The organism is Citrobacter telavivensis, assembly GCA_009363175.1.
GTDB classification, from domain to species: Bacteria; Pseudomonadota; Gammaproteobacteria; order Enterobacterales; family Enterobacteriaceae; genus Citrobacter_A; species Citrobacter_A telavivensis.
On the sequence record CP045205.1, the window covers coordinates 3,338,079 to 3,395,247 of the forward strand.

At 54.9% G+C, this 57,169-nt stretch carries 54 protein-coding genes, 2 tRNA genes and 3 pseudogenes (1 of these 59 running past the window's edge); 26 read left to right on the top strand and 33 right to left on the bottom strand.

The window, feature by feature from the left end; all coding sequences use genetic code 11:
- Positions 1-3,094: the 3' portion of an ATP-dependent helicase gene (locus tag GBC03_18195; protein ID QFS72004.1), read on the top strand. 1,586 nt of this gene lie to the left of the window's left edge; the window shows 3,094 of its 4,680 coding nt (coding positions 1,587-4,680); its start codon lies off the left edge, out of view; the stop codon is at positions 3,092-3,094.
- 82 nt (positions 3,095-3,176) lie between these two features.
- Here the strand turns inward: GBC03_18195 and GBC03_18200 are convergent, their stop codons facing one another.
- Positions 3,177-3,524 (bottom strand): Grx4 family monothiol glutaredoxin, encoded by a 348-nt coding sequence (locus GBC03_18200; GenBank protein ID QFS72005.1) that lies wholly within the window; start codon positions 3,522-3,524, stop codon positions 3,177-3,179.
- A 335-nt stretch (positions 3,525-3,859) separates the two neighbouring features.
- Here GBC03_18200 and GBC03_18205 point away from each other — a divergent pair, with 335 nt between their 5' ends.
- Together GBC03_18205 and sodB are read left to right on the top strand one after the other, a co-directional pair.
- Positions 3,860-4,693 carry an endopeptidase gene (locus GBC03_18205; protein QFS72006.1) on the top strand — a complete coding sequence of 278 codons (834 nt, stop codon included), beginning with the start codon at positions 3,860-3,862 and terminating at the stop codon, positions 4,691-4,693.
- 126 nt (positions 4,694-4,819) lie between these two features.
- Positions 4,820-5,401 (top strand): superoxide dismutase [Fe], encoded by a 582-nt coding sequence (gene sodB, locus GBC03_18210; protein ID QFS72007.1) that lies wholly within the window; start codon positions 4,820-4,822, stop codon positions 5,399-5,401.
- A 46-nt stretch (positions 5,402-5,447) separates the two neighbouring features.
- On the opposite strand, the gene GBC03_18215 is transcribed toward sodB, so the two are convergent.
- Entirely contained in the window at positions 5,448-6,614 is a 1,167-nt protein-coding gene (locus GBC03_18215; GenBank protein ID QFS72008.1) for an MFS transporter, read from the bottom strand.
- Positions 6,615-6,620: 6 nt separating this feature from the next.
- Here GBC03_18215 and GBC03_18220 point away from each other — a divergent pair, with 6 nt between their 5' ends.
- Complete coding sequence (locus tag GBC03_18220; protein ID QFS72009.1) at positions 6,621-6,821, top strand: hypothetical protein; 201 nt, start codon at positions 6,621-6,623, stop codon at positions 6,819-6,821.
- Here the strand turns inward: GBC03_18220 and ynhF are convergent.
- Entirely contained in the window at positions 6,783-6,872 is a 90-nt protein-coding gene (gene ynhF, locus GBC03_18225; protein QFS72010.1) for a YnhF family membrane protein, read from the bottom strand. The two genes, GBC03_18220 and ynhF, sit on opposite strands and share 39 nt — an antisense overlap.
- Positions 6,873-7,166: 294 nt before the next feature.
- On the opposite strand from ynhF, the gene purR reads away from it, so the two are divergent.
- Entirely contained in the window at positions 7,167-8,192 is a 1,026-nt protein-coding gene (purR, locus tag GBC03_18230; protein QFS72011.1) for an HTH-type transcriptional repressor PurR, read from the top strand.
- Here the strand turns inward: purR and GBC03_18235 are convergent.
- Entirely contained in the window at positions 8,189-9,121 is a 933-nt protein-coding gene (locus tag GBC03_18235; GenBank protein QFS72012.1) for a LysR family transcriptional regulator, read from the bottom strand. The two genes, purR and GBC03_18235, sit on opposite strands and share 4 nt — an antisense overlap.
- Positions 9,122-9,232: 111 nt before the next feature.
- Here GBC03_18235 and GBC03_18240 point away from each other — a divergent pair, with 111 nt between their 5' ends.
- Together GBC03_18240 and GBC03_18245 are read left to right on the top strand one after the other, a co-directional pair.
- Positions 9,233-10,438 (top strand): Bcr/CflA family multidrug efflux MFS transporter, encoded by a 1,206-nt coding sequence (locus GBC03_18240; protein QFS72013.1) that lies wholly within the window; start codon positions 9,233-9,235, stop codon positions 10,436-10,438.
- A gap of 291 nt (positions 10,439-10,729) precedes the next feature.
- The gene (locus tag GBC03_18245) at positions 10,730-11,878 is read left to right on the top strand and encodes a cyclopropane fatty acyl phospholipid synthase (protein QFS72014.1); all 1,149 of its coding nucleotides are present in this window, start codon (positions 10,730-10,732) and stop codon (positions 11,876-11,878) included.
- 38 nt (positions 11,879-11,916) lie between these two features.
- Here GBC03_18245 and GBC03_18250 read toward each other — a convergent pair whose 3' ends face one another.
- Positions 11,917-12,558, bottom strand: coding sequence for a riboflavin synthase subunit alpha (locus GBC03_18250; protein QFS72015.1), 642 nt, complete (start codon positions 12,556-12,558; stop codon positions 11,917-11,919).
- Positions 12,559-12,776: 218 nt separating this feature from the next.
- Between GBC03_18250 and mdtK the strand changes: the two genes are divergently transcribed.
- The 3 genes from mdtK (at position 12,777) to GBC03_18265 (ending at position 14,469) form a co-directional block, all read left to right on the top strand.
- Positions 12,777-14,150 (top strand): multidrug efflux MATE transporter MdtK, encoded by a 1,374-nt coding sequence (mdtK, locus tag GBC03_18255; GenBank protein QFS72016.1) that lies wholly within the window; start codon positions 12,777-12,779, stop codon positions 14,148-14,150.
- Positions 14,151-14,301: 151 nt separating this feature from the next.
- A tRNA-Val gene (locus GBC03_18260) sits at positions 14,302-14,378 on the top strand.
- A 14-nt stretch (positions 14,379-14,392) separates the two neighbouring features.
- A tRNA-Val gene (locus GBC03_18265) sits at positions 14,393-14,469 on the top strand.
- Positions 14,470-14,523: 54 nt separating this feature from the next.
- Here GBC03_18265 and GBC03_18270 read toward each other — a convergent pair.
- Positions 14,524-15,732, bottom strand: coding sequence for a hypothetical protein (locus tag GBC03_18270; protein ID QFS72017.1), 1,209 nt, complete (start codon positions 15,730-15,732; stop codon positions 14,524-14,526).
- 133 nt (positions 15,733-15,865) lie between these two features.
- On the opposite strand from GBC03_18270, the pseudogene GBC03_18275 reads away from it, so the two are divergent.
- Positions 15,866-16,563 (top strand): annotated as a pseudogene (locus GBC03_18275) (IS1 family transposase).
- Here the strand turns inward: GBC03_18275 and GBC03_18280 are convergent.
- Positions 16,498-17,031, bottom strand: a complete 534-nt coding sequence (locus tag GBC03_18280; protein ID QFS72018.1) for a hypothetical protein — start codon at positions 17,029-17,031, stop codon at positions 16,498-16,500. The pseudogene GBC03_18275 and the gene GBC03_18280 overlap by 66 nt on opposite strands.
- 45 nt (positions 17,032-17,076) lie before the next feature.
- Entirely contained in the window at positions 17,077-18,141 is a 1,065-nt protein-coding gene (locus GBC03_18285; GenBank protein ID QFS72019.1) for a hypothetical protein, read from the bottom strand.
- 375 nt (positions 18,142-18,516) lie between these two features.
- Here GBC03_18285 and GBC03_18290 point away from each other — a divergent pair, with 375 nt between their 5' ends.
- Positions 18,517-18,822, top strand: coding sequence for a monooxygenase (locus GBC03_18290; protein ID QFS72020.1), 306 nt, complete (start codon positions 18,517-18,519; stop codon positions 18,820-18,822).
- Positions 18,823-18,857: 35 nt separating this feature from the next.
- On the opposite strand, the gene GBC03_18295 is transcribed toward GBC03_18290, so the two are convergent.
- Positions 18,858-19,655: an MBL fold metallo-hydrolase gene (locus GBC03_18295; GenBank protein QFS72021.1), complete on the bottom strand. Its 798-nt coding sequence runs from the start codon at positions 19,653-19,655 to the stop codon at positions 18,858-18,860.
- Between the two features lie 167 nt (positions 19,656-19,822).
- On the opposite strand from GBC03_18295, the gene GBC03_18300 reads away from it, so the two are divergent.
- Complete coding sequence (locus GBC03_18300) at positions 19,823-21,433, top strand: FAD-NAD(P)-binding protein (protein QFS72022.1); 1,611 nt, start codon at positions 19,823-19,825, stop codon at positions 21,431-21,433.
- 83 nt (positions 21,434-21,516) lie between these two features.
- Positions 21,517-21,657, top strand: a complete 141-nt coding sequence (locus tag GBC03_18305; protein ID QFS72023.1) for a hypothetical protein — start codon at positions 21,517-21,519, stop codon at positions 21,655-21,657.
- Positions 21,658-21,774: 117 nt separating this feature from the next.
- Here GBC03_18305 and GBC03_18310 read toward each other — a convergent pair whose 3' ends face one another.
- Positions 21,775-21,966 (bottom strand): hypothetical protein, encoded by a 192-nt coding sequence (locus GBC03_18310; protein ID QFS72024.1) that lies wholly within the window; start codon positions 21,964-21,966, stop codon positions 21,775-21,777.
- A 231-nt stretch (positions 21,967-22,197) separates the two neighbouring features.
- Between GBC03_18310 and GBC03_18315 the strand changes: the two genes are divergently transcribed.
- Genes GBC03_18315 through GBC03_18330 form a run of 4 tightly spaced genes read left to right on the top strand, consistent with a single transcriptional unit; the run spans position 22,198 to position 25,297 of the window.
- Complete coding sequence (locus tag GBC03_18315; GenBank protein QFS72025.1) at positions 22,198-23,031, top strand: transporter substrate-binding domain-containing protein; 834 nt, start codon at positions 22,198-22,200, stop codon at positions 23,029-23,031.
- A 1-nt stretch (position 23,032) separates the two neighbouring features.
- Positions 23,033-23,851, top strand: a complete 819-nt coding sequence (locus GBC03_18320; protein QFS72026.1) for an ATP-binding cassette domain-containing protein — start codon at positions 23,033-23,035, stop codon at positions 23,849-23,851.
- On the top strand, positions 23,851-24,630 hold the full coding sequence (locus GBC03_18325; GenBank protein QFS72027.1) for an ABC transporter permease subunit: 780 nt from the start codon (positions 23,851-23,853) through the stop codon (positions 24,628-24,630). The genes GBC03_18320 and GBC03_18325 overlap by 1 nt, the downstream gene beginning before the upstream one ends.
- Positions 24,620-25,297 carry an ABC transporter permease subunit gene (locus tag GBC03_18330; GenBank protein ID QFS72028.1) on the top strand — a complete coding sequence of 226 codons (678 nt, stop codon included), beginning with the start codon at positions 24,620-24,622 and terminating at the stop codon, positions 25,295-25,297. The genes GBC03_18325 and GBC03_18330 overlap by 11 nt, the downstream gene beginning before the upstream one ends.
- Before the next feature lie 4 nt (positions 25,298-25,301).
- On the opposite strand, the gene GBC03_18335 is transcribed toward GBC03_18330, so the two are convergent.
- The 9 genes from GBC03_18335 to GBC03_18375 all read right to left on the bottom strand — a co-directional run bounded on the left by GBC03_18335 (position 25,302) and on the right by GBC03_18375 (position 34,142).
- Complete coding sequence (locus tag GBC03_18335; protein QFS72029.1) at positions 25,302-26,111, bottom strand: hypothetical protein; 810 nt, start codon at positions 26,109-26,111, stop codon at positions 25,302-25,304.
- A 3-nt stretch (positions 26,112-26,114) separates the two neighbouring features.
- Positions 26,115-26,900: a thiosulfate reductase cytochrome B subunit gene (locus GBC03_18340; protein ID QFS72030.1), complete on the bottom strand. Its 786-nt coding sequence runs from the start codon at positions 26,898-26,900 to the stop codon at positions 26,115-26,117.
- Positions 26,897-27,565, bottom strand: coding sequence for a 4Fe-4S dicluster domain-containing protein (locus tag GBC03_18345; protein ID QFS72031.1), 669 nt, complete (start codon positions 27,563-27,565; stop codon positions 26,897-26,899). The genes GBC03_18340 and GBC03_18345 overlap by 4 nt, the downstream gene beginning before the upstream one ends.
- A gap of 50 nt (positions 27,566-27,615) precedes the next feature.
- Entirely contained in the window at positions 27,616-28,266 is a 651-nt protein-coding gene (locus GBC03_18350; protein ID QFS72032.1) for a YdhW family putative oxidoreductase system protein, read from the bottom strand.
- Positions 28,267-28,276: 10 nt separating this feature from the next.
- On the bottom strand, positions 28,277-30,379 hold the full coding sequence (locus tag GBC03_18355; protein ID QFS72033.1) for an aldehyde ferredoxin oxidoreductase: 2,103 nt from the start codon (positions 30,377-30,379) through the stop codon (positions 28,277-28,279).
- Positions 30,380-30,399: 20 nt separating this feature from the next.
- A complete protein-coding gene (locus GBC03_18360) occupies positions 30,400-31,026 on the bottom strand; it encodes a ferredoxin-like protein (GenBank protein ID QFS72034.1) in 627 nt (208 codons plus the stop codon).
- A 463-nt stretch (positions 31,027-31,489) separates the two neighbouring features.
- A complete protein-coding gene (gene fumD / locus GBC03_18365) occupies positions 31,490-31,699 on the bottom strand; it encodes a fumarate hydratase FumD (protein QFS72035.1) in 210 nt (69 codons plus the stop codon).
- Between the two features lie 93 nt (positions 31,700-31,792).
- Entirely contained in the window at positions 31,793-32,395 is a 603-nt protein-coding gene (locus GBC03_18370) for a response regulator (protein ID QFS72036.1), read from the bottom strand.
- Entirely contained in the window at positions 32,370-34,142 is a 1,773-nt protein-coding gene (locus GBC03_18375; GenBank protein QFS72037.1) for a PhnD/SsuA/transferrin family substrate-binding protein, read from the bottom strand. Before GBC03_18375 ends, GBC03_18370 begins: the two co-directional genes overlap by 26 nt.
- Positions 34,143-34,320: 178 nt before the next feature.
- On the opposite strand from GBC03_18375, the gene ttrB reads away from it, so the two are divergent.
- From ttrB to ttrA, 3 genes are read left to right on the top strand one after another with little or no spacing between them, the layout of a single operon-like run.
- Positions 34,321-35,049 carry a tetrathionate reductase subunit TtrB gene (gene ttrB, locus GBC03_18380; protein QFS72038.1) on the top strand — a complete coding sequence of 243 codons (729 nt, stop codon included), beginning with the start codon at positions 34,321-34,323 and terminating at the stop codon, positions 35,047-35,049.
- A complete protein-coding gene (ttrC, locus tag GBC03_18385; GenBank protein QFS74053.1) occupies positions 35,049-36,071 on the top strand; it encodes a tetrathionate reductase subunit TtrC in 1,023 nt (340 codons plus the stop codon). Before ttrB ends, ttrC begins: the two co-directional genes overlap by 1 nt.
- Positions 36,064-39,135, top strand: a complete 3,072-nt coding sequence (gene ttrA / locus GBC03_18390) for a tetrathionate reductase subunit TtrA (GenBank protein QFS72039.1) — start codon at positions 36,064-36,066, stop codon at positions 39,133-39,135. Before ttrC ends, ttrA begins: the two co-directional genes overlap by 8 nt.
- An 88-nt stretch (positions 39,136-39,223) precedes the next feature.
- Here ttrA and GBC03_18395 read toward each other — a convergent pair whose 3' ends face one another.
- Genes GBC03_18395 through GBC03_18405 form a run of 3 tightly spaced genes read right to left on the bottom strand, consistent with a single transcriptional unit; the run spans position 39,224 to position 41,741 of the window.
- Positions 39,224-40,036 carry a methionine ABC transporter substrate-binding protein gene (locus GBC03_18395; GenBank protein ID QFS72040.1) on the bottom strand — a complete coding sequence of 271 codons (813 nt, stop codon included), beginning with the start codon at positions 40,034-40,036 and terminating at the stop codon, positions 39,224-39,226.
- 21 nt (positions 40,037-40,057) lie between these two features.
- Entirely contained in the window at positions 40,058-40,726 is a 669-nt protein-coding gene (locus GBC03_18400; protein QFS72041.1) for an ABC transporter permease subunit, read from the bottom strand.
- Entirely contained in the window at positions 40,719-41,741 is a 1,023-nt protein-coding gene (locus GBC03_18405) for an ATP-binding cassette domain-containing protein (protein QFS72042.1), read from the bottom strand. The genes GBC03_18400 and GBC03_18405 overlap by 8 nt, the downstream gene beginning before the upstream one ends.
- Before the next feature lie 523 nt (positions 41,742-42,264).
- Between GBC03_18405 and pykF the strand changes: the two genes are divergently transcribed.
- The 3 genes and pseudogenes from pykF (at position 42,265) to GBC03_18420 (ending at position 44,340) form a co-directional block, all read left to right on the top strand.
- Positions 42,265-43,677 (top strand): pyruvate kinase PykF, encoded by a 1,413-nt coding sequence (gene pykF / locus GBC03_18410; GenBank protein QFS72043.1) that lies wholly within the window; start codon positions 42,265-42,267, stop codon positions 43,675-43,677.
- A gap of 309 nt (positions 43,678-43,986) precedes the next feature.
- Positions 43,987-44,223, top strand: a complete 237-nt coding sequence (locus GBC03_18415) for a major outer membrane lipoprotein (protein ID QFS72044.1) — start codon at positions 43,987-43,989, stop codon at positions 44,221-44,223.
- Positions 44,156-44,340, top strand: a pseudogene (locus GBC03_18420) (hypothetical protein). Before GBC03_18415 ends, GBC03_18420 begins: the two are co-directional and overlap by 68 nt.
- On the opposite strand, the gene GBC03_18425 reads toward GBC03_18420, so the two are convergent.
- From GBC03_18425 to sufA, 7 genes are all read right to left on the bottom strand, one after another.
- Positions 44,292-45,287 (bottom strand): L,D-transpeptidase family protein, encoded by a 996-nt coding sequence (locus GBC03_18425; protein ID QFS72045.1) that lies wholly within the window; start codon positions 45,285-45,287, stop codon positions 44,292-44,294. The pseudogene GBC03_18420 and the gene GBC03_18425 overlap by 49 nt on opposite strands.
- Positions 45,288-45,385: 98 nt before the next feature.
- A complete protein-coding gene (gene sufE / locus GBC03_18430) occupies positions 45,386-45,802 on the bottom strand; it encodes a cysteine desulfuration protein SufE (GenBank protein QFS72046.1) in 417 nt (138 codons plus the stop codon).
- Between the two features lie 12 nt (positions 45,803-45,814).
- Positions 45,815-47,035 (bottom strand): cysteine desulfurase SufS, encoded by a 1,221-nt coding sequence (gene sufS / locus GBC03_18435; protein QFS72047.1) that lies wholly within the window; start codon positions 47,033-47,035, stop codon positions 45,815-45,817.
- Positions 47,032-48,303, bottom strand: a complete 1,272-nt coding sequence (sufD, locus tag GBC03_18440) for a Fe-S cluster assembly protein SufD (GenBank protein QFS72048.1) — start codon at positions 48,301-48,303, stop codon at positions 47,032-47,034. The genes sufS and sufD overlap by 4 nt, the downstream gene beginning before the upstream one ends.
- Positions 48,278-49,024 (bottom strand): Fe-S cluster assembly ATPase SufC, encoded by a 747-nt coding sequence (sufC, locus tag GBC03_18445; protein ID QFS72049.1) that lies wholly within the window; start codon positions 49,022-49,024, stop codon positions 48,278-48,280. Before sufC ends, sufD begins: the two co-directional genes overlap by 26 nt.
- Positions 49,025-49,033: 9 nt before the next feature.
- Complete coding sequence (gene sufB / locus GBC03_18450) at positions 49,034-50,521, bottom strand: Fe-S cluster assembly protein SufB (protein QFS72050.1); 1,488 nt, start codon at positions 50,519-50,521, stop codon at positions 49,034-49,036.
- A gap of 8 nt (positions 50,522-50,529) precedes the next feature.
- Entirely contained in the window at positions 50,530-50,898 is a 369-nt protein-coding gene (sufA, locus tag GBC03_18455; GenBank protein QFS72051.1) for a Fe-S cluster assembly scaffold SufA, read from the bottom strand.
- Between sufA and GBC03_18460 the strand changes: the two are divergent.
- Positions 50,887-51,126 (top strand): annotated as a pseudogene (locus GBC03_18460) (hypothetical protein). The gene sufA and the pseudogene GBC03_18460 sit on opposite strands and share 12 nt — an antisense overlap.
- 245 nt (positions 51,127-51,371) lie before the next feature.
- Here GBC03_18460 and GBC03_18465 read toward each other — a convergent pair.
- Positions 51,372-52,247: a LysR family transcriptional regulator gene (locus tag GBC03_18465; protein QFS72052.1), complete on the bottom strand. Its 876-nt coding sequence runs from the start codon at positions 52,245-52,247 to the stop codon at positions 51,372-51,374.
- A 124-nt stretch (positions 52,248-52,371) separates the two neighbouring features.
- Between GBC03_18465 and GBC03_18470 the strand changes: the two genes are divergently transcribed.
- Positions 52,372-53,223: an MBL fold metallo-hydrolase gene (locus GBC03_18470; protein QFS72053.1), complete on the top strand. Its 852-nt coding sequence runs from the start codon at positions 52,372-52,374 to the stop codon at positions 53,221-53,223.
- A 70-nt stretch (positions 53,224-53,293) separates the two neighbouring features.
- On the opposite strand, the gene GBC03_18475 is transcribed toward GBC03_18470, so the two are convergent.
- From GBC03_18475 to GBC03_18485, 3 genes are all read right to left on the bottom strand, one after another.
- Entirely contained in the window at positions 53,294-53,482 is a 189-nt protein-coding gene (locus tag GBC03_18475) for a hypothetical protein (protein ID QFS72054.1), read from the bottom strand.
- 100 nt (positions 53,483-53,582) lie between these two features.
- Positions 53,583-53,993, bottom strand: a complete 411-nt coding sequence (menI, locus tag GBC03_18480) for a 1,4-dihydroxy-2-naphthoyl-CoA hydrolase (protein QFS72055.1) — start codon at positions 53,991-53,993, stop codon at positions 53,583-53,585.
- Complete coding sequence (locus tag GBC03_18485) at positions 53,990-57,046, bottom strand: FAD-binding protein (protein ID QFS72056.1); 3,057 nt, start codon at positions 57,044-57,046, stop codon at positions 53,990-53,992. The genes menI and GBC03_18485 overlap by 4 nt, the downstream gene beginning before the upstream one ends.
- Positions 57,047-57,169: the final 123 nt, after the last annotated feature.

A 57,169-nucleotide genomic window follows, 5' to 3' on the forward strand; every position in this document is an offset into this window, starting at 1 on the left:
CGAAACCGGGTTATTAACGGCACGCCCCGGCGCACAACTTCTGGCGGTGACCAGCGGTGGTACCATTCCGGACCGTGGCATGTTCAGCGTGCTGCTCCCCGAAGGGGATGAACAAGCGGGATCGCGGCGCGTGGGCGAACTGGATGAAGAGATGGTGTATGAGTCTCGCGTCAACGACATCATTACGCTTGGTGCCAGTTCGTGGCGTATTCAACAGATCACCCGCGATCAGGTTATCGTCGTCCCTGCGCCTGGACGCTCGGCCAGGCTTCCGTTCTGGCGCGGCGAAGGCGTCGGGCGTCCTGCGGAACTGGGGGAACGTATTGGTGATTTCATCCATACCCTGTCCGATGACAACGCGGAGCGACAACTCTCCCCCCGACTGCGCGACGATAATGTTTTATCGAATATCAAAGGGTTAATTAACGATCAAAAGAATGCCACGGGCGTGCTCCCCTGGAGCCGTCATCTGGTACTTGAACGCTGTCGTGATGAGATGGGTGACTGGCGGGTCATTCTGCATTCGCCTTATGGCCGTCGGGTACATGCCCCCTGGGCCCTTGCGATTGCCGGACGCCTCCATGCGCAATGGGGGGCTGACGCGTCGATTGTCGCCAGCGATGACGGGATTGTCGCCCGCATTCCGGACAGCGACGGAAAGCTGCCGGATGCCGCCATTTTTCTGTTCGATCCGGAAAAACTGTTGCGCATTGTCCGGGAAGCCGTCAGCAGCACGGCGCTGTTTGCCGCCCGCTTCAGAGAATGCGCCGCCCGCGCTCTGCTGATGCCTGGCCGCACGCCGGGACGTCGCTCCCCACTCTGGCAGCAGCGCCTGCGCGCCAGCCAGCTTCTGGAAATTGCAGCGGGCTATCCTGACTTTCCCATTATTCTGGAAACCGCCCGAGAATGCCTCCAGGACGTCTACGATCTTGACGCGCTCGAGCAGGTCATACGCCGCCTGAACACCGGCGAGATCCAGATATCTGAAGTCACCACGCCCGCTCCTTCGCCGTTTGCCACCGATCTGTTGTTTGGTTATGTCGCGGAATTTATGTACGCCACCGACGTTCCACTGGCGGAGCGGCGGGCCTCGGTACTGGCGCTGGACAGCGAACTGCTGGGCAACCTGTTAGGCCAGGGCGATCCGCTGGAGTTGCTCGACCCGGAGATTATCCGCCAGGTAGAGGATGAACTTCAGCGGCGGGCGACGGGCAGAAAAGCCCAGGGAATGGAAGGCGTTTACGATTTGCTGCGCGAACTGGGGCCAATGACCATCGAGGATATTGCGGCCAGGCACGAAGCAACGATCGCTGACATCGGGCCCTGGCTCGATGGCCTGACGGCTGACAAGCGTATTTTCCCGGTTGTTATTGCAGGTACTGCGCAGATGGCCTGCATGGATGACGCGGCCAGACTTCGTGATGCACTGGGTGTCCGCCTGCCAGCGACGATTTCGGCTGCATGGTTGCATCCGGTGAACACACCGCTGCGGGACCTCTTCATGCGCTTCAGCCGCACCCATACGCTCTTTACCGGCGATCAGATTGCGCAGGCGTTCGGGTTGGGTGTAGCCGTCGCCGACGATCTCCTGCGCCAGTTACGCGATGAGGGCGTCCTGATCCAACTGCGGACGGGGGCGTCATCCACTCCCAACGACGCGCGTTCTTCAACGTGGGTGAATGAAGACATATTTCATCGGCTGCGCATCCGCTCGCTGCATGCCGCCAGAGAAGCAACCCGCCCTGTCCCGGCGGCGAGCTACACCCGCCTGCTGCTGGAACGTCATGGGCTCATTTCACCCGCCGACGGCAGCCCGGCGCGCCTCCCGGCGTCCTCAGCGGGAATGCTGGAAGGAAGTGACGGTGTCACGAGAGTTATTGAACAACTGGCCGGACTCGGCCTGCCCGCCTCACTGTGGGAAAGCCAGATTTTCCCTGCCCGGGTCAGAGACTATTCGCCGGACATGCTCGATGAGCTGCTTGCAACCGGTGAAGTCATCTGGTCAGGGCAAAAGAAACTGGGTGATGATGACGGACGAGTGGTACTGCATCTACGGGATTATCTGGCGGAGACGCTTTCCCCGCCATCCGGTGACAGCGAGTCACTTTCAGACTTACAGCGCGCCATTTTAGACGTCCTCTCAGGCGGCGGCGCATGGTTTGCACAGCAACTCAGTGCGTTGATTCAGGCCCGGACGCAAAGGTCTGGCAATGATGAGTGGATAACGCCAGCCACGCTGCATGAGGCCCTTTGGGGGCTGGTCTGGCAAGGGTACATCACAACCGATATCTGGGCCCCGCTACGAGGCCTGTCGCGCACTGTCTCTGCGTCACGTCAGCCGTCGCGACGCTCACCGCGTATGCGTCGTGGACGCCCTGTCTATGCCTCAACTCGCCCCACGTCAGTTTCCGTACCGGTTTCTTACACCACTCCTGCGCTGGCCGGACGCTGGTCACTGCTGCCGCGAGAGACGTTAAATGATACCGAGCGAATGTTGGCCTGCGCGGAGAATATGCTCGATCGCTACGGCGTGATCGGTCGGCAGGCGGTGATTGCGGAGAATGTCCCTGGGGGGTTTCCTGCCATGCAGACCCTGTGTCGAAGCATGGAGGATTCGGGACGCATTCTACGAGGGCGTTTCGTTGAGGGAATGGGCGGTGCGCAGTTTGCCGAGCGGCCTACTATCGATCGCCTTCGCGATCTTACCTCATCGAATACTGAACATCAGGCTTTTACGGCGGTGGCGTTATCCGCAAACGACCCGGCCAATCCCTGGGGCGCGCTTCTGCCGTGGCCGACGCATCCGTCGTCTCTGGTCCCTGGACGCCGTAATGGCGCATTTGTCGTTATTTCTGCCGGCCAGCTGCGGCTGTATCTCGCTCAGGGCGGGAAAAAGATGATGGTCTGGAGCGAAAATGAGGAGACGATTTCAGCGGAAATATTCAGGGCGTTGGCGAGTGCTTTACGCCGTGAGCCGCGACTTCGTTTTACCCTGACAGAAGTTAACGATAAACCGGTCCGGCAAACCCGTCTGTTTACCCTGCTTCGGGAGGTCGGGTTTTCCAGTTCGCCGCAGGGACTTGACTGGGGGTAGACATGCCGAGGGTGCAGCAGAGCGGCAGAAATGAAAAGGAGCTTACCCTGACACGGGAAAGCTCCTCTTAACCATCTACTGATTACTCAGCATCTGATTCTTCAGATTTGTATTTTGCAGCGGTCTCTTTGATCAGTTGCTGCAGTTCGCCACGCTGGTACATTTCGATCAAAATGTCACAGCCGCCAACCAGTTCACCGTCAACCCACAGTTGCGGGAAGGTCGGCCAGTTCGCGTATTTCGGCAGTTCAGCGCGAATATCCGGGTTTTGCAGAATATCCACATAGGCAAAACGCTCACCACAGGCGGAAAGCGCCTGCACAGCCTGGGCTGAAAACCCGCAGCTTGGCAGTTTTGGAGAACCTTTCATGTACAGGAGAATCGGGTTTTCAGCGATCTGGCGCTGGATTTTTTCGATAGTGGTGCTCATTGTCTTGCTTCCTTAACTTCTTTTACGGCAGTCGTCTGACATTGTAGCGGTTCAGGGCGACATCGGAAAATAACATTTTCATTACGCTTTACTATTTTATCGTCTGAACGATTAAGTTGCATTCCCAATAATGGTTTCCCCGGTGCTTATGTCAGAAGTGCGCGCCAAATAACCAAATTTAGCTTTGGCTGCTGTTTTTTTTTGCACTCAATAGCGAAACCGCATTTTTAACAATAAAAGCTATTAACTTTATCCGTTTCTATAGATTAGAATCATCAGGTTTTGTAAATCACACGCAGGTATGATTGCGACCTGCCTTAACAGAGGAATGCTCAGTGGCGCGGATAAACCGACTTTCCCTCACGCTCTGTGCTTTACTATTTACAACGATTCCCTTTATGCCGATGGCACATGCGTCCAAGCAAGCTAGGGACACCGCTGATCTTTCGCATAATAAGAAAGCCAGCGACAAAAAGAAAAGTACGGCAACAGCGAAAAAAACGAATAAAACCAGTCAAAAAACCGTTAAGAAAACCACCAGCAAATCCAGTACTAAAACCGCCTCTTCTTCTAAGAAAAAAATTACCGCTCCCGCTAAAGCCAGCAAAACAGCCAGCCGCAAAGGAAAAACCGTCGCGACGAAAAAGACAGCCTCCGTCACCTGGAGCGAGAAATGCACCCCGCGCAAAGGTCACAAACCGACGTGTATCAAAGTGAAGAGCACAGTGCCAGGCAAGATTGCGGATGCACATAAAGTCAAAGTGCAAAAAGCGACCAGCACGGCGATGAACAAATTAATGAGCCAGATTGGCAAACCGTACCGCTGGGGAGGCACGTCGCCGCGCACCGGTTTCGATTGCAGCGGTCTGGTCTATTACGCCTATAAAGATCTCGTGAAATTCCGTATTCCGCGCACGGCAAATGAAATGTATCACCTGCGTGATGCCGCACCGATTGACCGTGAAGAATTAAAAAATGGCGATCTGGTGTTCTTCCGCACTCAGGGACGCGGCACCGCCGATCACGTTGGCGTTTATGTCGGCAACGGCAAATTTATCCAGTCGCCGCGCAGCGGCCAGGAAATCCAGATAACGTCGCTCAGCGAAGATTACTGGCAACGCCACTACGTTGGCGCTCGCCGGGTCATGACCCCCAAAACCATTCGTTAAAACTTTACCCTGTTGTTAACGCAACAGGGTAAGTTCATCTTTTGTCTCACCTTTCAATTTGCTACCCTATCCTTACGCACAATAAGGTTATTGCGCGAAATACTATTAATAATAAGGAGAGAAGCAATGTCGTTCGAATTACCTGCACTACCGTATGCCAAAGATGCGCTTGCGCCGCATATTTCCGCCGAAACGCTGGAATATCACTATGGCAAACACCATCAGACCTATGTCACCAACCTGAACAACCTGATCAAAGGCACCGCCTTTGAAGGAAAATCACTGGAAGAGATCGTACGCAGCTCCGAAGGTGGCGTGTTCAACAACGCCGCTCAGGTCTGGAACCACACATTCTACTGGAACTGCCTGGCGCCGAATGCGGGCGGCGAGCCAACCGGTAAACTGGCTGACGCGATTGCCGCCTCTTTCGGCAGCTTTGCGGAGTTCAAAGCGCAGTTTACCGATGCGGCGATTAAGAACTTCGGTTCCGGCTGGACCTGGCTGGTAAAAGGAAAGGATGGCAAGTTGGCTATCGTTTCAACATCTAACGCCGGCACGCCGTTGACCACCGACGCCACCCCGCTGATGACCGTCGACGTGTGGGAGCATGCGTATTACATTGACTACCGCAATGCGCGTCCTGGCTACCTGGAGCACTTCTGGGCGCTGGTGAACTGGGAGTTTGTCGCGAAGAACTTCGCCGCGTAAAAAAGATAACGCAGAAGGGTGTCCCTTCTGCGTTTTTGTTCTGCTGTTAACCTGCGACGCACACCTGTTCAGGCTGTTTTCTCGCCGAGACAAACACCAACAACAGCGCCATACCTGCCACAATCGCCCCCATCACAGGAACAAAACTGTAGCCTAACCCGCCAGAAATCACGGCCCCACCCGCGGCAGCACCCAGTGCATTTCCGAGATTAAAAGCGCCGATATTCACGGAAGACGACAGGCCTGGCGCTTCGTGAGCCACACGCATGACGCGCATTTGCAGCGGAGGCACCACCGCAAAGGTCGCCGCCCCCCAGACCACCATACTGACCGCCGCCCCCAGTTCATTTTGTGCCAACAAGGGGATAGCCAGCATAATCACCATTAGCAGCAGCAAAAAGCCCTTCAGCGTACCGTTAACCGAGCGATCGGCCAGTTTGCCGCCAAGGTAGTTACCAATGGAGAAGCCCACGCCAATCAGAACCAGCATCCCGGTCACGAAGGTCGGGGTCGCATGGGTGATGCTTTGCAGGACAGGCGAAATATAGGTATACAGCGTAAACATAGCGCCCGCCCCCAACACGGTAGTCAGCAGCGCGGAGAGCACCTGAGGACGCATTAACACCACCAGCTCTTTTTTCACTTCCGGACGCGCCCCGGCACCGCCTTTCGGCAACGAGAAAAAGAGACTCAGCATCGAGATAACGCCCAGACCGGCTGTCGCCATAAACGACATTCGCCAGCCGATGGTTTCCCCCAGCCAGGTCGCCGCCGGAACGCCGCCGATATTGGCGATTGTCAGCCCCATAAACATCGTGGCAACGGCGCTGGCCTGTTTGTGCTTCGGCACCACGCTGGCTGCTACAACGGAACCCAGGCCGAAGAACGCGCCGTGGTTGAGGCTGGTTAAAATGCGTGACAGCATCAGCGTGGTGTAATCCGGCGAAATCGCCGAGAGCACGTTACCAAGCGTAAAGATTGCCATCAGAAAAATCAGCGCATTACGGCGTCCACGATGTGACAGAAGCAGCGTCATCAGCGGGGCCCCAACCATCACGCCGACGGCATAGGCGCTAATCAACATGCCTGCGGCGGGGATGGACACATCCACGCCGCGCGCAATGACGGGCAGCAGCCCCATTGGCGAGAATTCGGTCGTACCGATGCCGAATGCGCCGATGGCCAGCGCCAGTAACGGATAATTAATTTTCATGCAGTGATGACTCCGGCTCTTCGCGATGAGGCGCGAGGCTTAACTAAGAGTCAAAAGCATGACATCAATCACAAAAAAAGAGAAGTTAACAAAAATACAAAAGACTTTTGCAGATTCGATAACAATATGGCGGGAGGTTCGAGGGAGCAGGCACTCCCCCGAGGGAAATCAATGCAGTGCCGCTGTCAGACCGCCAGCAACGATTAAAGCCAGAACAATAAACGTGGTCACTAATGAAAATTTCAGATCGGTGCTCATCAACTTTTCTCCTTTTTATTCCCACACAAAAAGTGATATAGCGCATTTTTGCACACTTGAGTGCAAAAATCTCCCACGATTTAGAGTGATATGTGCTTTTAATACTTCCCCTTTTCGTTAAGATCAGCCAAAATTCGACGCTTACTTGATTATCGTACCGGCCATTGACCCCTTCCTGACGCTCTGTGGCGTTTTCCCGGCATGCCGCAACCCTGACGTTGCGCACAGGATGATTAAAGGCAAACGTTTACTTAGCATATTTTAATGTTCAGGTTGGGTCTGGAGTGAGATTTAATGGCAACAATTAAAGATGTAGCGAAACGCGCAAACGTTTCCACTACAACCGTATCACACGTAATTAACAAAACGCGTTTCGTCGCTGAAGAAACACGCAATGCAGTGTGGGCGGCAATCAAAGAATTGCACTATTCCCCCAGCGCTGTTGCCCGTAGTCTGAAGGTCAACCATACCAAGTCTATCGGCTTGCTGGCGACCAGCAGCGAAGCCCCCTACTTTGCCGAAATTATCGAAGCCGTTGAAAAGAACTGCTTCCAGAAAGGCTATACCCTGATCCTCGGTAACGTCTGGAACAATCTGGAAAAACAGCGTGCCTATCTGTCCATGATGGCGCAAAAACGCGTTGATGGCCTGCTGGTGATGTGTTCCGAATATCCCGATCCCCTGCTCTCGATGCTGGAAGAGTACCGTCATATCCCGATGGTGGTCATGGACTGGGGCGAAGCCAAAGCCGACTTCACCGATACGGTGATTGATAACGCCTTTGAGGGCGGTTATATGGCTGGCCGTTACCTTGTCGAACGCGGACATCGCGAAATTGGCGTGATCCCGGGACTGATGGAGCGCAACACCGGCGCGGGCCGTCTGGCCGGTTTTATGAAGGCGATGGATGAAGCGCTGATTAAAGTGCCGGAAAACTGGATTGTGCAGGGCGACTTCGAACCGGAATCCGGCTACCGTGCAATGCAGCAAATTCTGTCGCAGGCGCATCGCCCGACGGCGGTCTTCTGTGGCGGCGATATCATGGCGATGGGTGCCCTTTGCGCTGCGGATGAGATGGGCCTGCGCGTACCGCAGGACGTGTCGCTGATAGGCTATGACAATGTGCGCAACGCCCGCTTCTTTACGCCAGCGTTGACCACCATCCACCAGCCAAAAGATTCTCTGGGTGAAACGGCCTTTAACATGCTGCTGGACCGTATCGTCAATAAGCGCGAAGAGTCACAGTCCATTGAAGTCCACCCGCGCCTGGTGGAGCGCCGCTCCGTTGCGGATGGCCCTTTCCGCGACTACCGTCGTTAAACCTCTTTTGCGGGAGTCTCGTCAGGCTCCCGCAGCCACTCTTTGTTCAGCGTTTCGCTGTCTCCCAGATAGTCCAGCAGCCAGATCAGCGCGGGGGACATATCGTTCTGCTGCCAGGTCAGGCAACAGGCTGCGTCCGGGAAAGGGTTCTCCAGATCCAACGCCACCCACTGCCCCTTATTGAGATACGGCTTGGCAAAATGCGTCGGCACCATGCCGACACAAAGTCCGGCGCTGATACAGGTCGCGGAAGAGTCCCAGTCCGGAACCACCACCCGCTTCTGGTTGTCCAGCAGCCAGGTCACGCGTTTCGGCAGCGTGCGGGAGGTATCTTCCAGCACCAGTGACGGCCAGTTGCGCAACGTGTCATCGCTTAAAGGCCCGCTCATGGCGGCCAGCGGATGTGTGCTGGCAACGACACAACACCAGCTCAGTTTGCCCATATCGCGGAAGGTGTATCGACCTCCTACCGGGATCGCCTGGGTTGCGCCGATAGCGAGTTCAACCCTGCCATCTGACAGCGCGTCCCAGACGCCATTGAACACCTCCTGAAAGACCAGCAGCTCCACGTCATCAAAGTGGCGATAGAAATCGACTATCAGTTGTCTTGTGCGTTCAGGGCGCACGATATTGTCCACCGCGATGGGAAGTTGCCCACGCCAGCCGTTGGCTATCTGCTGACACTGCTGGCGCGTGATCTGCATTTTTTTGATGACAGAGCGGCCCTCTTTCAAAAACCAGGCTCCCGCCGGGGTCAGCACCACATCGCGGTGACGACGTTCAAAGAGCGGGACCGCCAGCCACTCTTCCAGTTGCCGAACCGTATAGCTGACCGCCGAGGGCACCCGGTGCAACTCCTGAGCGGCGGAACTAAAACTCCCGTTGCGCGCCACGGCATCAACGACTTCCAGTGCATATTCTGACCACATAATCTGCCTACAAAATTTTTGAATGCAATAAACAAATATTACCGTTTCACAAGCCGAAATTCACTCCCTACACTCTGCGCCAGTGTTATTCATTAAAATTAGAGAACAACTATGCAACCAGGAAAAGGGTTTTTAGTCTGGCTGGCAGGGCTCAGCGTGTTGGGTTTTCTGGCAACCGACATGTATTTGCCCGCTTTTGCCGCCATTCAATCTGACCTGCAAACACCGGCATCTGCCGTCAGCGCCAGCCTGAGTCTGTTTTTAGCGGGCTTTGCCGTCGCGCAACTGTTGTGGGGCCCGCTCTCGGACCGCTACGGCCGTAAACCGATCCTGTTGCTGGGTCTGTCCATCTTCGCCCTCGGTAGCCTGGGTATGCTGTGGGTCGAAAGCGCGACAGGGCTGTTGGTTCTGCGCTTTATTCAGGCGGTGGGCGTCTGTGCGGCGACCGTCATCTGGCAGGCGCTGGTCACCGATTACTATCCCTCACATAAAATTAACCGTATTTTCGCGACGATCATGCCGCTGGTCGGACTGTCTCCTGCCCTGGCGCCGTTATTAGGAAGTTGGATCCTGACCCATCTTTCCTGGCAGGCGATCTTTGCCACGTTGTTTTTCATCACGCTGCTGCTGATGCTGCCTGCGCTGTTCTTAAAACCCTCTACCCGGGCGCGAAACGACAGCAAAGATAAATTGACCTTCACCACGCTGCTGCGCGCGAAAGCGTACCGCGGTAACGTCCTGATTTACGCTGCCTGTTCCGCCAGCTTCTTTGCATGGCTGACCGGCTCGCCGTTTATTCTGAGTGAAATGGGCTATAGCCCGGCGGTGATTGGACTGAGCTATGTACCACAAACCATCGCGTTTCTGATTGGGGGCTACGGTTGTCGCGCCGCGCTGCAAAAATGGCAGGGACAACAGCTTCTGCCCTGGCTACTGGTCATCTATGCGCTGAGCGTGGTGGCGACGTGGGCGGCAAGCTTTATCCATCACATTACGCTCGCGGAAATCCTGATCCCGTTCTGTGTAATGGCGATTGCCAACGGGGCTATCTACCCGATTGTGGTTGCGCAGGCGCTGCGTCCTTTCCCGCAGGCTACGGGGCGTGCCGCTGCCCTGCAAAATACCCTGCAGTTGGGTCTGTGCTTCCTGGCGAGTCTGGTGGTCTCCTGGCTTATCAGCACCCCGCTGCTGACCACGACCAGCGTGATGCTGTCGACGGTCGTACTGGCTGGACTGGGTTATAAGATGCAGCTGCAAACCTCAAGCGCCAGTGAACAGCCTGATAATCACGGGATTGCCCACAGCGAATCCCATTGATATTAATGATAATCACCCTTAATTAGTCGGCTAACAATTTTTGGTTGAATCATCGATTTTTGAGGCCTATACTAAATTTCGGTTGTTAAAATTACGATAATAATTATGTGCTAACGGGAACCGGAGCGTTCCCGGTTCACCACGGATGGCCTTTTCGGCAAGGGGTCCTCCCTTCCTCTGTTCTACGTCGGATAATAGACTCGCGGAATGATCCCGCGAGATTTCTCACAAAGCCCAAAAAGCGTCTACGCTGTTTTAAGGTTCTGATCACCGACCAGTGATGGAGAAGCTATGAGTTCATCGTGTATAGAAGAAGTCAGCGTACCGGATGACGACTGGTACCGTATCACTAGCGAATTATTAAGCCGCGCCGGTATTGCCATCAACGGCTCTTCACCAGCAGATATACGCGTCAAAAACCCCGATTTTTTCAAACGTGTTTTACAAGAGGGGTCGCTCGGTCTGGGTGAAAGTTATATGGATGGCTGGTGGGAGTGCGATCGACTGGACCAGTTTTTTAGCAAAGTCCTGCGCGCAGGACTGGAAAACCAACTTCCGCACCATTTCAAAGATACTCTCCGCATCGCCGGCGCTCGCCTGTTCAATTTGCAAAGTAAAAAACGCGCCTGGATCGTCGGTAAAGAGCATTACGATCTCGGTAACGATCTGTTCAGCCGCATGCTCGACCCGTACATGCAGTATTCCTGCGCTTACTGGAAGGACGCTGACACTCTGGAAGCAGCGCAGCAGGCCAAACTGCGGTTAATCTGCGAGAAGTTGCAACTGCAACCCGGCATGCGGGTGCTGGATATCGGCTGCGGCTGGGGCGGTTTGTCGCACTACATGGCGACGAACTACGACGTTAGCGTGGTTGGCGTGACAATTTCTGCCGAGCAGCAGAAACTGGCGCAGGCGCGCTGTGCGGGACTGGATGTGTCGATTTTGCTGCAGGATTATCGTGACTTGCGCGATCAGTTCGACCGCATTGTGTCAGTAGGTATGTTTGAGCACGTCGGTCCAAAAAACTACCCGACCTATTTCGACGTCGTTGATCGCAACCTGAAACCGGAGGGGTTGTTCCTGCTGCACACCATCGGTTCGAAAAAAACCGACAACAATGTCGATCCGTGGATCAATAAGTACATCTTCCCCAACGGTTGCCTCCCGTCAGTGCGCCAGATAGCTAACGCCAGCGAAGCGCACTTTGTGATGGAAGACTGGCACAACTTCGGCGCGGATTACGACACAACGCTGATGGCGTGGTACGAACGTTTCCTCGCCGCCTGGCCGGAAATTGCCGATAACTATACCGAGCGCTTTAAACGGATGTTCAGCTACTACCTGAACGCCTGCGCCGGTGCGTTTCGCGCCCGCGATATTCAGCTCTGGCAGGTGGTGTTCTCACGCGGCGTCGAAGACGGCCTGCGCGTTGCCCGCTAATCTTCATGCCCCCGCCGTCCTGCGGGGGCTGCGCTGTCTTACGCTTCGCTGGCGGTTTTCACCACCGCAGCTTCACGCGCAGCCAGCACGCGTTCCACCGTATCCACCACGGCCTGCGTTTGCGGGTCGATTTCGATATTGACGCGCGCGCCCAGTTTCTTTCTCCCAAGCGTCGTGCGTTCCAGTGTTTCCGGAATAAGATGTACGCAAAAGCGCGTCGCAGTCACTTCGCCAACGGTCAGGCTGATCCCGTCAATGCCAATAAATCCTTTGTACAGGATGTACTTCATCAACGTCGGATCCTGGACTTTGAACCAGATCTGACGGTTATTCTCAGACGTCAAAATCTTTGATACTTCCGCCGTGGTCATAATGTGACCGGACATCAGATGTCCACCAATCTCATCGCTGAATTTTGCCGCGCGCTCGACGTTCACCAGGTCACCCACTTTCAGATCGCCCAGATTGGTAATGCGCAGCGTCTCCTTCATCAGATCAAAACTGATGCGGTTACCGTTAATTTCTGTCACGGTCAGGCAGCAGCCGTTGTGCGCCACCGATGCGCCCGTTTCCAGCGCGTCCAGCATGTATTCAGGTAATTCCACTACATGGGTGCGAAAATTTGGTTTTTCATCAATCGACACCAGTTTGGCGGTGCCCTGCACAATACCTGTAAACATACCTGCAACTCCTGAATTCAGTTAAACCATTTCTGCCTGCCACAATAGCAGTTGGAAAATCAGGTTGCCAGTGAAGCACCCATTGCGCCTGTTTTTTCACTGGAGAAATATGTATTCATCGCTACAATAGACTGAAATTTCCCCTGCATCTTCTTCTTGCTGCCACTCGTGGCGGCTTTTTTAGTCTCTCAAATAAAAACAAAATGATAGGTGTACACGTGCAGAAGTATATCAGTGAAGCGCGTCAGTTATTGGCTCTGGCAATTCCGGTGATTCTTGCGCAAATCGCCCAAACCGCAATGGGGTTCGTTGATACCGTGATGGCGGGTGGCTACAGCGCCACCGACATGGCCGCCGTCGCCATTGGGACGTCCATCTGGCTGCCCGCCATTCTGTTCGGTCACGGGCTGCTGCTGGCGCTAACCCCGGTGATTGCTCAGCTCAACGGTTCCGGGCGTCGTGAACGCATTGCGCATCAGGTTCGCCAGGGATTCTGGCTGGCGGGTTTTGTCTCGGTGCTGGTTATGGTCGTGCTGTGGAACGCCGGTTACATCATCCGCGCGATGCACAATATTGATCCGGCCCTGGCGGATAAGGCCGTCGGTTACCTGCGCGCATTATTATGGGGCGCACCGGGTTATCTGTTCTTTCAGGTCGCGCGTAACCAGTGTGAAGGTCTGGCAAAAACCAAACCCGGTATGGTGATGGGTTTTCTCGGTCTGCTGGTCAACATCCCGGTGAACTATATCTTTATCTATGGTCACTTCGGCATGCCGGAACTCGGCGGTGTCGGCTGTGGCGTGGCTACCGCAGCGGTCTATTGGGTGATGTTCTGCGCGATGCTCTGGTATGTCAAACACGCACGTTCAATGCGCGATATTCGTAATGAGCAGCGCTTCAGTAAGCCAGATAGCGTGGTGATGAAACGTCTGGTGCAACTGGGTCTGCCGATTGCGCTGGCGCTGTTTTTTGAAGTCACGCTGTTCGCCGTCGTGGCGCTGCTGGTTTCGCCGCTGGGCATTGTCGATGTTGCAGGCCACCAGATTGCCCTGAACTTCAGTTCACTGATGTTTGTATTGCCGATGTCGCTGGCGGCGGCGGTCACCATTCGCGTGGGCTACCGTCTGGGACAAGGCTCTACGCTGGATGCGCAAACCGCTGCGCGTACCGGTTTAGGCGTTGGCGTCTGCATGGCATGCCTCACTGCCATCTTTACCGTGACGCTGCGTGAGCATATCGCCCTGCTCTATAACGACAATCCTGAAGTGGTGACGCTGGCGGCGCAACTGATGCTGCTGGCGGCGGTGTATCAGATTTCAGACTCCATTCAGGTCATCGGTAGCGGGATCCTGCGTGGTTATAAAGATACGCGCTCGATTTTCTTTATCACCTTTACAGCGTACTGGGTGTTGGGACTGCCGAGCGGTTATATCCTCGCACTGACCGATCTGGTGGTGGATCGTATGGGTCCGGCGGGATTCTGGATGGGCTTTATCATCGGCCTGACCTCGGCCGCGATTATGATGATGCTGCGGATGCGCTTCCTGCAACGCCAGCCGTCGACGGTCATTCTGCAGCGCGCTGCGCGATAAAACGGCAATAGCCGCCAGTTGGCGGCTATTCTCTCGACATTTTGCGCACTTCCTCCGCAATCGGGTGAAATCCGGAAGAAAATTACCATTTCCCTCTTGCCTCATCCCGGCTCTGCCGCTAATATTCGTCCCCGTTGTCACACACAACATTGCGTTCATAGCTCAGTTGGTTAGAGCACCACCTTGACATGGTGGGGGTCGTTGGTTCGAGTCCAATTGAACGCACCATCTCATCTTTATATGCGTCTGTAGCTCAGTTGGTTAGAGCACCACCTTGACATGGTGGGGGTCGATGGTTCGAGTCCATTCAGACGCACCATTTCGTTATCTTCCTGTTATACCCCAAATTCTCATCTGCTAACCGGTAACCCCGTTAATGACTGAACAGTAAACGGTCGTTTTTCGCCTGACTGTCCGCGATATAGAAACGGGTAAACCACGCTGGCTGCCCTGTTATCGCCGTGGGTTTGAGCAGTTTGAGCACCTGAACGTCGCCAACCCCCTGCATTCGCTGACGAAACTGGAGATGATCAAACACTCTGATGGCTTCAATAACATAGGCCATCGCAATCTTTTGATCTTCAATCATGATCAGGTGGTCACCATTATTCTTCTCACCCGAGGGGGCCAGATTGCTCGAGCCGGTGAACACTTTGGCGCTGGCCAGATTAAAATCGGTCACCACAAATTTATGGTGAATATTGATTCCCTTACCACCTGCCCATTCAGTTCGAAATGGCTCTGGCGCTTTTTTCGCCAGGTAGGCAAAATCGGCAACGGCCAGCGTGCCATCCGGTTTCACCACCTGCAATTCTCCCGCCGTATTCACCGTGCCATAGCTGAAGACAGGACGATTCAGTAATTCTGCAAGCGCAACGCCCACCGGTGATTCCCTCATATTATTAAGAAAAGCGATGGAATAGAACACAGACGAACTCGCCTGGTTAATGGCGTTCACCACCGGGTCCAGCGAAAGCGACGTTGCGCGATGGGGAGAATAAGAGACGTTAATCGTCGGCCCATTTGCATGTTCTATTGTCTGTATACTCTGCGATAACGGAGAATGGCGAAACGCTTTAGGCTCGGTAAACGCCTCATCAAACATCTGGCCGAACGATGCCGCAACGCCAGAGGAATGAAAGACCAGCACGTTATTCGCCTGGATATAGAGACCGCGGAAAGAAAAATTGGTTGAGCCGCACAGCACTTTAACCGCCTGATTTTGCTTATCGCGCTGGATCAGTACCTTATGGTGCTGAAGGTTAAAAAAGCGGGTACGTGTAACCTGCGCCCCCGCGACAGTCAGTCGCTGTGACGCCACACTTTCGCTGCTGTTCTTCGCGCCGTGCCCTTCCAGGATGCCCGTCTCTTTATCTTTCTTCGAAGAATCATCAATAACCGCCCGCAAGCGTGGGCCGATCGCCTCCAGCTTTTCGACCAGGTCCGGAAGATTCAGATCGTAGGCCATGAAATCAAGACGGAGTTCAGGATTGTCTAATACCTCCTGAATAAAAGTATCAATCAGGGTTTTTGCTTCAAATCCCAGCCAGTCATAAACGGTCTCGCCCCGGTTATTTTTCACATCGTCGCGCAGTTTAAAATTGAGTCCATCCTCATCCTGACCGGGAATAATGTCAGCGTTATTATTAAACTGGTCGCGGGTGATGCTGCCAACTTACTGATTTAGTGTATGATGGTGTTTTTGAGGTGCTCCAGTGGCTTCTGTTTCTATCAGCTGTCCCTCCTGTTCAGCTACTGACGGGGTGGTGCGTAACGGCAAAAGCACTGCCGGACATCAGCGCTATCTCTGCTCTCACTGCCGTAAAACATGGCAACTGCAGTTCACTTACACCGCTTCTCAACCCGGTACGCACCAGAAAATCATTGATATGGCCATGAATGGCGTTGGATGCCGGGCAACCGCCCGCATTATGGGCGTTGGCCTCAACACGATTTTCCGCCATTTAAAAAACTCAGGCCGCAGTCGGTAACCTCGCGCATACAGCCGGGCAGTGACGTCATCGTCTGCGCGGAAATGGACGAACAGTGGGGATACGTCGGGGCTAAATCGCGCCAGCGCTGGCTGTTTTACGCGTATGACAGGCTCCGGAAGACGGTTGTTGCGCACGTATTCGGTGAACGCACGATGGCGACGCTGGGGCGTCTTATGAGCCTGCTGTCACCCTTTGACGTGGTGATATGGATGACGGATGGCTGGCCGCTGTATGAATCCCGCCTGAAGGGAAAGCTGCACGTAATCAGCAAGCGATATACGCAGCGAATTGAGCGGCATAACCTGAATCTGAGGCAGCACCTGGCACGGCTGGGACGGAAGTCGCTGTCGTTCTCAAAATCGGTGGAGCTGCATGACAAAGTCATCGGGCATTATCTGAACATAAAACACTATCAATAAGTTGGAGTCATTACCCTGGTCGCGATATGCCTGCGACGACGCAAAGTTGCGCGTAAAACCAATATCAACAATATCGTCGTACGTGACCGGCGAAAGCTCAATACTGGTTTCCAGGGTAATACCCTCGCGTAAACTCCCGTCAGGCTCCATATGCATTTTGGTTGCCTGATAGCGATAGATTCCTGCTACCGGTTGCCAGGGAAAATCGATCCAGCGAAATCGCTGCAACGGTGCGATGCTGGTATCAAACAATCGATCGCCCGTCACCTTCGCATTCGTATAATCAAAGGCAATACGATTTTTAAGGCAGGTATATTTTTTACTGTTCGGCGGCCACACTTTTACGGCAAAGCCAACAAAGTCAGGCTCGGGTTCATCGACATCGAAACCCAGCAGTACCATTCTTTCTCCACGCCACAGCTTAAAATGAAAACCGTTATCCGTGGCATAGCAGGTATATTCAGACATAGTGACCTCGATGGTTAAATAATTATGCCTTTCAGCGCGCCGATATTACGGCTGCAATTTAACGACTGAGAAATCCACAATCGCCCTTGCGGCAAAACAGTAAGGTGCCGAGCGCCTGATATCGGAAATCTTAATACCGTTCACGTCATAAAGCTGGTTACTGTTGAGATCGCGAATGGCGAAGTAGTACAGTTTGTCCAGTGCAGTAACTCGCATACCGCCGCTGGCGGGAAGACGGCCGCGCGACGGAAGCATTATCGCCTTCAACCGCCCCTCTCGCGGTGGCGTAAATATCGCCAGGGTCGGTGCGGTCCCCGCAGGAGCGGTATCTTCCATCATTTCAACACTCAGACGTCGTCCCGGCAAAACCGCCGAAATATCCAGAGAAACCCAGGCTTCGTTTTGCGCCAGTGAATCGCGGTCGGTATTCGGATCCTGGCGGGGGATCGCGGAGCGAAAACCAAGCCCTGTCAGGATTTTGTTTACCCCTACGCTGCCGCCGCTGACGATCATCGCGGTGAGTATCTCGGTGAACATGTCCCCGGACACCGTGAATCCACGGTAGGCGGAAAATAGTTCAGCCATCAGATCGAGCTTAAATGAGCTGACGACGAGCCAGGAGCCCACCAGCATGATGGGGGTACGCCAGGCGCGTCCCACCACAAGCGCCTGAAAAAGACGCCAGTTAAACAGTAGCGCAAAGGCGCTTTCCATCAGCAGCGCCAGCACAAAGGCCGCCATCAGCACCACGAAGGCCTGCTGGACAGAGGCTGATGAGATCTGGGCCTGTTGTTGCGGAATAACCTGCACCAGCAGCGGAGTGTCCCCTGGGCAAGGGACAACGCTGGTCTCTCCGGTATCAAGCGTCACCAGGAAGGGTTCTTGCTGTGTTGCGGGTACGGTGATGCTGGCAACGTACATCGCACCATCCCTTTCCACGGCTATCTTACCGACAGGAGAAGGCTCCGGCGGTCTGATGCAGGGGGCGCGGGCAATCGCCGTGGCGACGCCCGTCTGCACAGGGACAATGGCACTCGGCGCGGCCCGTAATTCAGTCGTGGGATTTAGCAATAAAAATGCGCTGACAGGAAAAATAAGACGTGCTCGCATCGTGGCCTCGTGACGAATAATGAAGGAATATCACGTGATTCAGTTGCTTTTGTGAGAATAGCGGGTTTAAACGTATCGGGACTAAGCGTTATCCATGATCTAAGCGTGAATCTTTCACCCGTTGAGGTGATCGCAAAATAATAACCTGACCAGAAAACGTACTCTGTTGCCCTATTACTTCCTGTCGACGCCTCATAAAGCATGAATAAAAGCTTTTGCTGAACGCACTGAATTTCAAAAACGTGACTCCAGAGAGAATGTGCCGACATTATTGCTCCCCCCGAATCTGGTACAATCCCGTACACAATGTCAGAGGGAAGCGCCCGGGATATTTTTATCGTGCGTTATCGTTGAGTATTGAGAGGGAGAAGGATTATGCCTAAATTATTACAGCTTCACTTCGCGTTTCATGGACCGTTTGGACAAGAAATGGCAGACCAACTGCGTGGTCTGGCGGAGTCAATTAATCAGGAACCGGGTTTTTTGTGGAAAGTGTGGACAGAAAGCGAGCAAAATCAGGAAGCAGGAGGGATTTATCTTTTCGAAAATGAAGAGACCGCGCTGGCCTATCTGGACAAACATACCGCGCGCTTAAAAAATCTCGGCGTTGAGGAAGTGATTGCCAAAATTTTTGATGTGAATATCCCGCTAAGCAAAATCAATAAGGCAAAAATCGACTAACGGATATTGATGAGGGGCTCTCCCCCTCATGTGACTTAACGAGACATCAGGCAGGAGAGATATTTTGCTCCCGAACGTTGCACGATCTCGTGGGCATCACCAACAATATTCAGCCCTTCAAACGCGCCGTACAAACTGGCGAATTTCACGCCTTTCAGTCGACGCATAATGCCTGCCACTGTATCAGACGATAAGGGTAGCATGTTGGGATAACTCCACATAAATGATACCGCGTCGGCCCCCGGAGTCACCTGCAAGATATCTCCGCTGAGGAGAGTCCCTTCCCCCTCGTCCTGGTACAGAACGGTTCCACCGGCAAAATGGCCGCCCAGACGCAACAACGTGATGCCGGGAAGCAAACTGTGTTCCTCTCCTTCCCACTGGCGAATCCAGGGACTGTCTCGCATGATCCAGGCACTGTCAGCGGCATGGAGCCAGACGGGAGCGTCAAACGCCTCCGCCCAGTCCTGCATCGTGGTGTAGTAGTGAGGATGAGAGATCGCGATGGCGCTTAATCCGCCCAATGCATGGATGAGCGTTCGGGTTGCCGGATCCAGATTCGCAATACAATCCCAGAGGACATTTCCCACCGGCGTTCTGAGCAGAAACGCCCGCTGGTTTATCGCAAAAGAAGGAACGGTTATCAGGCTTAACAACTGCGGCGTATGTTGCTGCCACTTGTTGGTATGGCGACGCGTCAGTTCGTCAGAATCGATCCACGCCTGCCCGGTGACCGGCACATATTGCCGCGCATCCTGACAAATTTTGCAGCGCTCGACGGGGCGCTGACTGTCGTCATACGAAGTACCACAGGCTTTGCACAGCGTTATCATCTTCACTCCTGACCAGGCCTAAAACCACGGTAAGTATGGCAGAGGATGCTGCCAGTCAGGGACGCAATGCTCTTCCAGACCGGAACAGCCGAACCTTACTCATCTACACTTACCTGATGTATCAGGCGTGTCAGTGGCGAAATAAGAATAATGGGACGGACAGGAATATGAAAAAAATCGCGATTATCGGGGCGGGTCCGACAGGGGTTTATACCTTTTTCTCATTACTCAAAGAGGAGCAGCCGCTGGAGATCGCCGTCTTTGAACGCGGGAGTGAGGCAGGAATTGGAATGCCTTATGGCCATTCTGAAAATACCCCAATGATGTTGGCAAATATTGCCAGTATCGAGGTCCCCCCGCTTTTTGACACCTGGCTTGAGTGGCTGCAGACCCAGGACGCGCACTATCTTGCGCACTATGGCGTTAACAAGGAAGCACTGCACCAGCGTCAGTTTCTGCCACGTATTTTACTGGGCGACTATTTCCGCGCGCAGTTTTTGCTCGCCGTTCGCCACGCAGAAGATCGTGGTTTTAAGGTCACATTGTATGAGTCCTGTGAAGTCACGGATGTGGCAGCCGATCCCACTGGTGTACAACTCTGGACAGAACGGCACGCGGTGCCGCTGCAAGTCGACCTCGCGGTGATCGCCACTGGACACGTCTGGCCGGACGATGACGAATCAACGCGCGCATTTTATCCCAGCCCCTGGTCCGGCTTGATGGAGGCCGATGTGCCCGCCGCCAGAGTGGGTATTCTGGGGACCTCGCTGAGCGCCCTGGATGCCGCAATGGCAGTGGCGGTACAACACGGAACGTTTCACGAAACGGATGAAAATCAGGTCCATTTCTCGCTGAATAAACACAGTGAAGCGCTGGAGATCACGCTGATGTCCCGTTCCGGCATTTTGCCGGAAGCCGACTTCTACTGCCCCATTCCCTATGAACCCGTAGAGTACGTTACCGGGGAGGCCATCACGCGCGAAATCGATGCCGGTTCAGTCGGACTCCTCGATCGCGTTTTTAGACTCATGCAGCAGGAACTCGCGTTAGCCGATCCGAAATGGGCTGAGCAAATCTCGCTCTCCTCGTTGGATGCCGATAGCTTCCCCGTGGCGTTGTTTGCCGACAGAATGCACAGCGATCCGTTCGAATGGGCGGCAGCAAATTTGAAAGAGGTCGAGGCGAACAAGCGTGACAAGCGCACCGTTGCCTGGCGCTACACCCTGCTGCGTTTACATGAGCGGGTTCAGGAAATCGTTGCCCATCTGGATGAAAAAGATAGCAAACGGTTCAGCGCGGGGCTCGCCCGCGTGTTTATTGATAATTATGCAGCGATCCCGTCAGAGTCCATTCGCCGTATGCTGGCGTTGCACGCAGCCGGTATTCTGCGCATTCTCACGCTGGGACAGGACTACGGGAAGGAGATAAAGGCGGATCGTACCGAGATTACGACACACAACGATCGCCTGACGTTTGACGTATTCATCGATGCGCGAGGCCAAAGGCCCCTGAAGACAGCGGATTTACCGTTCCCGCGATTACGCAGGCAATTACTGTCGTGTGGTGAGACGATTCCAGAGGTTGGCGAAGACTATACGCTTCAGGCACCGGAGCATGTTCGCGGGAGAATTGCCTTCGGCGCATTGCCCTATTTGATGCATGATCGGCCCTTTATCCAGGGGTTAGTCGCCTGTCAGGAAATTGGCGACGCGATGGCCAGGGCAGTGTCGAAACCGGCATCCCGCCTGCGCAGGCGTTTATCCCTTTACGATCGGTAATGCAGCACACATTGTGGATGCATCCGGCGTCAAATTTGCCCTATACTCGTGTGATGTCAAAAATGAGATAAGAAGGGTGAACGATGGAAATTGATCTCGATAATCTGGTCTTTAACGGGCTGGAAGAAGCACAAGAGCGTAACGCAGAACGTCTGGAAGATGCGGACAAAAAAGCAGAATCGGTGATTGCCGATGATGACTGCGGCGACGCGTGCAAAATCTAATTTAGTTCAACCTGCCGCGCATTTCCGCGCGGCAGGCCTGTAAGCGGTTTACTCCCCTCAGCATTTCCACGGTAATTGCAGATTTCATTCCAGTACACCTCGCGCATCCGACGATGTTCAGCGTGTTGTTTGATCACGAAACCACTCCGGGTCAATGTTAGCAATGTCCACGCCGTACAGGCTGGCGACAGGAAGAATAGACTCCACAACGCGCTGCAGATTGACCTCCGCACCAGGTTGTCGGGTCGGGTCAGGCGTGATAACACCGTGCGCCCAAAGACGCGCTATCCGCATTTTTATCTTCTCCATCTCCCGCTCCTTTGCTTGTCAGATACTTTTCATTGCAGCGCAAACGGCGTGAAAAATGAAATACGAATTTTGCTCACCGTTATCTGTTTTTGTTCGTTAGCAACGCTTCGTTAACATGCTGTTCACTAATAACTTTTTGCATATAAATAAGTCCTTTTTCTTCTTTTGTCCTAGGTTTGGGTTGTGGGAGCGTAAAAGGACAAACCAATAACTCCAGGGATATCAAAGAAAATGATGGCAACGAAAATACACCGCTCAAAAAAAACGATCCTCGCGCTCGGCGTCATGCTCGCCACAAGCTTCATCAGCGCCCAGGCGCAGGCCGACCAACTCGCCGACATCAAAGCCGCGGGCGTGGTCAAAGTCGCGACGTTTGACGCCAACCCGCCGTTTGGCTCCGTTGACCCGAAAACGCATCAGATTGTCGGGTACGATGTCGATTTTGCTCAGGCGCTGGCGAAGTCACTGGGTGTGAAACTGGAACTGGTCGCCACTAACCCCGCCAACCGTATCCCGCTGCTGCAATCGGGCAAAGCTGACCTGATCGTCGCCGATATTACGATCACCCCCGAGCGCGCCCACGTAATCGACTTTTCTGTCCCCTACTTTGTCACCGGACAACAGTTCCTGGTACCGGTCTCGTCACCCGATAAGCTTGATGAATACAGCCGTGCGCGCATCGGTGCGGTGAAGGGAACCACCGGTGAGCAGGCGTTGCATCAACGGTTCCCGCAATCCCGCGTTCTGGCTTACGACGATATTCCGCTGGCGTTAACCGCACTGCGTAACGGCAACGTGCAGGCCATCACGCAGGACTCCACTATCCTGGCAGGCTTGCTTGGCGGCGCACCGGACAAAGCACAGTTTAAAATCCTGCCCGATTTACTCAGCAAAGAGGAGATCGGCGTGGGCGTGAAGAAAGGCGAAACGGCATTGCTGAAGGCGGTTAACGATGAATTGCTGAGGCTCGAATCCAGCGGACAGGCAAGCAAAATTTATGACGTCTGGTTTGGCCCGGAAACGAAAAATCCGCAGCCGCGCGCCTTTAAAATTGAGGCCAGATAAGATGCTGGCGGGTTTATTCACCCCTTCCGCAGCCCAGGCTGCGGATTTCAGCCAGTTACACCAGGCGCGGGTTGAATTACGCGATGTGGTGAAAGCGTACGGCGATCACCGGGTACTCAACGGTATTAATCTCACCGTTGAACCTGGCGAAGTCGTGACCATTCTTGGCCCTTCGGGATCGGGAAAATCAACCCTGATTCGCCTGATCAACCAACTGGAATCACTAAGTGGTGGCGACATCCTTATTGATGACAAGCCTGTCGGTCGGCTCAAGGGGGCCTCGCTGCGCCACTTGCGCAGCCGTATAGGCTTTGTTTTCCAGCAGTTCAATCTGTATGCACACCTGACGGCACAGCAGAATATCACCCTCGCACTGGAGTACGTCCACGGCTGGAATAAAGCCGACGCCACACAGCGCGCCTTTGCCTTGCTGGAGCAGGTCGGGCTGGAAGAGAAAGCCGATGCTTATCCGGCACAGCTTTCCGGCGGTCAACAGCAGCGGGTGGCGATCGCCCGCGCGCTGGCCTCCTCACCGCAAATCATCCTGTTTGATGAACCCACCTCCGCGCTCGATCCGGAAATGATCGGTGAGGTTTTGCTTGTGATGAAACGCCTGGCGCACAGCGGTATTACGATGATTGTGGTCACTCACGAGATGCATTTTGCTCGCGAAATTGCTGACCGGGTCGTGTTTATCGACGGCGGCGATATTCTCGAAGTCGCGCCACCGGACGACTTTTTTACCCGACCACAGCACCCGCGGACTCAGCGCTTTCTGCAAAAGGTGCTGGATCCGCTGCATCAGGAGTCATCGCGATAATGCCGTCAATGGACTGGCAGGGAGTGCTCACCGGCCTTCCCCTGCAATGGATCCTCTCCGGATTTCTCACCACGCTGTGGGTCAGCGCCGCAGGAATTCTTCTCGCCACGCTGCTGGCGATTATTCTGTTGGCCCTTCGTCTTTCCGGCCATATTGCTGGTCGCCGCGTAGTAGCCGGCTGGGTATCGCTGTTTCGAAACACCCCGCTGCTGGTACAACTGCTGTTCTGGTACTTCGCTGGCTGGAACCTGCTTCCTCGCGGGTTTGTTGATTTTGTAAACGCAGAACATAGCGGGTCAATCCTGCCCGGCAACGTCTGGTGGTTGACGCCTGAGTTTCTCTGCTCTGCATGGGGACTCGGCGTGTTTACCTCGGCGTTCCTGGTCGAGGAGATCGCCTCCGGGTTACAGGCTGTCTCAGCCGGACAGCGCGAAGCCGCTGTCTCGCAGGGGTTCTCCTCGTGGTTGACCTTCCGCTATATCCTGTTACCGCAGGGGCTAACCAATGCCTGGCAACCGGTGATAGGGCAATATCTCAACCTGATGAAACTGTCGTCATTAGCCAGCGGCATTGGCTTTGCGGAACTCACCTACCAGGTTCGCCAGATTGAAAGCTATAACGCCCATGCGCTGGAAGCCTTTGCCGTAGGTACGGGGCTTTATCTGTTCACCGGTGTGGCTCTCGGCCTGCTGCTGACCCGTCTGGGCCCCGCCCCGCGGCAGGAGAAAAAGACACAAACCCGCCGGTTACGTTTCAGGAGTCCACAGCATGATCGCTAATATTGCAGTGATAACCGACAACCTGGATTATCTCCTGTGGGGACGACTGGCCGATGGTCAACCCGGCGGCGTGCTGTTGACCCTGATGATGGCGCTGGGTGCGGCGGTACTGGCCTTGCCTGGCGGTATTGCCCTTGCCGCTATCGCCTGGCGTTTTCCGGGCATCATCCGTAAAGGATTGTTCGTCTGGGCAGAACTGATTCGCGGGATCCCGCTGATCTTCGTCATTTTCTGGATGTGGTATCTGTTGCCCATGCTTACCGGCAGCGATCTGCCCGGTGCGACAACCGTGACGCTGGCGCTGGCCTGGTTTACCGCCGCGTCAGTTATGCATTCGGTGTACGCCGGACTCAACGCGCTGCCTGACGGACAGTATGATGCTGCCGTATCCCAGGGTTTCAGTCCTGTTCAGGCACTAAGAGGGGTTCTGCTACCGCAGGTGTTACGTCATGTCCTGCCCTCCCTGACCGGGATTTGCATTGGTCTGCTGAAGGACACATCGCTGGCATTTATTGTCAACGTGCCGGAGCTGACAACGGTGGCGGGACAGGTTAACAGCCGGGAACAGATTTATCCGGCGGCTATCTTCATCTTTACGGGGCTGGTTTACTATCTGCTTTGCTACGGCCTGGAGAAAGCGACCCGGCGACGATTTGTTCTGCGCTAACCCGTCAGCATTCTACAAACTGGTGCGCGTCGTCGAGTCGGTACTTCACGCCGGCGCGGATCCCCTCTTCACCTTCAACCGCAACGGCAAAGCGCATGCGTTCACCGTCGTGATAGGCCAGCGCCGCACAGCCACCCGGCCCCAGCACTACGGAGTCAACAACCCCCGTACTGGCAACGATCGCGTTGTCGCCGTTGCAGATGATATGTACGTTGTCACCGCTGTTGGCGATTTTAGCGTCTGCGCCAAAGCTCACAATCTGGCTCAGGTCGCCGTTACTGGCGACATGGCTTCGCTCACCCAGGGTGCTCACCCGCACGCGCATACCGCTGCTGGCGATCCGCGTTCCGTTACCGGCACTGCTAATGCGCGTCGAGTTTCCTGCGGCGGCAAGCCTCGCGCGATCTCCTGAACTGCTGATATGACTGTTATAGCCAACGCTGCCAATGCGCACACAGTAGCCTGCACTGGCAATTTGTGACGCATAGCCTGCGCTGGCGATCTTCATATTATCGCCAGCACAGCCCAGATTCGCGTTATCAGCGGCGTTTGCCACCTGCCAGTCGCCCACTGAGGCATCAGGTTTTGCCAGCCGCGACATGGCGGAGATATCCTGGCGGGCAAAATTCTCTTCATCCAGCCAGCGCGACCAGGCGTATTCCACCAGACTGTTCGCCCAGTCGAGATACCCTTCGCGACTCAACGCCCGGTGCACATCAGCGTAGTTACCGCCCTTGGGAAAACGGCGCAGAAACCAGCGGTACATCACCGCACCAACCCGCCAGCTGCGCAAATCCTCTCGCGTGATCAACATCGGTTAATGCCGGTGATAGCCATCAACCATGCAGCGGAACGTCTCGCCGGGCGTACGGCCCGTGGTGCACAGGTAGAGGTGACCAAAAATAAAGAACAGGCTGATGACAGCCAGTGCGAAGTGCGCCTGTAACAACCAGTAGCGCACGCCGGGGAACACATCCCCCACGACCTGCGGATAGAGCGCCAATAACCCACTCAGCAGCAACAGCGGCAACAATCCGTACATTACGCCGACATAGGCCGCCTGCTGTAACGGATTAAACTTCGAGCGCGGCGTGGCCGGGAACGGATGCGCTTCACCCTGCATAATGCCGTAGAGGTAGAAACGGGTCTGTTTCATCGCCCGCGCCATCCAGCCCTGGGGACGAATAAGGTAATGGTGGCCGTTCCCCCCCAACGCATTGATCAGAACGAAACCAACCCAGCACGTCAGCAGCAGAAATCCGCAGACTTCATGAACCGTCAGCAAACTTTTGATCACCGCTGGGCTGACCAACGAAAAGTGATTGATGAGTCCGCTACCGAGCAGGAGTATAAACAACAGTGCATTCGACCAGTGCCACAGCCGAACCGCCCGTGAGTACAGATAAACCTTCTCGCCATGCCCGGCAGCAGCCTTGTTGGCCGCGCGAAAACGAAGCCAGGCGTGCAACCCCAGCACCAGCCACATCGCCACCAGCAGAAGTCCGGCCATCACCAGCCAGACGGGCCAATACTCAGGGGAAAACACCGGCACATAGTTTGCCAGTTGGGCCTGAAACTGTTCAGCATTCTGCGACGCGTTCATACATTATCCTTTTTAATCAAATGTTGACCGAACCGACGATACAGATGGGGCTTACCCGCGCCCGGAAGTTGATACTGGTAGTAATTATTTTCCTGTAGCCAGCGCTGAATGTCCGGGCTGTCCTCGCGACCAAACAGCAGCGCATGCTCCGGGCAGGACGTGACACAGATAGGCGGAAAACCTTTGGCCAGCCGTGACTGGGCGCAAAAATCACATTTGTCCGCCACTTTGGTTTGCGGATTCAGGTAGCGCACCTGATAAGGACACGCGCCAATGCAGTAACTGCAGCCAATACAGCGCGAACTGTCGACACGAACAATCCCGTCCTCATCGCGCCACGACGCGCCGGTCGGGCAAACCTCAATGCAGGGCGCATCGTCGCAGTGCTGACAGGACTGACGGAAGTAGTGATACAGCGTCTCGTTGTCATTATCTGAAACGGGAATATGCGCGATAGACAAGCGACTTCCCTGCGCAGGAACATGATTCGTTTTGCGACAGGCGCGGGTACACAGGTTACAGCCGTTGCATCGTGATTCATCATGAATCATGACGTAACGAACGGGACTGCCAGCCGTTGTCTTCGCCAGCAGCGTCTGGCCGGGTCCGCTGAAGAAAATGACGGTTCCCATGCCAAGCACAAATTTTCGTCGAGTGAAGGACATCTTGTTATCCTCTAATGCTGTGGTCGCGCTCGTCCACGCTGTCCATAAAGTCAGGGATTCTGAAACTGCTCAACTTCCAGCCATTCGCATAAACCGTACGCTTTGCCGTAACTCATAAAGCGTTCGCTGAATAAGTACGGCACGTCGTTTGATGACGCGACCGTGCGGATATCGGCATAGTCGGGATGCGTTTCAATCGCGGCCAGCGCGGCTTGTATCTGCTGTGGTTCGAAACCATAAGGCGATTGTTCCAGCATGGCTATCTTGTACGGACGCGGATAGGTCTGGCAGTCAAAGCGCACCGCCTGTGCGATTGCCCGACAGATATCCTTTTCCACCACCTGAACGCACATGTCAGCATAGTTGGCGGTCATGGTCTGGGTTGAGTAGTAATAGTCATCCTGAGAGCCCTGCACCCAGGCGATATCATCCCCGGCAAGCCCCTCTCTGAGCGTTTCCAGTAGCGGTACGAGCTCCACCTCTTTCACCGAGTACGGCGGCTGCAAGAACAGTTCGCGCGCGACAAGCTGGCCGTTCGCCGAAGACTGACGGATAAAATCCGCTACGATCTCCGCGGGACTTTCTGGCTCCGCCGGTTCATCAGCGTCGGCGACCTGCTCACGTCGCCCCTGCAGCCACTGTCGCTTTTCAAGATCCACATCCGGCGCAACAGGTTGACTCACATCCTCTGGATGGCTCATGTAATGTTCCTTACGCCGGCAACAGATTCTGCGCGGCCAGGTCGTCGGCGATGTCTTCCAGGCCGAGTCGATGCAACGTCTCACGCGTCGGGCAGCCCAACTCCGGGTGCCAGCCCATCTCTTTATAGAACAGCGTCAGGGATTCACGCATGTCGTCGCGGTCCATCTTGTCGGTGCCTTCGCTAAAGACCGGAATCTTCGGATCCTTATCAAACACCCACGAGCAGATCTGGTCGTGCGCATTACGCATATCATTGGTCTGCATCAGCTTCACCGTGTAGGCGCGATGCAGAGTAAAGATGCGTTCTGCGGCTAAATCGAGGCTGGCCTGGGTGGTTTCATCACCGGTCGCGGCCTGGAAGAACTTCGCTTCCAGATCCAGATCCCCGCGATAGTTGCGGCTTTTCAGCGGCGACACGGTCATCGGCCAGACCCAGTTACACAGCGTGACGGCGTTATGCAGGCACACTTTGAGCAGCGTCCATTTGGCATATTTGATTTTTGCTGCATTGATCGGCGTGTAATTTTTGGTTTCATCGTAGGCGTCTGGCGAGCCAAACAGTTCAGCCGCCACTTCCCGCTGGAGTTTCAGAGGCAAACCCGAGCCGATGAAATTGATGTGGGTGTGGGTCATACAGTCGCGGTTGAACATACAGTTGGTGATGGCCCCAACCTGCGCCGAGGCTTCGTTGGCGTGGTGAACCGGAAATCCAAACGGCGACCACAGTTTGTTTTTTTCATACGCCCAGTATTCATCACCCAGTTGCCAGCGTTCGGCAATGGCGTAAGAGCCATCCGCCAGATGGCTAAGTTCACCGACGCGATGCGCCAGACGATAGTAGAAATCCTTGATGAAATTAGGATCGCCCGCTTCCAGTTGATCCCAGCGGATCTGGGCATACTCTTCTGCCGGCAGGACGCGCTTGAACACCCCTTTGCTGTAGCAATACGTAAAGTCACGGTGCAACTGCCCGTAGTTACACCAGATGCCGTAGTCGTCAAACAGATTCAGCCCCACCAGGTTACCGATGACGCGGCCATCGTCTTTGTCTTCAAAGTCTTTCGGGCCGTTTGGAAAAATGGTGGTATGGACAAAGTTCGCCACGCAGGTATTCCCGCCGGTGCTCGGCACGCCAAAATCCTTCACGCGAGGAATGTTCATCTGCGTCATGCAGCGAATCGGGCAGGAATGGCAGCCGCTCATTTTAACCGTGTATTTTTCCGCCGCCGGCCCTAAGTCAAAGACCGACTTGTAGGTCCGGAAACCAACGGTGTTCTGATTACCCGGCGGGATCTCGCCGGTCTCTATCGGCCCACCTTCTGCCGCGCCCCAGAACAGTCCTTTGCGCGCCGTCCAGCGCGACGCGGGAGAGGAATATTCCGCCCACGCCTGCGGAGTACTGGGCACCACATGGTTGTTATTCGCCCCAATCAGCTCCGTCATCATGTAATCATTCAACCGCTTCATCTCTTTGCGGTCGGCAATATTGACGCCTTTTGTTCCTTCCACGGCAATCGCTTTCAGTTTCTTTGCGCCCATCACAGCGCCTGTCCCTGCGCCGCCGCTGTGGTTGCGGCTGTTGAGCATACAGGAGAGCGGCACGAGGTTTTCACCCGCCTGACCAATCGCCGCCACGCAGGTTTCCGGCGAGGTCATCCGGCAAATTTCTTCCGTGGTCGCACGGGTGCCTTTTCCCCACAGGAAATCGGCTTTTTCGAGAGTGACCTTGTCGTCTTTAATATTCAGCCAGACGGGGGATGCCGCCTTGCCTTCAATAATGATGGCGTCATAACCCGCGAATTTCATTTGCGCCGCGAAAAAGCCGCCCATATGTGCATCGACAACCAGATTGCCTTTTGTGAATGTGGAGAGCGACGTGATATTAACGCGAGAGCTACAGGGGGCACCGGATCCAGTAAGCGGTCCCGTCGCAAAAACTAATTTATTGCCTTCATCAAAGGGTTTCGTGCCGGCAGGAACTTCGTCGTACATAATTTTGTAGCCGAACCCCATACCACCGACAAATTTTTTAAATTTACTGGAATCTTCAAGGGTAATATCGCCTGTTGTAAGATTGACCCGTAAAATATTACCTGTCCAACCGTTAGCCATAATGTTTTCCTTTGCAAGACTCAAACAGTAATATCTTTCCACTCGATGATTTTTAATGCCCCGGTCGGGCAGGCACTGGCGCACTCACCGCATAAAACGCATTTTGCCGATTTCTTCGTTTCAGTATTGACGGTGGCCATCATCCAGGGACACGCGGTGGTACAGGCGCTGCAACCAATACAGCGTCGGTGATCGACAGCAATGCAACCGTCTTCCTGATTCCAGGTAATCGCCCCAATCGAACAGACCTTCATGCACTGCGGATCTTTACACTGACGACAGGTGTCCGGGGTATAATTCAGATCGCCATACAAACCGCCGCCTGAACCTATACCCTTGTCGCCAAAGAAGAAATGACGGTGAATTTTAATGCGCGAAAAGAAGGTGCCGACAGCGCCATCATTGTAATTGGTACAGGAAATTTCACAGCGATGACAACCGGTGCAGCGAGCGCGTTGGGTCACTAACACCCCTTTGGGTGTCGAAATCAACCCCACGGTGCCGCTATCGATATCTTCTTGCTTACAGCCAAAAAGCGACAGTAACGCGGGCGCGATGGTTAACCCAGCCAGGCCTTTTCCCGATATGCGCAGGAATTCCAGCCGCGTCAAGCCAGTATCTAATAATGGACGATCAACCTGGTTCATTTATTTTGCATCCTCTTCGCAAACGCAGTGCTGACAACACGTCCCAGGCCGATGCTAATTATGCTGAAACAGCGCCTCTGATGTTGCCTCCCACAGCTGAAGTTTTGCCGTAACCGGATTGCATAAATAACGCAATTTAACGCAAATAAAGTAATCCTTTAGGGTTAGGCGAATTAAATAATGGGAGTTATTGGTGGGCATGACTTTGATCGTCATCAATTAATAAAGGGGAAGAGAAATATTAAAAGCGTAGTGATATTTATTATCATAAAGACCGGTGAAACACTGTTCCGTCAGATTACAAATAAATGTGAAACTGTTCCCATATATAAATTAAAAGACACGCGTAATATATTTAATAATATAACGAATTTTCCATGAATTTTATCTTTCACCAGAATAAACGTTCTGTCGGACATTTCTCGTGACGGGAAATAAGGGATGAGTTCATCCCTCGTTGTGGTTAGCCGGCCAGCGCGTTGATCGCCGTGACCATCGCCTGCTTTTCGAGGTCGCTACGCTGAATACGCTGGTTTGCCAGCGCGGTTCGTAATACCCCGGCTATCACGATATGTTTGGGCTCTTGTCCCAGATCGCGCATTTCCAGCACCACTTTGCCAACCACTCTGCACATCTCACGGTACAGTTCATCATCTTTTGTCAGGTTTCCCATTATTGTCTCTCATTGCAGGTCCAGATAAACAGCATATATCACTCTGAATGGGATGACAAAAAACAAAGAAAATCAAAGAAATAACCCACGGTACTATTCAACGCCTTGCGTTTCTTTTAACCGCTGCCATTTGTTGACCAGTTCCGCCAGATTGGCGGCCTGCATTTTTTCCATCACCCTGGCGCGATGTACCTCCACCGTGCGTACCGCGATGTTCATCACCTGCGCTATCTCGCGATTCATCAGTCCCTTAACGACTAACCCGGCCAACTCACGTTCTTTAGCCGTAAGCGCCCGGTAGCAGGTGGCGATCTGTTGTCGGGCAACCGCCTGCGCTGAAACCACCAGCGCATGCTCCAGCGCCGTTTGCAGCGGTTTTACACTGACCGGCTTTTGCAAGAAATCCACCGCACCGTGTTTCATCTGTTCAACGGCCATCGGTACATCGCCATGCCCGGTCAAAAACACCACGGCCAGCGTACTTTCGCGCTGACGCAAGGACTCATGGACGTTCTTGCCGTCCATTATCGGCATCCGCATGTCCAGAAGCAGCACGCCCGTCTGGTACAAATCAGCCTGTTCAAGAAAAACAGCCCCTTCTTCCCAGCACGTGACCGGGTAGCCCAGGCTCTCCAGTAGAAAGGCGCAGGCATCGGTGACCGCCACATCATCATCCAGTAAATGAATCATTGCCATTGCCGCCCTTTTCCTCCCGTTGTGTAAAATCCAGTCTCACCGCCACGCCGGGCAGTCCGTCAGGCGCGGTCTGATTGCACAGACCGATCTCCCCCTGACCGTAACGCACCAGCCGTTGGCAGATAACCAACCCCAGTCCCATGCCCTCTTTCCGGCTGGTCATAAAGGGCTGAAAGACCTGATGCAGTAAAACATCGTCAATGCCGCCGCCATTATCCTGCAACGTCACGCGCACGCCATGTGGCAAATATGAAGCATTAATCCACAGCGCGGTGGCCCCCGCCTGCGCCGCATTGAGGATCAGATTGGCCAATACCTGCTCCAGCAATACCGGCGGTAACGAAATCGTCAGTGCGCGATCGATACTGCTGTGTAAGGTTAACCTCGGAAACTGCTGCGCCATACGCAACAACTGCCAGACATGATGAACCGCCTCATGAATGCTGATGTCCTCCCATTCTTCCGTGCGGGTCGGGCTTCCCTGGGCCTGACTCACCCAGCGCCGCAGATTACGCAGAGTATCTGCCCCGCGCTGCGCCTGTTGATCGATATGCTCCAGCGCTGGCAATAACGCATGCGCCGGATCCTGCGACTGCAGGCGAATCAGGCAGCCCTGTGCGTAATGGCGGATTGCCGAAAGCGGTTGATTCAGTTCGTGCGCAAACCCGGAGGTCATTTCTCCGAGGACACTTATTTGCCTGGCCGTTTCCAGCGCCAGTTCCTGCTGGCGCAACTGGACGCCGTTGCGTTCAAGCTGTTTACCACGACGGCGCACCAGCAGCATGACCCAGATGTAGTTCAGGGTAAGCAGCAACAGGGTAAGCGCGGTCCCGCCCATCAGCCACTGATGCTGTATCAGCCAGCTTTTCACATCCAGCCACAAACGTCGCTGCTGCGGATGCTGCTGCACGTCGCGCAGTAGCGCCTCCACCTGACTGGTCGACGCCGGCGCTCCCCAGTGAAACGCCGCGGTGTCAGGCGTTGCCAACAGCGCGCGGGTAACGCGATCGGCCAGCGCATCGCTCACCGCAGGCAACGCGGCGAATGACCAGTCAGGATAAAGCGGCGTACTGGCTAAACAGGCGATGTCTCCGGGACGGTTGATCACCGCGACAAAATCGGCTTTATCAACCAGTCCCTCTTCGTCCATTTTTTCCAGCAGGCAGACCGGGACAATCACGGCCTGTACCGCTTTTTCACGGAGTAAATAAAGAAGCGCATCGGCCGGAAATCCGGTAAAACGCAGATTGAGATCGCGTTCGGGGCGCAGACCGGCGTCGCTCAGCGCTTTATATCCCAGCAGGTAGCCGCCGAACGCCTGGGGATCGATGGCCCCCACCGTTTTACCGATCAGGTCGTGCGCGCCGGTAATACCGCTGTCGCGCCGGGTAAGGATTGCACTGCCAATGACGTTGCCTGTTCCACGTGCGGAGCGTAAAGACGCCAGCCAGCGCAGCGGCGAACGACTGTTCAACTGCACAAACTGCGCCGGGTTGGTCACCACAAATTGTACGCTTCCCTTGTTCACCGCCGCCTGCATCTGGTGCAGATCCAGCGGCAGGATGTGGAACTGTTCTCCGGGAAGCTGTTGGTTAAGCAGTGTCTCCAGCGGCTGCCAGTGGTTGCGGGTAGAGACCTCTCCGCGCATCGCCAGTATCCCGATATTCCATGAGTCCGCCAGCGTTGCACCACTGAACATTAAGGCCGACGCCAGCAGCGCCAGACCCTTCACCGTTTGACTTCTCACACCATTATCCCTGTTGATTATGTTGTTTTAGATCAACAACCCGCCGGGTATGTGGTTAACCACAATAGAGCTGCCCCACCCCGATTTTTACACTGTAAATCATCGACATTCTTTATTCATCACACGCAAACCAATGGCGTGACAAATGTTTCGTTGTTGCCTTGAAACGGGAGAAAAAATGGACAGCAGTAAACGGCAGTTTCTCCAGCAACTGGGCGTCCTGACCGCAGGCGCGTCGCTGGTTCCTCTGGCGCAGGCAAAATTTCCTTTTTCACCTGAACGTCATGGCGGCTCCACACAGCAGCGTTACGCGATGCTTATCGATCTGCGCCGCTGCATTGGCTGTCAGGCCTGCACCGTCAGTTGCGCGATTGAAAACCAGACGCCGCAGGGCGAGTTCCGAACCCATGTGAATCAGTATCAGGTCCGGTTGGCGGATGAGGTGACCAACGTGCTGTTACCGCGTCTCTGTAACCACTGCGACAATCCGCCCTGCGTACCGGTTTGCCCGGTACAGGCCACATTTCAACGCGAGGACGGCATCGTCGTGGTCGATAACACCCGCTGCGTCGGTTGCGCCTACTGCGTGCAGGCCTGCCCCTACGATGCGCGCTTTATCAATCATGAAACACAGACCGCCGATAAATGTACGTTTTGCGTCCACCGTCTGGAGGCCGGACTTCTCCCCGCCTGCGTGGAGTCCTGCGTGGGCGGCGCGCGCATCATCGGCGACATCCGCGATCCGCAAAGCCGGATTTCGCAATTGATCCGCACCCATCACGACGCCATCAACGTACTGAAACCGGAAAATGACACCGCACCCCATGTTTTCTATCTGGGGCTGGACGAGGCGTTTGTTACCCCGTTGATGGGCCGCGCGCAACCCGCGCTCTGGCAGGAGGTATGATGATGCACCCCTTAATCATTGAAGAAGTGCTGGCCCGTCCACAGGCGGTGAGCTGGCTTCCCTGGGCGGTACAGTACTTCTTTTTTATCGGCATTGCCGCCTGTGGGGCGCTGTTTGGTTGCGTGCTGCACTGGCGTAAAAAGGCCAGTCCGACGCTGGAAAGCCTGACGCTGCTGATTGCCCTGACCTGTGCCATTACCGCCCCGCTGGCGCTGACCGCCGATCTCCACCAGACGGCCCGCGTCTGGCATTTTTACGCATATCCTACACCGTGGTCGTGGATGCCATGGGGCGCACTGTTTTTACCGCTGTTCACCGCGTTCCTTGGACTCTGGTTTATGGCGCAGGTTTATAAACAACTTACCGGAAAAAGTTACGCCGTCACGAAGTGGTTCGCCGTTGCCAGCGCGCTCGCCGCGACGGGACTGTTGCTTTATACCGGACGCGAAGTGTCCGTGGTTCAGGCTCGCCCTGTCTGGTTCAGCTACGCCTTTGTGCTGGCGATGTTCCTGAGCGCACTACAGACCTTCCTGGCCCTGTTAATCGTCGGGATACGTGATGATTTCCTGTCGCAAAAGCGGCTCGCCCTCGGGCAACTGCTGACGCTGTTCGTCCTCGCAATCGTCATCGTTTTCTGGGTCAGCGGCAATACGCTTTCCGGTACGGCAATCCGTCAGTGGCTGGCAATCTCTGCATCGGCCCACCATTACGCCTTTGGCTTACTGACATTCTGGCTGGTTTCACTCCTTTTCAGTGCTGTTGCCCTGCGTCGTCCGCTGTCATTACCGCTGCGCAGCCTGCTGGCACTGAGCGCGATGGCGCTGTGCTGGTTCCTGCGCTGGACTCTGCTGATTCAGGGGCAGACGCTGCCGAAATTCAACGCCCAGTTCAACCCGTACACCCTGCCCGCCGGTACCGACGGCTGGCTTGCCATCCTCGGCACCTTCGGCCTGTGGGTAGCACTGCTTATTATTGTTCGCGAGAGCGTGAACGGACTCGCAAGGAGATTGCAACATGGCTAATTTAACCCGTCGTCAGTGGCTCAAAGTTGGCCTGGCCGTTGGTGGTATGGCGACGTTCGCCCTCAGCTATCGTGACGTGGCGAAGCGCGCCATTGATGGCTTAAAAAACGGCACCTCCGGTAAAATCACCCGCGATCGTATCGTGGGGAATGCGCTTACCCCTGAAGCCAGCGCGCACCCGCGCTGGCAGCAGAATACGCAGCAAACCATTGCCATGACCCAGTGTTTCGGCTGCTGGACACAGTGTGGCATCAGGGTGCGCGTCGATCGGCAAACCAACCGGGCGCTGCGCATTGCCGGCAATCCGTATCATCCCCTTTCTCATGAACATCATGTTGATGCGTCGGTCCCCTTCAGCACGGCAATGGCGCAGTTGGCGGGCGAGAACGGTCTTGATGCCCGCTCGACGGCCTGCGCCAGGGGCGCAACACAACTGGAAGGGTTATACAGTCCGCTGCGTATTCTTGAGCCGATGAAGCGCGTGGGCAAACGCGGTGAAGGCAAATGGCAGCGCATCAGCTTTGAACAACTGATCAATGAGGTGGTGGAAGGCGGCGATCTGTTTGGCGAAGGTCACGTCGACGGCCTGCGTGCCATATATGCCCCGACGACCCCTATTGATCCGCAGCATCCAGGATTCGGACCTCAATCAAATCAGCTTCTGGTCACCAATACCAGCGACGACGGGCGAGACACCTTTTTGCGCCGTTTTGCTCTCAACAGTTTCGGCAGCAAAAACTTTGGCGCGCACGGATCCTATTGCGGACTGGCCTATCGCGCGGGTTCCGGTGCGCTGATGGGCGACCTTGATAAAAACACCCACGTGAAGCCCGACTGGGATAACGTGGAATTTGCTCTGTTTATGGGCACCTCGCCTGCACAGTCCGGCAACCCATTTAAGCGCCAGGCCAGACAGCTTTCCAGCGCACGCCTGCGCAATGACTTCAGCTATGTGGTCGTCGCCCCGGCGCTGCCGTTAACCCCCGTGCTGGCTGACGACCATGGTCACTGGTTACCGGTGATCCCCGGCAGCGACTCCGCGCTGGCGATGGCGATGATCCGCTGGATTATCGAAAACCAACGCTACAACGCCGATTATCTGGCGCAGCCCGACGTACAGGCGATGCAGCACGCGGACGAGAAGAGCTGGACTAACGCCACGCATCTGGTGATCGCCGACGATCTTCCCGAACTGGCCGGACAGCACCTGACGCGCGCCCATCTGGACTCCGCCGCCGCCAGCGACCCACTGGTCGTGAATGAGAACAACGAACTGGTCCCCGCCCGTGATTGCCTACGCGCCACGCTGTTTGTCACGCGTCAGGTAACGCTTGCCGACGGACGCAGCGTGACGGTAAAAAGCAGTTTTCAGTGTCTGAAAGAGTCGGCGGAAAAAATGACGCTTGCCCAGTACAGCCAACTGTGCGGCGTTGCGGAGAACAAAATCATCGCGCTGGCGGACGCTTTTACCCGTCATGGACGAAAAGCGGCGGTCATCACCCATGGCGGGATGATGGCGGGAAATGGCTTTTACAATGCGTGGGCGGTGATGATGCTGAACGCGCTGATCGGTAACCTCAGTCTGGAAGGCGGCGTCTTTGTTGGCGGCGGGAAATTCAACGGCGCAACGGACGGCCCGCGCTACAACATGGCGGATTTTCCGGGCAAAGTGAAGCCCAAAGGGCTGAGCATCGCGCGAAGCAAAACGGCGTATGAATCCTCCGAGGAGTATCGCGAAAACCTCGCCGCCGGGCGTTCTCCCTTCCCGGCCAAAGCGCCGTGGTATCCGTTTGTCGCCGGTCAGTTAACCGAATTGTTGAGTTCCGCGCTGGAGGGGTATCCGTACCCCCTCAAGGCGTGGATCTCCAACATGACCAATCCCTTATATGGCATACCCGGTCTGCGCGCCGTTGCCGAAGAAAAACTGAAAGATCCGGCGCGATTACCGCTGTTTATTGCTATCGACGCCTATATGAATGAGACCACCGCCCTTGCGGATTACATCGTACCGGACACACATAACTTCGAAAGCTGGGGATTCAGCGCGCCGTGGGCTGGCGTCGCCAGTAAAGCCACCACGGCACGCTGGCCGATTGTCGACCCTGCCACCGCCACAACCGCCGACGGTCAGCCCGTTTCGATGGAGGCATTCTGCATTGCCGTCGCAAAAAAATTGCATCTGCCGGGATTTGGCGACAATGCGATTTCCGACAGTGAGGGAAACCGCTATCCGCTCAATCGCGCGGAAGACTACTATCTGCGTGTCGCCGCCAATATCGCGTTTATGGGAAAAGCCCCGGTCGCCGAAGCGGTGGCAGAAGACATTGACCTTACGGGCGTGAGCCGCATTATGCCCGTCATTCAGCAGACGCTGAAAGCGGAGGAAGTCCGTCGGGTGGCATTTATCTACTCACGCGGTGGACGTTTCGCGTCAGATAAGAGTGGGCGAGCCGAAAACAGGGTCGGTAACGCGTGGGAAAAGCCGCTGCAAATCTGGAATGCCGAGGTTGCCGCCCACCGCCATGCGATCACCGGCGAACGCTACAGCGGCTGTCCGGCATGGTATCCGGCAAGACTGTCTGACGGGCGGTCGGTGGACGACCTGTTCCCACTAACACAGTGGCCGCTCAGGCTTATCTCGTTTAAGTCCAATACCATGGCCAGCGCATCGGCGGTGATCCCGCGGTTACATCACGTCAAACCGGTCAACCTGGTCGCGCTGAACCCACAGGACGGGCAGCGTTTTGGGCTGGCACATGGCGACACGGTGCGGATCACCACGCCGGGTGGGCAGGTTGAAGCGCAAATCAGTTTGCTGCACGGCGTAATGCCAGGGGTCATTGCTATCGAGCACGGCTACGGACATCGGGAGATGGGCGGCGCACAGCACACGCTCGACGGTGTACCGCTACCGTTTGATGCAAACGTGAAGTCGGGGATTAACCTGAACGATCTGGGCTTTGCCGATCCGACACGAAAAGTGAGCAATACCTGGCTGGACTGGGTATCCGGCTCCGCGGTACGTCAGGGGTTGCCGGCAAGAGTTGAGCGACTGCAAGGCTAATGCCGGATGGCAACGTTCGCGCGTTTTATCCGGCCTACAGGACGTCGTAGGCCGGGTCAGGCGAAGCCGCCACCCGGCAGAAAACGGATCAGTTATTCACCGGGATGACCGCGCCTTTGTATTTGGTGCGGATCCAGTCCTGAATCTCTTTTGAGTGCAGGACGTCAACCAGCGCGACAATATCCTTTTTCTTCTCATCGCCACGATGAACGGTAATGATGTTGGCATATGGGTTGTTCTCACCGCTTTCCACGGCGATCGGATCGTGTACCGGATCCAGACCGGCGTCGATGGCGTAGTTGGCGTTAATCACCACCGCATCACCTTCATCGTTGTTGTACATCTGCGGCAGCAGCGCGGCTTCAACGTTAGGCAGGAACTTCAGCTTCTTCGGGTTTTCCACGATGTCGCTGATACGCGCGCTGACTTTATCCACGCCCGGCTTCAGTTTAATCACGCCCTCTTTCTCGAAGATAGACAGGATGCGCCCTTCTTCCGACACCGCATCACGCATGATGATTTTGCCGCCTTCCGGCAGATCCTTCAGCGATTTGACCTTTTTCGAATAAATGCCGATAGGTTCAATGTGGATTGCCCCCGCACTGACGAAATCGTAGGTTTTATCCCCGGCATGATCTTTCAGCACGCTGTTCAGATAGGGAATATGCTGGAAGTAGTTGGCGTCAATTTCACGGCCCGCCAGCGCGGTGTTTGGCAGGATGTAGTCCTGGAACGGTTTAATCTCCAGATCGATCCCCTGTTTCGCCAGAATCGGTTTGGCCTGCTCAAGAATTTCGGCATGCGGCACGTTGGACGCGCCCACGGTCAGCGTGTCCGCCCAGGAGGCGAAGCTCAGGGCACTTAAGGTGGCTGCTGCGAGAAGTGTCAGTGATTTTTTCATAATAATGGTTTCCGTATTTTATTAGCGTTTATCTAACAGAGAAGTGATCACATCGCCGCAGAACTGGATAATGAAGACAATAACCAGAATGGTCACCGTCGCCACCAGCGTGACGTCGTTGTGGTTGCGCTGGAATCCTTCCAGATAAGCCAGATTCCCTAAACCACCTGCCCCGATCACCCCGGCCATCGCGCTGTAACTGACCAGCGCAATCAGCGTCACGGTGATACCGGACACCAGAGCGGGTGACGATTCAGGTAACAAAACCCGAAAAATTAAGGTGTTGAGACGAGCGCCCATAGAACGCGTCGCTTCAATGACGCCCTTATCCACTTCACGCAGGGCTATCTCAACCAGACGTGCATAGAATGGCGCAGCACCGACAATCAGCGCCGGTAATGCGGCGTTGGCGCCAAGAATGGTGCCGACCAGCGCTTTGGTAAACGGGATCAGCAGGACTATCAAAATGATGAACGGGATCGAGCGGAAAATGTTCACCACCAGAGAAATGCCGCTGTACAGCGCGCGGTTCTGGAACAGTCCACCGCGGGCGGTCAGGAACAGCGCCAGTCCGAGGATGATACCGAGCACAAAGGTGGCGACGCCGGAGAGCGCGGTCATATAGAGCGTCTCCTGGGTGGCCGCAAAAAGTTGATCCCATTTCAGATGGGGAAACAGTTCCTCAGCCATGTTGAATCACCTCACCGTCAATGCCGCTTTTTTGCAGGTCGTCCAGAATGTTATTGAGTTGCTCTTGTGAAGCCACCACGTGCAGCCACAGCTGACCGAACACGCCGTGCGCCGTCTGGGTCATTTTGCCGTGCAGGATATTTAATGGCAGGCCGTAGCGAAGCGTGAGTTCACCGACGATCGGCTGATGCGTATTGTGACCCGTAAACGTTAACTTAATCACCGTGCCGCCCAGTTCGCGCGCCAGCTGCAAATCAAATGCCTCTTCGTCGGCATACTGCCCCACCTGGCGGACAAACTGGCGGGTAATCGGCTGTTGCGGATGGGTGAAAACGCTCAACACGTCGCCTTCTTCCACTACCTGACCGTTTTCCATCACCGCCACGCGATCGCAGATTTTGCGCACCACATGCATTTCATGGGTGATCAGCACGATCGTCAGTTGGAAGCGACGATTAATGTCGAGCAGCAGTTCAAGAATTTGATCGGTCGTCTGGGGATCCAGCGCTGATGTGGCTTCGTCACACAGCAACACATCCGGGCTGTTCGCCAGCGCACGCGCAATCCCCACGCGCTGTTTTTGTCCGCCGCTCAACTGTGACGGATACGCATTTTCGCGCCCCGTCAGCCCCACCAGCTCAATCAGTTCCGCCACGCGCGCCTGAATTTTCGCCTTCGGCGCGCCAGCGATTTGCATGGAAAAGGCGATGTTTTCGCGCACGGTGCGCGACCACAGCAGATTGAAATGCTGAAATACCATACTGATTTTCAGGCGCGCCTGGCGCAGCGATTCGCCGCGGGCGGCGGAAATCTCGTGACCGTTGATGGTCACGCTGCCCGCCGTCGGCTTTTCCAGCCCGTTAAGCAGACGAATCAGGGTGCTTTTCCCGGCACCGCTGTAGCCAATGATCCCGTAAATCTGCCCCTGCTCCACGGTCAAATTGACGTTATCAACCGCGGTAATGGATAGCCGGCCTGGCGTAAACACTTTTGTAATATTTTTCAGGACAATCATGTCGTTTGGGTATCCGCTGCTGCTTATTGTTATCCTGCCAGCGCTTTCAGCTATTTAGCAGTATGGATGTCCAAACGAGTGTAATCAGGGTGATTTAGATTTGAAATGATTTAAAAGTCATTTGATATAACGCTAAGGAATAAGTCTGGTTGCGCAACAGTGCCTGGTTTTTGCGTTTGCGCAATTGGCAGACACGACTTGTTTAATAACAATTTGTTGTGTAACTGCCTGGATGTATTCTGAAACACTGTTTCCATTTTCCTTTTGCGTAAATTTCAGCGTATAATGCGTGACAATTGTCACTTGAATGGTTTCAGCACATTGACCTGTCATACTCAGAGACTACAAAACGTCCCTTTTTGTCGGGCTGAAATACGAGCACACATTCCTCTGCACGCTCTATCGATGTCACCTATCCTTAGTGCGAGGCATCACAACTTTCGTAATACAGGTTTAACTTCCAGGCAGGGCGTCCCGGAAGTCGGCTTTCCATATCCTTCTCAACTTAAAGACTAAGACTGTCATGAAAAAGACGAAAATTGTTTGCACCATCGGTCCGAAAACCGAATCTGAAGAGATGTTAACCAAAATGCTGGACGCGGGCATGAACGTCATGCGTCTGAACTTCTCTCACGGTGATTATGCAGAACACGGTCAGCGTATCCAGAACCTGCGCAACGTGATGAGTAAAACCGGCAAAAAAGCCGCAATCCTGCTCGACACCAAAGGTCCGGAAATCCGTACCATTAAACTGGAAGGCGGCAACGACGTTTCCCTGAAAGCAGGTCAAACTTTTACGTTCACCACGGACAAATCCGTCGTTGGTAACAACGAAATCGTGGCGGTCACCTACGAAGGTTTCACCTCCGATCTGTCTGTTGGTAACACCGTACTGGTCGACGATGGTCTGATCGGTATGGAAGTCACCGCGATCGAAGGCAACAAAGTGATCTGTAAAGTGCTGAACAATGGCGACCTCGGCGAAAACAAAGGCGTTAACCTGCCTGGCGTCTCTATCGCCCTGCCGGCGCTGGCTGAAAAAGACAAACAGGATCTGATTTTTGGTTGCGAACAAGGCGTTGACTTTGTTGCGGCGTCCTTTATCCGTAAGCGCTCTGACGTAGTTGAAATCCGTGAGCATCTGAAAGCGCACGGCGGCGAGAAGATCCAGATCATCTCCAAAATTGAAAACCAGGAAGGCCTGAACAACTTCGACGAAATCCTCGAAGCGTCTGACGGTATCATGGTCGCGCGTGGCGACCTTGGCGTTGAAATCCCGGTTGAAGAAGTTATCTTCGCGCAGAAGATGATGATCGAAAAATGTATCCGCGCGCGTAAAGTCGTTATCACGGCTACGCAGATGCTGGATTCAATGATCAAAAACCCGCGTCCGACTCGTGCTGAAGCAGGCGACGTGGCGAACGCCATCCTCGATGGCACCGATGCGGTTATGCTGTCTGGCGAATCCGCAAAAGGCAAATACCCGCTGGAAGCCGTCACCATTATGGCGACCATCTGTGAACGCACCGACCGCGTGATGACCAGCCGTCTGGACTTCAACAACGACAGCCGCAAACTGCGCATCACCGAAGCCGTCTGCCGCGGTGCAGTGGAAACGGCTGAAAAACTGGAAGCGCCGCTGATCGTCGTTGCTACTCAGGGCGGTAAATCTGCTCGCGCAGTCCGTAAATACTTCCCGGACGCGACTATTCTCGCACTGACCACCAACGAAGTGACTGCTCGTCAGCTGGTACTGTGCAAAGGCGTTGTGCCTCATCTGGTGAAAGAAATCGCCTCTACCGATGATTTCTACCGTCTGGGTAAAGACGTTGCTCAACAGAGCGGTCTGGCGCAGAAAGGCGACGTTGTGGTGATGGTTTCCGGTGCTCTGGTACCGAGCGGCACCACTAACACGGCATCTGTTCACGTACTGTAATAATTCCCGTGTGAATTAATTCGATTAAAAAAGCGCCCTCGTGGCGCTTTTTTTATTTTTCCAATAGCTACTATTAATAAAAAAGCAAATCGGATTGAGCTATCTAATTACAGATTATCTAAGACGAATCCGATGGAAGCCGCCTGTTTTCACTCAGTTTTTTAGCCGTTTTTGCACATTTCGATGCTTCTTTGAGCGAACGATCAAAAATAAGCGCCTTCTCATCAAAAAAATATTCTCAACATAAAAAACTTTGTGTAATACTTGTAACGCTACATGGAGATTAACTCAATCTAGAGGGTATTAATAATGAATCGTACTAAACTGGTACTGGGCGCGGTAATCCTGGGTTCTACTCTGCTGGCTGGTTGCTCCAGCAACGCTAAAATCGATCAGCTGTCTTCTGACGTTCAGACTCTGAACGCTAAAGTTGACCAGCTGAGCAACGACGTGAACGCAATGCGTTCCGACGTTCAGGCTGCTAAAGACGACGCAGCTCGCGCTAACCAGCGTCTGGACAACCAGGCTACTAAATACCGTAAGTAATAGTACCTGTGTAATAGAAATGGCGCACATTGTGCGCCATTTTTTTTGCCTCTCGTTTTAGCTTCCCACTACTGCGTCTGCATCTCTTCCTGTACTGAACCGTTCTGCGCTGACTGAACAGCCGGTGTTGCCACAACGGCTGGCGTTTGCCCGGCGGACACGGCCACCGGATATCCCGCCCGGCGATACAGCGCTTTCTCTACCAGACCGTCATCCACCTCTTTCGTCGCCTTAAACTGGCTGAACCCAGCTGGCAGCACATACGGCATCGTCTGCACGTTTTGCTCTTCTTCCGGCGACAGCGGTCGATGAACCTCAACGTAGCGCAGGCCGTTCGGCTCTACGGAATATTTCACCGGCTCGTTAATCACTTTCACCGGCGTTCCCGGTCTGACCTGAGTGAACAGCGCTTTGATGTCCGGGGCGTTCATCCGGATACACCCTGAACTGACGCGCAGACCGACGCTGTCAGGCTGGCTGGTGCCATGAATGAGATACTCGCCATTACCGTGCGCCAGACGCAGTGCAAAGAGCCCCAGCGGGTTATTGGGTCCAGCGGGGACCACCGGCGGTAACGTAACGCCACGCTCCAGAGAGCGCTTACGAATGCCTGCTGTCGGCGTCCAGGTGGGATTTGGGATTTTCTGCCCAACGCGGGTTTCCATCACCGGCGTTTCCAGTCCCTGCAAGCCGATACCGATCGGATACACCTGGACGATATTTTCTCCAGGCGGATAGTAATACAGCCGCAGCTCAGCCAGATTGACAATAATACCTTCACGCGGCGCATCGGGCAGCAGAAGCTGTGACGGGATCGTGACCAGCGTGCCCGGCTTTGGCACAGGAGCAATGGTATTATTCGCCTCCAGAATGAGCATGGCGGCAGTATCAAAACGACGGGCAATCGCCTGAAGGTTTTTATCGCCTTCCTGCACCGTGTACGTTTGATTCTGCCCAACAAGACGACTGCCTGCTGGCGGTAAGGGATAATCTACCGCCCAGGCGGCCGGTAAGGCGCTGTAAGCGCCGATAAGCATTAGAGTAATAAGAGACGCGCGTTTCATACCCAACCTCCTGTATTCACTGGCATGGCCAGAATGCTGATAATCCTGTAAGACAGCCTGGCTGCCTTACCTAACAGGATGAAAGCTGTCTATTGAGTTTAGCTAAGAGTTGCTGCTTTGGTACGGATCGCGCGAATCATCGCTTCCAGACCCTGTGAACGAGACGGGGTGAGATGCTGCGCGAGCGCCATTTGTTCAAACCACGGTCGCACATCAAAATTCACGATATCCTGAGCCGTCATCTGGTGATACAGAATGAAGACGACCGCAATCAGTCCTTTCACAATGGCAGCATCACTGTCGCCCTGCAGTTCAATAACGCCTTGCGCATTCTGGCGCATCACTATCCAGACCTGACTCTGACATCCCTGAATCGTATTTTCAGGGCAGCGATCCGCGGCGGATATCTCCGGCAGTCGCTGTCCCAGTTCAATGATGTACAGATACTTCTCTTCCCAATTAGCGCAACGCTGAAAATTACGCAACAATTTTTCTTTATCCGGCAGCGCGGCCATAGTGCCTCCCTGTTATCCCAGTAAGCGATGAATACGTTGCAACCCCGTCACCAGGCGATCCACTTCTTCATGGGTGTTATACATTGCCAGCGACGCCCGACACATGGCCGGCACCTGATAAAATGCCATCAGCGGCATTGCGCAGTGGTGTCCGGTCCGCACGGCGATCCCGTAATTATCGAGAAAGCTGCCGACGTCATAAGCGTGATGTTTCCCGAGATTAAAGGCAATCACGCCAAGCCGGTCAGTCGGACCATACAGCGTGAGATCCGGCACCGTCGTCAGTTGCTCCAGCGCATAGTGCATCAGGTTCTGTTCGTACTCGCCAATCGCCTCCAGCCCCAGCGCTGAAACATATTCCAGCGCCGCACCAAAACCGATAATTCCGCCGGTATTCGGCGTCCCCGCTTCGAAGCGCCACGGCGCTTTCGTCCAGGTGGTGCCCTGCGTCAGGCTGACAGTGGCGATCATCGACCCTCCCCCTTCCCACGGCGGCATCTGTTGCAACAACGCCTCTTTGACGTAGAGCACGCCAATACCGGTCGGACCATACAGCTTGTGGCCCGAGAAGACGTAAAAATCGCAGTCCAGCGCCTGAACGTCTACCGGGTGGTGCATCACCGCCTGCGCACCGTCCACCAGCACCTTCGCGCCATGCTGATGCGCCAGCGCGGTCATTTCGGCGATCGGGTTTTCAGTGCCCAGCACGTTTGAGACGTGAGTGATCGCCAGCAGTCGGGTTTTCTCATCAAACAGGGTGGGCAGGACTTCCTGTTGCAATGTGCCGTCGGCGTTCAGCGGGATCACCCGCAGCTCGGCCCCCACGCGCGCGCACAGCATCTGCCACGGCACAATGTTGGCATGGTGCTCCATCTCACTGATGATGATGTTATCGCCCGCATGCACGTTCTCTGGTCCCCAACTGTTGGCGACCAGGTTAATGCCCTCCGTCGTACCACGCACAAACACCAGTTCTTCCGCCGAGCGCGCGTTAATAAACAGCGATGCCAGCTTACGCACGTTTTCCATTTTTTCGGTCGCCTGGGCGCTGAGGGTGTGGATCCCCCGATGCACCGCCGCATAGCCGTGACGATAAAACTCGGCTTCTGCGTCAATCACCTGCGCCGGTTTTTGTGCGCTGGCGGCGCTGTCAAGATACGCCAGCGGCAGGCCGTTCACTTCACGCGTGAGGATGGGGAAATCCGCACGCACCTTGTCGATGGGAAATGTCATGCTACGCCTCCCGGCAGACGCTGACCGATCCGCGCCAGCACCTGGTGTTTCAGTACCTCGTCGCTCAACGCTTCCGTCAGTTCTGCGGCAAAGGCATAAAGGATCATCTGCTGCGCATCCCGCTGAGCTATCCCGCGCGAACGCAGGTAGAACATCTGCTCATCGTCAATGCGCCCTATCGTCGCTCCGTGGCTGCACTTCACGTCATCGGCGTAAATCTCCAGTTGTGGTTTGGTATCCACCTCCGCGAGCTTTCCGAGCAGCAGGTTGTTGTTCGTCATCTGCCCGTCCGTTTTGATCGCGTGTTGGGCAACGTTAATCAGCCCGTTAAACACCGCACGGCCCTTATCGCTGACGATCGTTTTATGCAGTTGTCGGCTGTTGCAGTAGCCTTTGTTGTGCTCAAGCCAGGTGCGGGTATCGCAGACCTCATTTTTCACCGGCATCGCCAGGCTGTTGATCCTGAGCGTCGTGTTCTCTCCGTTCAGTTGAGTACTGGTGTTATGACGCAGCACCGCATCGCCAAGCAGAAAACTGTGGCTGTGGGCCGAGGCATCCGCCGCCAGCAAAATATCGTTATGGGCGAAGTGATGGCTGAGCGGATTTTCAAACACCAGCTTGATGTGACGCAAGTGCGCGTTTGCCGCCACGTTCATGGTCAGGCGCGCGCCGGTGAAATGTCGGGCATCGTTCAGACTGACGTAATGTTCGATGATCGTCGCCTCCGCGCCTTCCGCCAGCTCAAGGTGATGGCGATAGTGCGCCGTGTTTACTTCCTCAGCGGATACGCCCTGGGTGATGTGCATCAGCACCAGCGGTTTTACCGGGCGCTGATTACGCTTAACGCGGATATGCGTTACGCCGCGCGCCAGGCCTTCAGTAAGATGCAAAAACACCTCTGGCTGTACCGCAGCCGGCAGGGTCTGGCGTTCATCGTTGATCGCCACCTCAAAGCCGCTGTTTTCCCAGTTGTCGCTAAGCGCCGGGCTGAACTGACCGTCAACAAACACCAGCCGCAGCGCCTCAACGTTGAGCGCTAACGCGTCGCGCTGCGCCGGGGTAACATCGGCGTTACGACTGACAAACAGACTGTTGGTGAGGCCTTCCAGCGGCGTATATTTCCAGTTCTCATGCTTGCGCGTCGGCAGCCCCAGGCGCAGAACCTGCTGGAGATGCTGTTGCGCCTGCTGTGAGCGCGTCTCGCCCTGCGCTTCAAACAGATGATGCCATTGTTGCAGCGCATTACTGCTGTTCGGTAAGCCAGCCATATCCCTGCTCCTCCAGTTGTTTGACCAGCGTGAAATCGCCAGACTTCACAATCCGCCCCTGATACAGGACGTGGACAAAATCAGGTTTGATATAGTCAAGAATACGCTGATAGTGGGTGACAATAATGAACGAGCGCTTACCGTCACGCAGTGAGTTGACGCCATCGGCAACCACTTTCAAGGCATCAATATCCAGCCCGGAATCCGACTCATCGAGAATACACAGTTCCGGCTCCAGCACCGCCATTTGCAGAATGTCATTACGCTTCTTCTCGCCACCGGAAAAACCGACGTTCACCGAGCGGGTTAGCAGATCTTCCGGCATCTTCAACAGCGCGATTTTCTCTTCCATCAGATCCTGAAAATCGAAGCGATCCAGCGATTCCTGTCCGCGATAAGTACGCACCGCATTGAGCGCCGTTTGTAGGAAAAACTGATTGCTGACGCCAGGGATTTCCACCGGATACTGGAAGGCCATAAAGATGCCTTCACCCGCTCTCTCTTCCGGCGCCAGGTCGAGCAGGTCTTTCCCTTTAAACATCACCGACCCGCCGGTGACTTCATAATCTTCACGCCCTGCCAGCGTCGCAGAGAGCGTACTTTTCCCGGAGCCGTTCGGTCCCATAATGGCATGCACTTCCCCTGGACGAACCTCAAGGCTCAACCCACGCAGGATCGCTTTCTCTTCCACACTGACCTGTAAATCTTTAATCGTTAACATGTTGCTTCCTTAACCGACGCTGTGTTCAAGGCTAATGGCTAATAATTTTTGCGCTTCAACGGCGAACTCCAGCGGCAACTCAGAGAACACGTCCTTACAGAAGCCGTTGACGATCATCGAGATCGCATCCTCTTCGCTGATGCCGCGCTGCAGGCAGTAGAACAGCTGATCTTCACCAATCCGCGAGGTGGTTGCTTCATGCTCCAGCTGCGCGCTGTTGTTCCGGCATTCGACATACGGGAAGGTATGCGCCCCGCAGTCGGCGCCAATCAGCATTGAGTCGCACTGGGTGAAGTTACGGGCATTGGTGGCCGTCGGCATAATTTTGACCAGACCACGATAGCTGTTCTGGCTGTGTCCGGCAGAGATCCCCTTTGAGATAATGGTCGACCGGGTGTTCTTGCCAATGTGGATCATCTTGGTGCCGGTATCCGCCTGCTGATGTCCGCTGGTCAGCGCCACCGAATAAAATTCGCCGATGGAGTTGTCGCCACGCAGAATGCAGCTTGGGTATTTCCAGGTAATTGCCGATCCGGTCTCTGACTGGGTCCACGACATTTTGCTGTTCTCACCCTCGCACAGCGCACGTTTGGTGACGAAGTTCAGAATACCGCCGGTGTTGTTATCGCCGGGGAACCAGTTCTGAACGGTGGAGTATTTCACCTCGGCGTCTTTGTGGATGATCACTTCCACTACCGCCGCGTGAAGCTGATAGCTGTCGCGCACCGGTGCTGAACAGCCTTCGATATAGCTCACATAGCTGCCTTCATCCGCTACCAGGATCGTGCGCTCAAACTGCCCGGTCTTCTCGGCGTTAATGCGAAAGTAGGTGGAAAGCTCCATCGGACAGCGCACGCCTTTCGGCACATAAATAAAGGTGCCATCAGAAGCGACCGCCGCATTTAGCGCGGCGAAGAAGTTATCGTTGCCGGGTACGACGGTGCCAAGATACTGTTTCACCAGTTCGGGATGATCGTGAATCGCTTCGCCGAACGAGCAGAATATGATCCCCTGCTCCGCCAGTTTTTCACGATAGGTGGTGGCAACAGAGACAGAGTCAAAGATGGCGTCAACTGCCACCTCACGGCCTTCGCGCACCGGTACACCGAGCTGTTCAAAGGCAGCCTCCACCTCTTTACTGAGGAAAGCATTCGCCCCGGTTTGCTGTACCGCTCCCGGTTCCGACACGCAGGTCTCATCACAATTCCCGCACGAGGGCGCGGAATAGTAGCTGTAGTCCTGATAATTCAGCTTCTCATAGTGCGCCTTTAACCAGTGCGGCTCCTGCATGTCGACCCAGGCCCTGTACGCATTGAGGCGAAACTCCAGCATCCACTCAGGTTCATTACGTTTGGCCGAAATGGCGCGTACCACCTCTTCGTTGATCCCTTTCGCCAGCTCATCCGTTTGCAGTTGGGTAAAGAAACCCTCCTTGTAATTCAGAGGGCCGCCGGTCCAGGTTTTGACATCGTCAGTTGCTTCAGTATTACGAGACATAGTACCGCCTATACCCCAAAGCTTTCGCCACAGCCGCATTCGTTCTGGGCCTTCGGGTTATGAAATTTGAATAACTGGTTTAATCCTTCGCGGACGTAATCCACTTCCGTGCCGTCGATGAATGGCATCGCCTGCAGCGGGACGTAGAGCTTCGCACCCTCAACCTCGAACAGCAGATCGTCTTTCTCCGGCTCGCTGACGGTATCCAGCACATAGCCAAAACCGGCGCATCCCGTCTGCTTAACGCCCAGGCGCACGCCCAGCATGCCAGGCTGCTTTGCGACCAGTTCGCGAATATGCGCTGCTGCCGCAGGGGTGAGCGTCAATCCGCGCCAGGCGAAATCGTCCGGATTAAATGTTCCTGAATGCAATTCCATAGGGTTACCTCGCATAATGAGCCATCAGGCTATAACACCATGTTAGTGATAACGATTCTCACTTCAACCCCTCAACAGCAGGGGCATTCTGGCGTTTCACCCTTTTTGACCACTTTTATTAAGCATAGACCCTGCCGCGCGGGTTAAGAGGAATGGATGAATTTGTTCAATGCATTGATTGATAATGACTTTAACGTTCATCATCGACCTGGCAGGTCAAAACAGTAAAGATGTATAGAAAATGACTATTTCAGGGATAGGAATAACATGAGGAGGGTGAAAGCACAGAAAAACAAAACCCTTAAGGTTGTCAGTAACAGCCTTAAGGGTTCCGGCCCCATCCGGCGCTTATCTCCGGCACTCACGATGGCTTAGCTCTTGAAGGGGCGATAAGAATAGTCTCATATTGCCGAAGGTCATTTTTAACACAAATTGCTATCCCGCACTTTTTTGTGGCGGATCAATTCCATGCGTTACGACATCGTTGCCTGGATTGCCTCCAGAAACAGCCGAAGCCCAACGGGCTGATGCTCACGGGAAAGATACAGACCGTACACGGCAAGGCGTCGGGGTTGCAGCATCGGCAGCAGGCGTACCAGTTGCCCCTGCGCGAGTCCTTCACGCGCTTCCTTTTCCGGCACCAGCGCGATCCCCATGCCTGCCAGCGCAGATTCGCACAGCAGAGACGAGATCCCGGCGCTCAGATTTCCCTTTATCGCCACCGAGGCCGCCTCGCCCCGTTCGTCGAGAAAATGCCACGATTTCCCGGCAAACCCACTGTAATACAGGCAGTTATGCTGAGCGAGATCCTCCAGCGTCTGCGGGATGCCGTGCTGGCGCAAATACGCCTCTGACGCACACAGAACCGATTCGCAGTCGCCGAGTCGGCGGGCAATCGTACCTGGCTCGGGGTTATCGGTAATACGAATCGCGACATCAATGCGTTCACCGACCAGACTGACCGGCTGATTGTTTATCTCAACTTCAATGCGCAATTCTGGATACCGTGCTAAAAAACCTGGCAGCACCGGCGCGAGAATGTGCATTGCCGTAAAGTGCGCACACGCGACGCGCAGCGTTCCGGTGGGAATCTCTGTCGCCGACGCCGCACCAATCGCCTGCGACAGCTGCGCCAGCGTTCGCGTCTTCACCAATGCCTCTTCTCCGGCTGGCGTAATCGTCAGCCTGCGCGATGAACGATGAATCAACCGCGCGCCTGCCCATTTCTCCATCTCATCAAGATAACGGCTCACCATCGGTCGGGAGAGTCCCAGTGCCCGCGCCGCCGCACTCAGGCTGCCTAAATCGCAGATATGATTGAATACCGTCGCCGCCATGACTCTGTCCATTGCTACCCCATCCGATCGTTTTATGAAACTCAGCATGTCCTGATACAGGAATTCTAACAGATCCAAATTTCCTTAAAATACAGGCCACACCCAGAACAATTTCATCTGCATAAGGTTATCCCTCATGAAAAGTAAACTGCTGACCCTGTTGTTGCCTGCTGTCGCCTCTCCACTGTTTGCCGCACCGCTGCAACTTGACGTCTATAACCCACAGGAAAACGCCATCTTCCCTGTTTCCTCAACGCTGGTATCCGGCCCGACGGAAGCGATATTGTTTGATGCGCAGTTCAGCACTAAAGACGGGGCAAAACTGGTGGAGATGATTAAATCCCGTGGCAAAACGCTGAAAGCCATCGTGATTACCTCCGGCGATCCAGATTTCTATTTTGGCCTGGAGCCGATTGTGAAGGCTTTTCCTGACGCGAAGGTACTGGCGACACCATCGGTCGTTGAGCATATTCGTGCCACCAAAGAGGCTAAGCTGCAGTATTGGGGACCACAGATGAAGGATGGCGCGCCAACGGCGCCGATCGTTCCGCAGACCACCGCTGAAACGCGTTTTAGCGTAGATGGTGAAACGCTGGAATTGCGTCATCCTAATGATTACGCGGCGTATGTCTGGGTACCGGCTAACCGGGCGATCCTCGGCGGCACGGGCGTGGCGGCAGGCATTCATGTCTGGACGGCTGACACCCAGACACCGGAGCAACGCGCATCATGGCGTAATATCCTGACTGAAATGCACAGCCTGCAACCAAAGCAGGTCATTCCCGGTCATTACCTTGGTCAACGCCCAGCAGGCGATGGCGCTATCCGCTTCACGCAGGATTACCTGCAATCGTTTGAACAGGCGCTGGCATCGAAACAAGGTTCGGCCTGGGTCATTAAGACGATGAACGCCGCGTGGCCAGGACTGGCAGATGAAAGCTCGCTGGAATTGAGCGCGAAAGTGAATTCGGGCGAGATGACGTGGTAGCACCGCTGCGTAAGGACCAAAAAAAACCCGACTCAGGTGTCGGGTTCTCTTTACGCTGACAATCACAGAATCAATGAACGCCAAGGCGCCAGGCAAAATAGATCTCTTCTTTTAACTCGGTGGAAGAGAGCGTCAGTAAATCGGTAAATTCGAGCTCAAGTTGTTTTAGTTTTTTAAGGTATTGGGCTGGAGAGAGCTCTGTTTTATCACGACGTAAAAACTCAATTGCCAGTTGGGCCGGGTCTAGTTGGCTAGTCATATCATCCTCGCTTATGGTCAAAACCTGCACAGTATATCACCTTTTGCTGCGCAGATTATGACCAAAAGCAATAGTGATCACACTTTTTCCGGTGACAACGTCACACAACGGCCGTTGTCAACCGCGAGGTACAGCACAGTCGCTGCTGCTCATCGTAGATGTCAATCTGCCAGACCTGATGTCGGGAGCCGGTATGAATTGCCTTACAAACTCCCTTTACGCGCCCTTCCCGCGCGGAGCGAACGTGATTAGCATTGACCTCCAGCCCCACCACTTTTTGCTCGCCCTGAGTACACAGGTAACCCGCAACCGAACCGATGCTTTCAGCGAGCACAACAGAGGCTCCGCCGTGTAGCAGGCCAAACGGCTGCTTCGTGCGCCCGTCAACGGGCATTGACGCTTCAAGCGTATCGTCGCCGATATGCTCAAAGCGAATATCCAGCAGGCCAACCATATTGCCTTCCCCCATCGCATTGAGGGCGTCGAGGGTCACTTCACGTTTCCAGATCATCCAATAATCTCCAGTAATGCCTGCACAGGATGGCGCACGCCAGTGCCTTCGACGCGTTTCACCTGGCTGCGGCAGGAATATCCCGTCGCGAGGCAACGACTACGCGGCAGTCGCTCCATCGCCTGGTGCCACGACAACTCGTAGATACCCAGCGAACTCGCATGGTTCTTTGCCTCATGACCGTAAGTACCGGCCATACCGCAACACCCCACGCTGACATTTTCCAGCTTCGCGCCAAAGCGGGCAAAAATTGACGCCCATTGCGCCGGCGCGCCGGGCAGCGCGGTCACTTCGGTACAGTGGCCGAAGAAATACCAGGATTCACCGCTAACGTCACGCGGTTCGTGCGAGGCCAGCGCCGTTGCCAGCCACTCATTAGCGAGTTGGACATGGAAATCGCCGCGCTGTTCGCCTAGCGCCAACTTGTACTCATCGCGATAACAGAGCACCAGCGCCGGATCGACGCCGACCATCGGCATGCCCAGTGTCGCCACGCGGTTCAAAAAATCAGAGGTCTTTTTGGCGGTCTTCGCAAAACGCGTCAGGAATCCTTTGATGTGCTGTGCTTTACCGTTTGGCGAGAACGGCAGAAGAACCGGCTGCATCCCCAGTTTTTCGACCAGACGGACGAAATCCGCCACGACCTGCGCGTCGTAATAGCTGGTAAACGGATCCTGCACCACCAGCACCGTATTGGCTTTCTGCGCATCCGTGAGCGCTTCGAGCTGTTCCAGCGTCATGTTCGCCGAGCGATGACCAACCATCTGCTGTTGCAATGACGGCGTCGACAGCAGCGGCAGATCGACCATGCCAATATGTTTTGCCGACAGCTTGCGCACCAGCGGCTGATTAATAAAGAAGTTGAAGGTCTTCGGCGCCCGCGCCATCAGCGGCGCATAGGTTTCGACCGTCGCCACCAGATGGTCACGCAGCGGGCGCAGGTAGCGGGTATGGTAAAGCTGCAGGAAGCGCGAGCGGAATTCCGGGACGTCGATTTTGATCGGACACTGCGTCGAACAGGCCTTACAGGCCAGACAGCCGGACATCGCCTCCTTCACTTCATGCGAGAAGTCATACTCGCCCTTACTGGCATGCCAGGTGTTACGGGTGCGCGAAATCAGAGACCGCAGACTGGGCCGTTTGCTCGCCAGCGCGTTTTCCAGTCGTACCGGATCAACACCGCGATCCGCCAGCAGACGCAGCCATTCACGCACCAGCGTCGCGCGCCCTTTTGGCGAATGGATGCGATTGAGGCTGATTTTCATCGACGGGCACATCGGGCTCTTCGCATCAAAGTTAAAGCACAGACCGTTACCATTACATTCCAGCGCGCCTCGCCAGGTCTGGCGCACGGCCAGCGGGATTTGTCGGTCCCAGGTGCCGCGTTTGACCGCATCGACTTTCATCATCGGCGCGTCGATACCTTCCGGCGGACAAATTTTCCCCGGATTCAGCCGGTTTTGCGGATCGAACGCCGCTTTGACCTTCCGCAGTTCCGCGAAGAGTTCATCGCCGAAAAACGCCGGGCTGTATTCGGCGCGAAAACCTTTGCCGTGTTCACCCCACAGCAGACCGCCATATTTCGCCGTCAGCGCCACCACCTCATCGGAGATTTGCTTCATCAGCACTTCCTGCTGCGGGTCGCACATATCCAGCGCCGGCCGCACATGCAGCACCCCGGCGTCGACGTGGCCGAACATACCGTAGCTCAGGCCGTGGCCATCAAGCAGTGCGCGAAATTCTGCGATGTAGTCGGCAAGATGTTCCGGCGGTACGCAGGTGTCCTCGGCAAACGGGATTGGTTTTGCCGCGCCTTTCGCATTTCCCAGCAACCCCACCGCTTTTTTACGCATTGCGTAGATACGCTCAACGCCCGCCAGTTCAGTACATAACTGCCAGCCAATCACCCCCGCCTCTTCACGCGCAATCAGCTCATCCAGGCGCTCGCACAGGGACGCAACCTGTCCGTCGATAACGGCTTCATCATCACCGGCAAATTCGACGATGTTCAGGCCGAGCATCTCTTTGTCCGGGACGTCGGTAATCAGTTCGCTCACCGAATGCCAGATGATGTCTTCACGCGCCAGATTCAACACTTTTGAGTCAACCGTCTCCACCGACAGCGCGCGCGCGTCCACCATGAACGGCGCATTCCGCAGTGCGGAGTCAAAAGAGTCGTATTTCACGTTCACCAGTCGGCGCACTTTCGGCAGTGGCGTAATGTCCAGCCGCGCTTCCGTAATGAACGCCAGCGTCCCTTCCGAACCGGTGAGGATCCGGGTTAGATCGAATTCACTCATGTCATCGTTAAAGACATGGCGCAAGTCGTAACCCGTCAGGAAGCGGTTCAGTTTGGGGAATTTATCAATGATCAACTGACGCTTTTCGCGGCAGCGCTCAAACACGGTGCGATAAATACGGCCAATGGCGGTGTTGCTCTGACCAAGCGTCTGTGCCAGTTCAACCGGCAGCGGCTGCGTATCGAGAATATCGCCACCCAGCAGTACTGCCCGCACGCCCAGCACGTGATCGGACGTCTTCCCGTAGACCAGCGACCCCTGCCCGGAGGCGTCGGTATTAATCATCCCCCCCAGTGTCGCCCGGTTACTGGTGGACAGTTCCGGGGCAAAAAAATAGCCATACGGTTTGAGATACTGATTCAGTTGATCCTTGATCACCCCGGCTTCCACCCGCACCCAGCCCTCTTCCGGGTTGATCTCAATGATGCGGCTCATATAGCGGGACATATCGACGATGATGCCCTGGTTCAGCGCCTGTCCGTTAGTCCCCGTACCGCCGCCGCGCGGGGTAAAAATCAGCGAGATAAAGCGTGGTTGCGCCGCCAGACGGGCAATCAGCGCCACATCGGCCGTTGAACGGGGGAAAACCACGGCATCGGGGAGAAGTTGATAGATACTGTTATCTGTCGACATCGTCAGACGATCGGCATAACTGGTTGCCGTATCACCGGTAAATTCTTGTTGCTCCAGCTCTTGCAAAAAATTAAGCACCAACTGAACGACGCCGGGTGCCTGAGAAATTTGTGGAATCATTATCGTGACCCTTTCCTGCGGTCTGTGTGTTGTGGGAGTTAATCGTTTGCTTATTGTTGTATCACATTTTTTTCTAATACACCCAACAGAAATACTGGCAGAATCCGCCTGTCAAAAACCGCT

Coding starts and splice junctions, on each gene's coding strand:
- GBC03_18340 (QFS72030.1), bottom strand. CDS start 26,900: ATGAACGCGTCGCAGAATGCTGAACAGTTTCAGGCCCAACTGGCAAAC.
- GBC03_18215 (QFS72008.1), bottom strand. CDS start 6,614: ATGAAAATTAATTATCCGTTACTGGCGCTGGCCATCGGCGCATTCGGC.
- purR (QFS72011.1), top strand. CDS start 7,167: ATGGCAACAATTAAAGATGTAGCGAAACGCGCAAACGTTTCCACTACA.
- GBC03_18405 (QFS72042.1), bottom strand. CDS start 41,741: ATGATTGTCCTGAAAAATATTACAAAAGTGTTTACGCCAGGCCGGCTA.
- GBC03_18425 (QFS72045.1), bottom strand. CDS start 45,287: ATGAAACGCGCGTCTCTTATTACTCTAATGCTTATCGGCGCTTACAGC.
- GBC03_18305 (QFS72023.1), top strand. CDS start 21,517: ATGGAAATTGATCTCGATAATCTGGTCTTTAACGGGCTGGAAGAAGCA.
- GBC03_18315 (QFS72025.1), top strand. CDS start 22,198: ATGATGGCAACGAAAATACACCGCTCAAAAAAAACGATCCTCGCGCTC.
- ttrA (QFS72039.1), top strand. CDS start 36,064: ATGGCTAATTTAACCCGTCGTCAGTGGCTCAAAGTTGGCCTGGCCGTT.
- GBC03_18360 (QFS72034.1), bottom strand. CDS start 31,026: ATGAACCAGGTTGATCGTCCATTATTAGATACTGGCTTGACGCGGCTG.
- GBC03_18320 (QFS72026.1), top strand. CDS start 23,033: ATGCTGGCGGGTTTATTCACCCCTTCCGCAGCCCAGGCTGCGGATTTC.
- sufB (QFS72050.1), bottom strand. CDS start 50,521: ATGTCTCGTAATACTGAAGCAACTGACGATGTCAAAACCTGGACCGGC.
- GBC03_18290 (QFS72020.1), top strand. CDS start 18,517: ATGCCTAAATTATTACAGCTTCACTTCGCGTTTCATGGACCGTTTGGA.
- ynhF (QFS72010.1), bottom strand. CDS start 6,872: ATGAGCACCGATCTGAAATTTTCATTAGTGACCACGTTTATTGTTCTG.
- GBC03_18485 (QFS72056.1), bottom strand. CDS start 57,046: ATGATTCCACAAATTTCTCAGGCACCCGGCGTCGTTCAGTTGGTGCTT.
- fumD (QFS72035.1), bottom strand. CDS start 31,699: ATGGGAAACCTGACAAAAGATGATGAACTGTACCGTGAGATGTGCAGA.
- sufC (QFS72049.1), bottom strand. CDS start 49,024: ATGTTAACGATTAAAGATTTACAGGTCAGTGTGGAAGAGAAAGCGATC.
- GBC03_18200 (QFS72005.1), bottom strand. CDS start 3,524: ATGAGCACCACTATCGAAAAAATCCAGCGCCAGATCGCTGAAAACCCG.
- GBC03_18285 (QFS72019.1), bottom strand. CDS start 18,141: ATGCGAGCACGTCTTATTTTTCCTGTCAGCGCATTTTTATTGCTAAAT.
- sufS (QFS72047.1), bottom strand. CDS start 47,035: ATGACATTTCCCATCGACAAGGTGCGTGCGGATTTCCCCATCCTCACG.
- GBC03_18245 (QFS72014.1), top strand. CDS start 10,730: ATGAGTTCATCGTGTATAGAAGAAGTCAGCGTACCGGATGACGACTGG.
- GBC03_18345 (QFS72031.1), bottom strand. CDS start 27,565: ATGTCCTTCACTCGACGAAAATTTGTGCTTGGCATGGGAACCGTCATT.
- GBC03_18235 (QFS72012.1), bottom strand. CDS start 9,121: ATGTGGTCAGAATATGCACTGGAAGTCGTTGATGCCGTGGCGCGCAAC.
- GBC03_18300 (QFS72022.1), top strand. CDS start 19,823: ATGAAAAAAATCGCGATTATCGGGGCGGGTCCGACAGGGGTTTATACC.
- GBC03_18310 (QFS72024.1), bottom strand. CDS start 21,966: ATGGAGAAGATAAAAATGCGGATAGCGCGTCTTTGGGCGCACGGTGTT.
- GBC03_18465 (QFS72052.1), bottom strand. CDS start 52,247: ATGGACAGAGTCATGGCGGCGACGGTATTCAATCATATCTGCGATTTA.
- GBC03_18220 (QFS72009.1), top strand. CDS start 6,621: ATGACTCCGGCTCTTCGCGATGAGGCGCGAGGCTTAACTAAGAGTCAA.
- GBC03_18395 (QFS72040.1), bottom strand. CDS start 40,036: ATGAAAAAATCACTGACACTTCTCGCAGCAGCCACCTTAAGTGCCCTG.
- GBC03_18250 (QFS72015.1), bottom strand. CDS start 12,558: ATGTTTACAGGTATTGTGCAGGGCACCGCCAAACTGGTGTCGATTGAT.
- GBC03_18325 (QFS72027.1), top strand. CDS start 23,851: ATGCCGTCAATGGACTGGCAGGGAGTGCTCACCGGCCTTCCCCTGCAA.
- GBC03_18240 (QFS72013.1), top strand. CDS start 9,233: ATGCAACCAGGAAAAGGGTTTTTAGTCTGGCTGGCAGGGCTCAGCGTG.
- GBC03_18475 (QFS72054.1), bottom strand. CDS start 53,482: ATGACTAGCCAACTAGACCCGGCCCAACTGGCAATTGAGTTTTTACGT.
- GBC03_18335 (QFS72029.1), bottom strand. CDS start 26,111: ATGTTGATCACGCGAGAGGATTTGCGCAGCTGGCGGGTTGGTGCGGTG.
- sufA (QFS72051.1), bottom strand. CDS start 50,898: ATGGAATTGCATTCAGGAACATTTAATCCGGACGATTTCGCCTGGCGC.
- GBC03_18470 (QFS72053.1), top strand. CDS start 52,372: ATGAAAAGTAAACTGCTGACCCTGTTGTTGCCTGCTGTCGCCTCTCCA.
- sodB (QFS72007.1), top strand. CDS start 4,820: ATGTCGTTCGAATTACCTGCACTACCGTATGCCAAAGATGCGCTTGCG.
- ttrB (QFS72038.1), top strand. CDS start 34,321: ATGGACAGCAGTAAACGGCAGTTTCTCCAGCAACTGGGCGTCCTGACC.
- ttrC (QFS74053.1), top strand. CDS start 35,049: ATGATGCACCCCTTAATCATTGAAGAAGTGCTGGCCCGTCCACAGGCG.
- menI (QFS72055.1), bottom strand. CDS start 53,993: ATGATCTGGAAACGTGAAGTGACCCTCGACGCCCTCAATGCGATGGGG.
- GBC03_18350 (QFS72032.1), bottom strand. CDS start 28,266: ATGAGCCATCCAGAGGATGTGAGTCAACCTGTTGCGCCGGATGTGGAT.
- GBC03_18355 (QFS72033.1), bottom strand. CDS start 30,379: ATGGCTAACGGTTGGACAGGTAATATTTTACGGGTCAATCTTACAACA.
- sufE (QFS72046.1), bottom strand. CDS start 45,802: ATGGCCGCGCTGCCGGATAAAGAAAAATTGTTGCGTAATTTTCAGCGT.
- pykF (QFS72043.1), top strand. CDS start 42,265: ATGAAAAAGACGAAAATTGTTTGCACCATCGGTCCGAAAACCGAATCT.
- GBC03_18370 (QFS72036.1), bottom strand. CDS start 32,395: ATGGCAATGATTCATTTACTGGATGATGATGTGGCGGTCACCGATGCC.
- GBC03_18280 (QFS72018.1), bottom strand. CDS start 17,031: ATGTCTGAATATACCTGCTATGCCACGGATAACGGTTTTCATTTTAAG.
- GBC03_18415 (QFS72044.1), top strand. CDS start 43,987: ATGAATCGTACTAAACTGGTACTGGGCGCGGTAATCCTGGGTTCTACT.
- GBC03_18330 (QFS72028.1), top strand. CDS start 24,620: ATGATCGCTAATATTGCAGTGATAACCGACAACCTGGATTATCTCCTG.
- GBC03_18400 (QFS72041.1), bottom strand. CDS start 40,726: ATGGCTGAGGAACTGTTTCCCCATCTGAAATGGGATCAACTTTTTGCG.
- sufD (QFS72048.1), bottom strand. CDS start 48,303: ATGGCTGGCTTACCGAACAGCAGTAATGCGCTGCAACAATGGCATCAT.
- GBC03_18295 (QFS72021.1), bottom strand. CDS start 19,655: ATGATAACGCTGTGCAAAGCCTGTGGTACTTCGTATGACGACAGTCAG.